We start from the raw sequence: 57671 nt of genomic DNA on the forward strand, positions 1-57671 counted from the left end.
CATCCAGATCCGCATGGCGTATTCCAGATTGGTCAGAACATCCGCTTTACCAACGCCCTGAACACGCGCCAGCGCATCCTTCAGGTTGATGGACGCATAGTTCGACAGGAATACACTGTCATAGGTACCGTTCGGCGATGTCAGTGTGACCAGCAACAGCATGTTGGTCGACGCCTTTTGCGTCACAACGCCTGAAGCAGTCACTTCGCTGGGCAGGGACGACATGGCTTGCGCCACACGGTTCTGCACGTTCACCGAGGCGATATCAGGGTCGGTGCCGACCTCGAACGTGATGTTCAGAGAGTAGGAACCGTTGTCTGACGAGGTGGACGTCATGTAAATCATGTCGTCCACACCGTTGACCTGCGCCTCAATCGGCGCGGCGACCGTGTTTTCAACGGTTTCAGCGTTCGCCCCGGTATAGGTGGTTGTTACGCTTACCACAGGCGGGGTGATGTCAGGGAACTGGGCAACGGGCAGTACCAGATAGCCGATGCCGCCCATGATTGTCAGAACAAGTGAGATAACAAGCGCCAGCTTAGGCCGGCTGATAAACAGGGCAGAGAACATCAATTATTCTCCCGGCTGCTCAGAAGCGACGACCGCGTCTACCGCTACGCCGGGACGTACGCGCTGTAGCCCTTCGACGATTACGCTTTCGCCCTCACGCAGGCCATCGGCAACAATTACGGCAGAGCCCACTGTGTCGCCAGTGGTGATGTAGCGCTGTTCAACCATCTGCTTATCATTGACGACCAGCACGAATTCACCCCGCTGATCACGCTGCAGAGCGGCTTGAGGAATAAGGACTTGCAGTGTCGGCTCCAGCGCTTCGATACCAACGCTCAGGAAAGCTCCGTCGATGATCAAGCGCTGCGCGTTGTCAAACTCAGCCCGCACAGTAATTGCGCCGGTCAGCGGGTCGATGCGGTTGTCGACAAACACGATACGGCCCGTTTCGTCCAGTTCGGTACCGTTGGGCAATGTTACATGAACGTTGGGACTTTTGTTGCTTTCCGCCAGCGACGCCGCGCTCTCTCCGTATTGCTCTAGAACCGAAGTGAACTGTTTTTCGTTCAGTGAGAAATTCACATAAATGGGAGCTTCACTGACCAAGTTAACCAGTGGTGGGTTGGTTGGGCCAACCACATCACCAACGCTGGTAGCGACCCGACCGATGCGTCCATCGAATGGCGCGTGAATTTCCGTATAGCTCAGATCCAGCTGTGCTTGCTGGATGGCAGCATTTGCTGCTTTGACTTCGGCCTCGGCAACAAGTTCGTTTGCCCGCGCGATGTCGCGCTCGGATTCCGGGGTCGCGTCGCGCTTGTAGAGTTCTTCTTTTCGGGCAAGATCGACTTTGGCCAGTTCCAGATTTGCTTCGGCGCGGTCCAGATCTGCTTTGCGCGCCTCAAGGTTGGCCTCGTACAGATCGGGTTCGATCGTAAAAAGCAGATCGCCTTCATTGACCAAAGCGCCGTCATCGACATTCTGGCTTTCCAAAAATCCGCTTACACGGGCAACGATGTCGACCTTGTCGATAGCCTCTGCACGTCCGATGAAGACGGCTTCGTCGGTAATCTCCTCAGAGTAAGCTGCGGCAATTGAAACTTTGGGTGGAGGAGCCTCACTTTGGTCTTGCGCCAAAACCGGTTGCGCCAGTCCGATGCAGGAAAGTACTGCGGCGCGTCTGAACAATGTCATGATCGCGCCGTTATGAGAGGAAGTTGAATGCTTCAATGCAAGGGACATGGCAATTGCCTCGTTCAAACTACAATCGTTGCGTCGAAGCGGAGTGATCGAAGAGCCGAGTCGACGGAATTCTTAGGCAGGATGGCTGTTTTGCAGTCATATCTCAAGCATTTGAATTTGTAGTTGTACAAGAGATTGCGCAGATTTCCCCGCAGGTTGGCAGACTTAAGCTCGTGCCGACACGAGGCATTGACGTCTGTGCCATACCCTTGAACGAAAAAATGGGGGTCTGAACGACCCCCATTCTTTGCATTTACTCTTGTCCGAACTTAGCTGCGCTGACCGGCAAATCGGCTTTGCCATTCCTCACGCTGCTCATCCGTGATTTTGGCGAACAGCACTTCCGGCACAGCAAACTCGTGGCCGGGGGGCAGGGCGGACAGTGCGGCGGCAACATTGTCCGGCCAACTGGTGTCCAGGGTATTCATCGCGCTTAGCATCCGGGCCGAGGTTTCGGGAATGAACGGTGCGCTCAGTACTGCGTAAAGGCGGATCAGGTTCAGGCCCAGGCGCACTTGCGCAGCGGCCTGTTCAGGATCTTCCTTGAAGGTCGACCAGGGCGCCGCGGCCTGAAGGTATTCATTGCCCGCGACCCAGATCGCCCGCAGTTCCTGCGCCGATTTACGAACTTCCATCGCTTCCATATGCCCCTCGTAGGCGCGGACGCGTTTGGTCAGTTCGTCGATCAGGGCTTGCTCACGCTCGCCATAAGCACCACCCTCGGGGACAGCTTCACCAAATTTCGACCGGCAGAACTTGGTGATCCGGCTAACGAAGTTGCCCAGAACGTCCGCAAGATCCTTGTTCACCGACTGCTGGAAGTTCTCCCAGTTGAACTCGCTGTCGCTGCTCTCGGGGGCATGGCTGAGCAGCCACCAGCGCCAATAATCGGCGGGCAGAATCTCCAGCGCCTGATCCATGAAAACGCCACGGCCCTGAGAGGTCGAGAACTGGCCGCCGTCATAGTTCAGGTAGTTGAACGATTTGAGGTGATCGACCAACTTCCACGGCTCGCCAGACCCCAGAATGGTGGCCGGGAAGCTCAGAGTGTGGAAGGGCACATTGTCTTTGCCCATAAACTGAACATAGCGCACGTCATCTGCACCTTTGTCGGTCCGCCACCAGCGTTCCCAATCGGCGTCAGTTTTGCCATTGGCGTCGGCCCATTCCTTGGCGCAAGCGATGTATTCGATGGGGGCGTCGAACCAGACGTAGAAGACTTTGCCTTCCATTCCGGGCCAATCCTGATCGCCTTTCTTAACTGGAACACCCCAGTCCAGATCGCGGGTAATCCCACGATCCTGCAGGCCGTCACCGTCATGCAGCCATTTCTTGGCAATCGAGGTGGTCAGGATCGGCCAGTCGGTTTTGCTGTCGATCCACGCGTCCAGCTGATCTTTCATCGCGGATTGACGCAGATACAAGTGCTTGGTCTCACGCACTTCCAGATCGGTCGAACCTGAAATGGCTGAACGCGGCTCAATCAGGTCGGTCGGGTCCAGCTGCTTAGTGCAGTTCTCGCACTGGTCACCGCGTGCGCGGTCATAACCGCAATTGGGGCAGGTGCCCTCGATATAACGGTCAGGCAGAAAGCGGCCGTCGGCGTTGGAATAGACCTGTTTCTCGGTGACTTCACGGATCAGTCCTGCGTCGTCCAGCTTGCCCGCGAAATGCTGTGTCAGCTTCTTGTTCTGATCGCTGGATGAACGACCGAAGTGATCGAAGCTCAGGCCAAAGCGATTGGCGATGTCCGCCTGGATGCCATACATCTCGGCACAGTATTCTGCGACAGGCTTGCCCGCTTTCGCAGCCGCAAGTTCAGCTGGGGTGCCGTGTTCGTCGGTGGCACAAAGGAACATGACCTCGTTCCCTCGGCCACGTTGGTAACGTGCGTACAGATCAGCAGGCAACTGCGAGCCGATCAGGTTGCCGAGGTGTTTGATCCCGTTGATATAGGGGATCGCCGAGGTGATGAGAATCCGAGCCATGTTCCGTATCCGCGTAACTGTCTGCGCGCCCGTCTACCTTATGTGACCGGCCAGCAAAAGCCCGGCTTTGGCACAGATTTTACTTTAAGCAGCGACACAGCGAAAAATTCACTGGATACGGGATTACAGATTGCAACCTGAATGACCGCCACAATACCCATAGGTTGAAGTTTAGAATCACAACCTCTTGAATTTTCGTCATGACTTCCCATCTAAAATGTATACCGATGTATACCAAAATAGGAACAATCTGCTGATGTTCGACTTTCTACTAGAGGGTGCTTTTGTGCCCTTTACAATGGCGCTTGCGCTTCTGTTCGGCCTTCTTGCGTTGGAACTGATCGCATTACTGCTGGGTGGAAGTCTGCTGGCAGGCGAGGCGGAAGCTGATCTGGACATGGTCGACGCCCTTGATTTGGATGTCGGTGATTTCGACCTGGATATCGATGCTGATGTCGATCTGGGCGATTTCGAATTGGCCGAGGTTGAGGTCGAAGCGCCAGACGCCGCTTCGGTTGGTCCGTTCGGTTGGTTGGGCATCGGAAAGATGCCCTTCATGATCTGGCTTGTCGTTCTATTGGCCGGATTCGGCCTGAGCGGTATGGGTCTGCAACTGGCGCTGCGCGATCTGGTGGGCTTTGACTTGCCATCCTGGATAGCGGCAATTCCTGCAGGTGCATTTGGCCTTTGGTTTGCGCGAGGGTTCGGCGGAGTATTCGCTCGCCTGCTGCCCAAGACTGAAACCGAGGCTATGTCCGAACGGATGCTGGCCCGCCGCCGAGGTGTCGTAACCCAAGGCACCGCCGCAAGGGGCCGTCCGGCAGAAGTTCGCGTGACTGACCGATTTGGCAATTCGCACTACCTGCGCGCAGAGCCGTTGCAGGACAAGGATGCGCTGGCTCAGGGCACCGAAGTGCTTGTGCTGCGCGATCGAAGGCGCGACCGGTTCGTTCTGGTCGGCTTGTCTGAATAACCAAAATTTTTAACCCCATCACGGAGGATATTGCATGGAACTTCCATTCCTTGCCGTCACAGTTGTGACCGTTTTAGCGGTACTCTTGTTTATTGGCCTTGTGCTTGGCCGTCTTTACAAACGCGCGACCCGAGAAATCAGTCTCGTGAAAACCGGTGCAGGCGGAAAGAAAGTCATCATGGATGGCGGCGTAATCATCGTACCGCTGCTGCATGAAGTCAGCCCAGTCAACATGAAGACGCTGCGTCTTGAGGTTCAGCGCAGTGGCGAAGCAGCTCTGATCACCAAAGACCGTATGCGTGTCGATGTAGGCGTTGAGTTCTATGTCTCAGTCATGGCTACAGAAGAGGGCATCGCACGAGCTGCACAGACTCTTGGTGACCGAACATTCGACGTCGAGCAGCTGCGGGAGATGATCGAAGGCAAGCTGATCGACGGTTTGCGCGCCGTGGCTGCTCAGATGACCATGGACGGTCTGCATGAAAACCGTGCTGACTTTGTTCAGGAAGTGCAGAATGCAGTGTCCGAAGACTTGCTGAAGAACGGTTTGTCGCTGGAATCCGTTTCACTGACCGCACTGGACCAGACACCGTTTGAAGCTCTGGACGAGAATAACGCCTTTAACGCCGTGGGTATGCGTAAGCTGGCCGAAGTGATCGCTGTGTCCAAGAAAGAGCGTGCGCAGATTGATGCCGAAGCCGAGGTCGAAGTGCGTCGCGCAGCGATGGAAGCAGAACGCCAGAAACTGCTGATTGAGCAGGATGAGGCACAGGCGCGGATCGAACAGACGCAGAAGGTCGAAACCCTGCGTGTGGCGCAAGAGGCTGAGATTGCTGCACGGACCGAAGACTCGGTGCGGGAGACTGAGCGTGCCCGGATCGCCCGTGAAGAAGCGATTCGCGCTGCCGAAATCGAGCGTGAGCGTAAAATCCGCGATGCGGAGATCGCCAAAGAACGCGAAATCGAAGTCGCCGAGCAGGAGCGTCAGATCATCATCGCGCAGAAATCCGAAGAGGAAAGCCGCGCTCGTGCGTCTGCTGATCTGGCCCGTGCTGAGGCGACAAAGGCGACCGAAGCTGTGGCAACAGCGCGTCAGGTGGCTGAGGCCGAGCGTCAGAAGCAGATCGTTCTGATCGAAGCGACTCGTGAGGCCGAGCGTCAGGCGACAGCGATCCGTCTGTCTGCGCAGGCCGAGAAAGAGGCTGCTGCTGACCGTGCTGAAGCCCGTCGTGAGGAAGCGCAAGCCGAAGCGGACGCGCTTAACATCCGCGCCGAGGCGAAGAAGAACGACATGCTGGCCGAAGCGGAGGGTAAGCGTGCGATCGTTGAGGCAGACAATGCGCTGTCAGTGGATCAGATCCGGATGAAGGTTGATATGGCACGTATCGAAACCATGCCTTCTATCATCGCGGAAATGGTCAAACCGGCCGAAAAGATCGACTCGATCAAGATCCATCAGGTTGGTGGCATCGGTGGGGCAAATGGCGGTGGTGCCGCGTCGAGCGGCGACAAGCCTGTGGTCAACCAGGCATTGGATTCGATCATGGGAATGGCGGTTCAGATGCCAGCGCTCAAGAAGTTGGGTGAAGAGCTGGGTCTGTCGATGGAGCAGGGCGTTGGCGGAATCGTCAACGGCGCGCTTGAACCATCGGTAGAACAAGTGGAAGAGGCCGAGGTGGTTGAAGAGAAACCACGGACCGAACACTAAGATGAAGGGGCCGGGATTATCCCGGCCCTTTTTCTATCTGCCCTCACGCGAGCGTTTCAACAATCGACCGATCGTGAAGGATGTGCGGGGCGCGTAGACATAGTTCGTGCGCTCTTCCGGAGTTGGACGTGACCGCATCCGCGCAAGTCCGAAGATGATCAGGAAAACATGTCCGAGCGCAACGAAAGCGAACAAGGCGCCTGGGCCGAATTGCTGGATCAGTGTCGATGAGATGTAGGGGGATGCGATAGCACCCAATGCGTACCAGAACATCAGGGCAGCCGACAACTCGACCCGTTGTTCTGTCGTGGCAAAGTCGTTCGCATGCGCCGAGGACACCGAGAAGATTGGGAATGTTGTAAAGCCGAACAGACCGGCTGCCAGCATTACACCCAGCGTACCGGTTCCGCTGGCGGCCATAGTAATCCCGCAACTCAGGACCGCGGCAATTGAAAGCCAGATCAAAACCCAGCGACGATCGTATTTATCAGCAAGCCAGCCCATCGGATATTGGGCCAGGGCTCCACCCAGAACAAAGGATGCCAGGAAGAAGGCGATTTGATCCACGCCCAGACCAACCTCCTGGCCGTAAACCGGACCAACCATCCGGAAAGAAGCCGAACTCAGCGCGGCGACGATCACGCCCGCAACGGCCAGTGGAGAGCTGCGCCATGCCAGTTTCGGACGCAGACGTGGCGCATCAGGTGTCTCGGGCTGGCTGGCGCGGGTCAGTGTCAAAGGCAGGAGTGACGCGCAGCACAATATGGCGAGCAGATTGTACGAAACGTAGGATGCAGGCGGCAGAACGGCGATGATCAGCTGCGCCCCCAGAGATGCGCCCATATCGACGATGCGATAGGTGCCCATCGCACGCCCGCGTGTTTCATTTGTGACTTTGGCGTTCAGCCACGCCTCAATCACCGTGTAGCTGCCAGCCACACATGTGCCTGAGGCGATACGCAGCGCTGCCCAGATATACGGGTTGTCTGTCAGAGTGTGTCCGATCAACCCCATTGCACCCAATGCCGTGCAAACCGCAAACGCTCGCGAGTGACCGACATTGCCCATCAGGCGCGGTGCCCACCAGCATCCGATGAAAAAGCCAAGAAAATGTGCTGACCCCAGTAGACCGATCTGTTCGGTCGAAAACTCAAGCGTCAGTCCCGAGATTGCATCCAGTGGTCCAACGCCGCCCGTCGAGAGCTGCAGCAGAATGACAGAAAGAAAAAGGGCGGCAAAGGAAATGATCGTGCGCATAACGGTCCCAGCTTGGCGGTATCGCACAGGGTTGCGCGCACCTAATCGACTTTATCGCGTCGTTTTTTGTCTATCACGGGTCAAGTCTGGCGCAAGATCTCGGCACGGATATTCAGACCCACGGTATCCTGAACCAGATCGGGATAGCCCGATGCGCCGAAATCATGCCGGTTTAGCGCCCCTTTGAGGTGAATGAAGAGTCGATCAAGGTCTTTCACGTCTGAACCTGATTGTCTGTACAGATTGGCCTGCAGGGTAATGGGGCGGGTGACACCGCGGACGGTGACATTGCCGGTGATGCTAGCCCCGTTCGAGATACGCCCTCCGGGTCCCAGCTGTATCTTGGTCGAGACAAAACGGATTGTTGGGAAACGTGCCGCGTCTAAAACGCTCGGGCTCAGCATGGGCATCTGTGCGAAGGGTAATTTGGTCCGTGCCTTTGCAACATTCATGACGACGTCTACCCGGCTGTTTTGCAGGCGGTTTGTGTCGATCCGGATGTTTGCCGATTGAATTGGCATGGTGCCGGTCTGCGCGACCCCGGAAAGATTGAATGAAAATGAAACAGTCGTGCCGGAAGGAACCAGAGCGTAAGGGCTGAGAGCAGCCTGCGCGATTTGCGCAACGGGCAACAAGGCTATGCCCGCGATCACGCTTCGGCGGGACAGTGCTATTGTGCTGCCTTCTTTTTCGGGTACGTGGCCTCGCTGGGCAGTTGAGCGAGACTTAGGATAGCGGTGAGTGGATATCGTTTGGCCCATGCCTGAACGCTAGGGCGCAGCGCAGGTCTTGGCCATTCACAAGTTCCTTCATCTTTGTGATCTTTATGCGGTCATACAGGCGTATCTTCAGTGGTGATCTGTTTGACCTGCAGGCTGGCACGAGGTTCCGTCTGGGTGGCCAGCCACGTGGCGGGGGGCAGGGCGCGCGCGCGGCGACGGGTCAGGGTCCAGCTGGTGGCCTCGTTTCGATAGGTGGGGGCCATGTGCCAGCGCGTCTCGATCCCTTGCGCACCACCATCGCCGGGGGTCAGCAACAGGCCCAGCGGCGCTTGCCCCATCGTTCCGCCCTGTTCCGCCGCCAGATGCATCCGCCGAACAGGTGTCAGGGCCGGGGCTTCTGGCAGATCGCAAATGATCAGAGGCACTGCACCGCTGCGCAGCGCCTCCTCCATACACCACAATAAATCCGTAGCGTTTTGAGCGCGTGCAAACAAGAAGCGTGCCGGATCAGCAAAGGGGGCCATACCTTCGGGATTCAGCTTCTCCACCTCCCATGCTGGCGAAATCCACAAAACTTCTCTCTGTGTCTGGCTGGCCAGCCACATGGCAAAGCTGCGCCGGGCGGGTCCGCAGGCCTCATGCACGCGACCCAGTTGCAATGTGATCTCATGATGCAGTTTAACCCCCGGCGCCTCACGCGCGGGTTTGCGGCCAAGAAGATGTGCAGACATGTGGTCACGATACACTGTTCACTTTTTGTTCTCAATTGGAAATCGAGCCTGAAAGCACAGGTAAGTTACTTATCGGGATAGAACCAACCGGCCGTCAGCAAATTGAATGTTGGAAAATCGGTGCAGGTAGTCCATGCCCAGCAGTGACTGATTCAGGTCACCTTCGTTAATCCAGGCAGAAACGTTGCTATCCGTGATTGGACCCAGCGTCAGACTGTCCAAGCGCACGGGAGCGGTGCGAACGACACCATTCGCAGTTGCTGCGCGACCGAAATAGTTCAACTGATCCAGATCGATACCAATGCGCTTGGCGTCTTGGGGGCTAAGCACGATCTGGCTGGCACCAGTATCGACCAGAAAAGTAATGGGCTCACCGTTCACCAGCATCGGAAGGTAATAATGTCCGTCAAAGGAGCGGGGAACCTCGATCGTGTTGCCTGTCACTGCCATTTGCGGCGCAGGGCTGACGGTGGAACGAATATCCTCCCACAGGCCAACCAGAGCAATGACGCCAACGAAGATGAAGACCCAGGCCATGACCTGCTGCATCGTCTTGCCCAACGACTGACGATTTTGCGTAATGAACCAGAACAGCAGGGCTGCACCCAGCAGAACCAGATAAGTCAAACGCCCGAAATCGTAGCCATCCATACCGTCACCCGGAAATTACGAACCTGGCCACTATATGGTGATTCATGACGCAAAACCAAAGGCTTTGAGACCATCAAGGATGAACTGAACGGACAGTGCTGCCAGCAGCATGCCGAGCAAACGTGTCAGAACATTCAGGCCGGTCTTGCCCAGAAAACGCGCGATGAGACCACCGGACAGGAAGAACAACAGAACAACAGCCATCACTGCAAGCATGACAGCGCTTGCGGCGGCGATGCCCTGAATGCCGGGATGTTCACCAGCAAGCAGGATGATAGTCGCGATAGAGCCGGGACCGGCGACCAGTGGTATGGCAAGGGGAAACACCGAAGGGTCAGGGTGCTCTTCCTCTTCGACCCGGTCTTCACGTCGTTTCGTGCGGCGTTCAAACAGCATGTCCAAAGCAGTCAGGAACAGCAATGCACCGCCTGCTACTTTGAAGGCCTCCATCGAAATTCCCACAAACCCCAATACGGCTTCGCCAAAGGCGGCAAAGGCGATCAGGATGCCGGATGCTGTCAGGCACGTGCGCAGCGCGACACGGCGCCGGGTCGCGGCATCCATATCCTGCGTCAATGCAACAAAGATCGGAGCCGTGCCGAAAGGGTCAATCACCACGAACAAGGTAGTGAACGCCGTGATGAAGAATGCCAAATCAATCATGCGACACCCTCCGCCTGTTCCAGTTTCTCGGCGGCCGCGACCCACAGGGCTTCGGCGCGTTGCATTGCCTCGACCACTTCTGAGAATTTGCGGTTCCAGGTCTCCAGATCGCTGATCCGGTCGTCCTCATACAGCGCAGGGTCCGCCAATTTGGCTGACAGTTTATCATGCATGTCAGTCAGCTTTTCGAGCCGGTCTTCGCATTTTCGCAGGTCCGCGCGCAGCGCCAGCACCGCCTCGCGCGATGGACGCTTTGGTTTTGCGGTTTGCGGTTTCTCTTTGACCGGTTTGTCGCGGGCCAGCAGCATGGTGCGATAGGTTTCAAGATCACCATCGAATGGTTTGACAGTACCGTCCGAGACCAGCCACAGACGATCAGCAACCAGTGACAGCAAGTGCATGTCATGGCTGACTAGAACAACTGCACCGGAATAAGCCGTCAGCGCTTCGACCAAAGCCTCGCGGCTTTCGATGTCCAGGTGGTTGGTTGGTTCGTCGAGGATCAGCATATGGGGCGCGTCGATGGTCGCGATCAGCAGCGATAGCCGTGCTTTTTGCCCGCCCGACAGGCGACCGACCAGAGTCTCCGCCTGATCCGAGTTCAACCCGAAACCAGCAAGGCGCGACCGCCACTTGCCCGGAGCCTCATCCGGCCGCAGACGTCGTAGGTGGTCCAGCGGTGTTTCGTCCACATGCAACTCATCGACCTGATGCTGCGCGAAATAGCCGATGCGCAGCCTGTTGCTGCGGGTCATTTTGCCTGCCATCAGGGGCAGGCGGTCGGATAACAGCTTGGACAAGGTCGACTTGCCCTGACCGTTCTTCCCCAGCAGGGCGATGCGGTCATCCTGATCGATACGCAGGTTCAGGCGGCGCAGCACTTCGGTCTCGCCATAGCCGGTCACACCACCTTCGATCTGGATGATCGGAGGGGACAGTTCCTCAGGTTCAGGGAATGAGAATGCGCGCAGCGCGGCTTCTTGCGGGGTCGAGACCAGTTGGATGCGTTCGATCATCTTCAGGCGAGACTGCGCCTGTACGGCCTTCGAGGCCTTATACCGGAAGCGGTCAACAAAGCTCTGCAGATGGGCGATGCGGGCCTTGGCCTTGGCATTCTCGGATTCAGCCTGTGCCAGACGTTCGGCGCGGCGTTCGGCGAATTTGTAGTAGGGCACCGCGTAATAGGTCAGCTTGCGGTCTTCCAGATGCAGGATCGAGCCGACCGCACGGTTCAGCAGCCCACGGTCGTGGCTGATGATGATGACCGTATGCGGATACTTGGCCAGATAGCTTTCCAGCCACAACGCACCTTCGAGGTCCAGATAGTTGGTCGGTTCGTCCAGCAGCAGCAGATCGGGCTGCGAAAACAGCACCGCGGCCAAAGCCACGCGCATCCGCCAGCCGCCCGAGAAATCGGAGCAGGGGCGCAGTTGGTCCTCGTCATCGAAGCCCAGACCTTTTAGGATCGAGGCCGCGCGCGCCTCAGCCGACCAAGCGTCGATATCGGCCAGACGAGTCTGGATGTCGGCAATGCGGGCAGGGTCCGTGGCGCTGTCGGACTCAGCCATCAATGCGCTGCGTTCGGTATCAGCCGCCAACACCGTGTTGATCAGCGAGACATCGGAGGAAGGCACCTCTTGCGCCACTCCACCAATCCTCGCGCGTTTCGGCAGCACGATATTGCCTGATTCCAAGGCCAATTCACCCCGGATCAGCCGGAAGAGGGTGGTTTTCCCCGTACCGTTCCGCCCCACAAGGCCGACCTTGTGGCCATCGGGTATTGTCGCACTGGCCCCATCGAACAGGGGGCGGCCTTCTACCGCGTAGGTTATGTCTTCGATCCGTAGCATGACGCGCTCTTAGCAGAGCGGTGATGCCGCCGCCAGCAGCTTGACATGTTCAAAGCACAGACGATGTGTTAGCGCTGGTCCGATTGGTTTTCTGACGGTTTCATCATGCGCGCGGCTCAGACGCCCCCATCTCTGATCACATTGATATTCGCCACGGCGTTATCGGTGTTGTCGTTGAACATGTTTCTGCCGTCACTTGCGCGGATGGGAGAAGACTTTCAGGTCGATTATGCCCTGATCAACCTGTCGGTTGCTGGCTATCTGGCTGTGTCCGCCGTACTGCAGTTGATCATGGGTCCTTTGTCGGACCGCTTCGGTCGCAGGCCAATCCTTTTGATTTCCATGAATATTTTCGCGCTCGCCTCTCTGGGTTGCGTATTGGCCGAGTCAATCTGGGTTTTCCTGGGTTTCCGTCTGCTGCAAGCGGCAGTCGTGGCCGGGCCAGTTTTGTCCAGCGCCTCGATCCGCGACCTGTACACCCCCAACGAGGCGGCCAGCAAACTCGGCTATGTCGCTATGGCGATGGCTCTCGCTCCGATGCTGGGGCCGATGCTGGGCGGTGCGTTGGATATGCTGTTTGGCTGGAGGGCAGGGTTCGTATTGTACTCCGCTCTTGGTGCCGGAATGCTGCTGTTGTTGTGGGCGGATATGGGCGAAACCAACACGAACCGATCCGCAACGTTCTCTGCCCAATTGAGAGAATACCCGCATCTGTTTCGCGCACGCCGGTTCTGGGGCTATGCGCTATGCGCAGCGTTCTCGATTGGGGGCTTTTACAGCTTTATTACAGGTGCCCCTTTGGTGGCGGCCGTTTGGTTCGATCTAAGCCCGGCGATGCTGGGTCTTGGGATTGGTATCATCACCGGCGGCTTCATGGTCGGTAACTTCATCACCGGGCGGATCGCGGCAAGAACGCAGTTGACGACCATGATCCTGATCGGCCGAGTATTTGCCTCGATTGGTCCGCTTTGTGGCCTGCTTCTTTTCCTGGCGGATCAAGGGTCAGTCTGGGTGTTCTTTGGCTCAGCCATTTTTGTGGGCTTTGGCAATGGCCTGACAAACGCCAATGCCTCGGCAGGGGTGATGTCAGTGCGCCCAAAGCTGGCTGGCAGCGCGGCGGGTCTATCCGGGGCAATGATCGTGGCATTGGGGGCAGTGCTGACTTCAATGACAGGCGCTTTCGTTACGCCTGAAAACGGGCCGTACCTGGTTCTTGGGATGATGTTTGCCAGCAGCTTTGTCGGCCTGCTCGCCGTGCTTTACGTTCGCCGCGTCGACGTGTTGGAGCCTTTGCCGGACACAATCTGATCGCCAATCGCCTTAGACGCAATCATTCCACTTTTCATGAGGCACATACCGTGTTACGCGGCGCGCGATGGATTTCGGCGCGGACCTCGCGCCATATAGTAAGGAGAGGCCGATATGGCACTGGAACGCACATTCTCGATCATCAAACCCGATGCAACCCGCCGCAACCTGACTGGCAAGATCAACGCAAAGTTCGAAGAGGCCGGCCTGCGCATAGTTGCGCAAAAGCGCATCCACATGACCAAAGAACAAGCTGGCAAGTTCTACGAAGTGCACGCCGAGCGTCCGTTCTATGACGAACTGTGCGAATTCATGTCGTCGGCTCCGGTTGTTGTTCAGGTTCTGGAAGGCGAAGGCGCCATTGCAAAGAACCGTGAAGTCATGGGGGCAACCAACCCTGCAGACGCAGCAGCTGGCACCATCCGCGCCGAGTTCGCTGAATCAGTTGGCGAAAACTCGGTCCACGGTTCGGACGCACCTGAAACTGCAGCGGTTGAAATCGCATACTTCTTCTCAGGTATTGAACTGGTCGGCTAATTCGCCATCAGTTGAATTCCAGAGGCCGTGCCTGAACGAGGCGCGGCCTTTTTTTGTGCTCTATACAGGTTTTAAATCCTTGGGTGCCACGCGTACGCCAATCGCATCCAGTTCAGAGACCAGTTTTGATTGCGGTGCCTTGGTTATTCCGGTTTTGATCTGGTCGAACCGTTGACGCAGGGCTTTTTTCTCTTCGCCTTTGCAGTCATTCCAGGGGCGACCCTGTAATCCCATGACCAGCACGTAATATCCAATGAAATGGGCTTTTGTCCCTGCTTCCAACAGTCGGGAATAGGCTTCGTCCGCACCCAGTTCCCGCAATTGCTGGGCAGAGTGAATGCCCGCACGAGTACAAGCCTGTTCAAAGGCTGGGCCAAGGTTGCGGATTGAGGAAACCGGATCAGACATGAACCCGTCTTAGCTTGGCCGCTGCGACATGTCACCATGGTCTCATTCTAATAGTTGTTTGCGCAATTTCATTACGCTACGCCTTGGGGTCAGGGAGACAGCCATGGATGATTTCAGCGCCACACTATCCGTTCGACATTTGGATTTGATGAATCCTCCTGACGGATTTGTGGACGAACCATTCCCATTTTATGATGCTCTGCTGTCCGATGCCCCGGTGTTACAGCAACCAGATGGATCGGTCCTGCTGTCACGCCATTCGGATCTGGACCGGATATATCGCGATACCACCCTGTATTCTTCGGACAAGAAGGCGGCGTTTGGTCCGAAATACGGTATCGGTTCGCCTCTGTTCGAGCATCACACCACTTCTCTGGTTTTCTCCGATCCGCCTTTACACACCCGGGTCCGAAAGATCATGACATCTGCGCTTACGCCGCGCGCGATCGCCAAGATGGAGCCCGGCCTGATCGACACCGTCGATATATTGTTGGATCGGATGGCGGGCAAAGGACATGTGGATCTGATCGAGGATTTTGCCTCAACCATTCCCATTCAGATCATTGGCAATCTGCTTGACGTTCCAATGGATGAGCGTGACCCGTTGCGCGACTGGTCACTTGCAATTCTGGGCGCTCTCGAACCTTCGTTGACCGAACAGCAAATGGCCACCGGCCATGCGGCTGTTACTGAGTTCAAGGAATATCTCAGTGATCTGGTTGCCCGCAGGCGAATGAAACCTGGTGACCCGGAGACAGATGTTCTGACCCGTCTGATCCGAGGGGAAGGGGAAGATGGGCAACTGAGTGAAATCGAGTTGCTACAGAACTGTATCTTCATCCTGAACGCCGGACACGAAACGACTACAAACCTGATTGGTAACGGTTTGGCATTGCTTAACGATTACCCGGAGCAGCGTCGGCGATTGTTGGATGATCCCGATCTGATCAACCCAGCGGTTGAAGAGATTCTTCGCTTTCGCTCGCCAAATCAGTTCGGCAATCGGGAAGCCACTGCCGATATCGAGTTGGATGGTTTGAATATACCGAAAGGAACCAACCTGCATCTCTGTATCGGCGCAGCAAACCGGGATCCCGCAGTCTTCGATGATCCGAAGAAATTTGACATATCACGTAAGCCCAATCGCCATCTGGCTTTTGCTGGGGGACCACATGTCTGTGTCGGCCTCACACTGGCGCGGCTTGAAGGGCGCGTTGCGTTGGGGCGGTTCCTACAGAGATATCCGGATTACAGGTTGCTGGATGAGCGCGTGGGAGGAGGACGGATCCGGTTTCGAGGCTATTCATCGCTGCCAGCAATCGTGTGAGTTGGTCGTGCGGGCTTGCGGGAACCATGGTGATGACGCTGGGTAAATCGGGGTTTTCCTTGATGGGTGTTGGGAAAAGCGGTTCCATGATTTTGTGAGGGTCGGATGACCATGACAAGGAAGCTGGAGCCAACTCGGACAAGAATGGAATCTCGTTTGTGCTGGATGGAAAACTCTGAAGACAATCCAGAGACGCGCCATCGAAGACGGGCCCGGTTTTCAAAGGAGCAGAGATCCGTTGATGGATGAGCATCTGAGTACTTTGGCGAAGGGCAGGTCATGACGAACATGTCGGGCAGAGTTTTTGTTATTCCCGGGACGTCTGATGCTGGTCAGTTGGGCAAGCTGGAAAAACTATCCGTCAAACTTGAGGCAAAAATCTCAGAGAGACCATTCAAACTTCTGGATTGCCATGATCAGTCGCTGCGTACCTCTGGACGGCTTCTGATCGAAACCAGTGGCTTGCTGCATCTGGTTCAGCGAGATGTCGGCGTTATTTCGCAAAAGGCCAAAGGGAATGGTAAGTTTACTCAGGAATTACCCGAAGGTCCTGTGCGCAGTGCATTGGCTAAATTCCCCAAATTACGAGCGTTAACAGTTCTGGGCGATGGTCGGGTAGAAACCCGCTCGCTCTCGGTATTGGATGAACTCCAAAAAACGCAAGTGCGTGGAACCGTTATGGCGCTCACCAGTACACAAGGTGCCGCTACGATCGTTTGGTTGCACCATCTGCGCGGATACGACCGGGCATACAGCAAAACCTGTGCGGCGATGTCAGAGCTTGGCCACGCTGATCGCGGTCTTGAACCACTGTTTCAGACACTTTTCCCTGATCTTGAGCGATATCAGGCCAAACCGCATATCCCGCTGGGCCACGAAGAACACGCAATTGAAGCGGCTGGCGATATCATTCGGACCTTCCTGCACGTTGCCCGGCAGAACGAAGAAGGGGTTATCGCGGATATCGACACTGAATTTCTGCATGATTACCGCGTCTCACTACGACGAATTCGGTCAGTACTCAGCTTGTTCAAAGGTGTATTCTCAGAAGAGCAGACCGCAGAGTTGAAACGCACGTTTTCTGATCTGATGGCACCTACCGGTCGCTTGCGCGATCTGGATGTATATCTTCTGGATAAAGAGATTTATTTCAGCATGTTGCCGACCTCTCTTCACGTCGGTGTGCAGAAGATGATGGATCAGTTTGAGCGAGAGCGAACCCAGGAACTATCACGCTTGTCCCGCAGGTTTCGAAGCAAATCTTATGTCGAAACGATGGATGCGCTAGCTGAGCAGTTTCAGGGTCTTTCTGATCTGCAGGCTGGTCCGAATGCAGACCGTGGTGCCTACGAATATGCATGTGCTCTGATCTGGAAACGGTATCGCAAGGTCTGCAAACTTGCCCGCAGCATTACCGCCGATACCCCGGACGAAGCAGTTCATGAACTGCGCATCGATTGTAAAAAGCTACGTTATCTGATGGAGTTTTTTGCGCCTTTGTTTGATGCGAGAGCTTTCAAAACGATCATCAAGCCATTGAAAAAGCTTCAGGATAATCTCGGGCTCTTCAATGACTATTCTGTGCAGCAAGAAGCTTTGTTGGAATTCGCCGATCAAAGAAGCAACGCAACCGCACGGATAGATGCCGAATTGGGGATGGCCGTTGGCGGGCTGATTGCAGGGTTGGACCAAAGGCAAAAAGCTGAACGTGACCGCGTGATTTCGAATTTCGAACACTTTGACGGACCGCAAATTCGAGACCTGTTCCGCAGTTTGTTTCATGCGTCGGGGGATTAAGGAATGAAGATCATTGCCTGCTACAGCAACAAGGGCGGTGTCGGCAAAACCGCCACTTCGGTCAATTTGGCCTACGAGTTTGCGCAAGCCGGGCAACGCGTGTTGTTGTGCGATTTGGATCCGCAGGGGGCCTCGGGGTTCTACTTACGGATCAAGCCATCGAAAAAGCTGACTGAGGCACGGTTCTTCGAGGATGTGAAACGCTTTACCAAAGCGATCCGGGCAAGTGATTTTGAAGGTTTGGACGTACTTCCAGCCAATCTAACGTTTCGTGATTTCGACGTGTTTCTGTCCCGAATGCGGAACAAACGATCACGGTTGAAGAAGGCTCTGCAATCAGTTGGTGGCGATTATGATGTGATCGTTCTGGATTGTCCTCCGAACTTCTCGACACTGTCTGAGAACATTTTCAAGGCTGCGGATATGATCGTTGTGCCGGTTATCCCCAGTACTCTTTCAGAGCGTACATTCGAACAGTTGGTTGGATTCTTTGATGAAAACCGGTTGCCTAAAAAGAAGCTACGCGCGTTTTTCTCAATGGTCCAACGACGCAAAACCATGCATCTGGACACGATGAAGGCTATGCGAAAACTCTATCGAAAGAGATTCCTAAAAACCTGCGTGCCGTTTGCTGCAGATATTGAGCGGATGGGGCAGTACCGGGCTCCGGTGTGCACATTTGCCGGGCGCAGTCCTGCAGCGAAGGCCTACAGATCGCTGTTCAACGAACTCGAGAATGGATTGGTGTCTGCCAAATGAGCAAGGAAATCGAACGCAAATTCCTCGTATCTGAATTGCCAGATTTGAACGAGGCCAAGAAAGCAGTTGTGAGGCAAGGTTACCTGACTGCGCCCGAGGATTCGACAGAGCTGCGCCTGCGCCAAAAGAACGACAGCTTTTTTCTAACCCTCAAAGGCAGTGGTGGCTTGGTTCGTGTCGAGCGTGAAGCCGAAATCTCGGAACAGCAATTTGGGACGTTTTGGCCCGAGACTGAGGGGCGTCGGGTCGAGAAGGAGCGTTTCACGGGCAGACTGCCCGGTGGTCTGAGCTTTGAACTAGATGTGTTTCAGGGAGATCTGTCACCGCTGCGCTTGGTTGAAGTCGAGTTTGCCTCGGAAACTGAGGCGCATGAATTTGTTCCGCCCGAGTGGTTCGGCGAGGATGTCACCGAAGACAAACGCTATAAGAACAAAAACATGGCGATCAATGGTATCCCTTCCTAGGATCGCCGTGCCAGCTTCAAAGTTGTTTCCAAGCCCGGATCCCGGTTGCGTGCAAGGAATGTTCCTCCATGCATGTGGGAAATCGCAGCGACCAGCGCCAGACCAAGGCCTGAATTGCGCTCGGTTCGTGCCGGGTCAAGCGTGACAAAGGGCAACTGCAGTCGGGCCAGATCAGCCTCTGGCACGCCGGGGCCACGATCACGCACGCTAAGCAGTGCAAAGGGTCCTTCCTGACCAATTTCAATTGTAATCGCAGTACCTTGCGGGGCATAACGCATAGCGTTTTCTAGCAGGTTTGAAAGCGCCTGTGACAGCAAAGGCCGATGCCCCTGGATAGGTTTCGCTGTGCCTGTGACTTCAAGCTCGATACCCTGATCAGCAGCGACCGGCTCGTAGAGTTCAACAACATCACCAACGAGCTGCTGCAGATCAACCTGTTCGAACTGCTCACGCCCGAGGCCTGCTTCGGCACGTGAAATATCAGTCAACTGGCTGAGTACTTTCAATACATGGTCGATTTCTCCGGTTGCCCGGGCAACGTCGATTTCTCGGTCCAGATCGGACTTTTCGGGATCGCACAGTGTTTCCACTCGTTGCCGCAATCTGGACAGGGGTGAGCGCAAGTCATGTGCAATCGAATTTGAGGTCGTCCGAAGGTTGCTGACCAACTCCTCTATCCGATCCAGCATGTTGTTCAGAGTGCCCGCGACCTGATCGAACTCGTCACCGGAGCCTCGTTGTTGCATCCGCTGAGTGAGGTCGCCCGAAACGATATGATCCGCAGTATCTGCAATGTCCTTGAGGCGCGAGAAAACCAGTCGGGTCAGCAGCCAGCCGGTCAACATGCTTAAGGCTAATGCAATGGCCAGCGCCAGGGCGACCGAGTGGAATAGAACCCGGTCGAATTGTTGACGGGCGAGGGCATCGCGACCAACCAACAGCCGCTCACCACCTGGCAATCTGATCGATGCGGCAGATATCGGGACATATTGTTCGTCTTCGGCCTTTCGAAGCTCAAGATCGACCCAACCGCTACCTGCTGCGATCCCTTCCGGCCACTGCCGCAGATTGCCCGCCAGTTTGGTTCCGAAACGATCCGTCAGCAGATAAAGCGCGTCACGTTCGGACGCAGATGGAATGCGCCGCTCAATGGCATTCATAAGCCCAAGCAATCCGCGTCTTTCGTATTCATCTGCAAGGCCGGTGAGTTCAGCGGACACAACTGAGCGCGTTTCACCTTCGATGGTCCGGTTGGCCGTGACATAAACCAATGCCAGCACAGCGGCAGTCAGCATGGTGCTGAGCACCATGCTTGCCAGAACCAACCGCGTTCGAGAATTGTTGAACGACAGTCGTAGGTTAGCCATCAGATACCATGTATCCGGCACCGCGTACGGTTTCGATCAAGGGTTCTGCACCCCCTTCATCAAGCTGCCTGCGTAGCTTGGAAATATGTACATCGACAACATTGGTATTGGGATCGAAATGGTAGTCCCAGACGCCTTCAAGCAACATGGTGCGTGAGATTACTCGGTTTTTGCGACGCAGGAAAAACTCAAGGATCTGAAACTCGCGCGGTGTCAGCGTAATGTCGCGACCGCCACGTGTTACTTTGCGGGTCAGCAGATCCATTTCGAGGTCCTTGCAGGTCAGGGTAGGGGTCTCCTCTGATTCCTGTGGTCGCCTTAACAGCGCCTCGATCCGCGCGTGTAATTCCTGAAACGAAAAGGGCTTGACCAGATAGTCATCTGCACCACCGCGCAGGCCTTTGACCCGCTCATCGACCGCACTCATCGCGGTCAGCATCAGCACAGGAGTGTTCAGACCCGCGGCCCGCATGGACTTGATCATCGACAGGCCGTCCAGTCCGGGCAGCATCCGGTCCAGTACGACTGCATCGAAACCGCCATCCGTCGCATGGTACAGACCTTCGCGGCCATCGGCTGCGGTTTCGACAACGTAACCTTCTTCGCCAAACCCTTTGGCAATGAAGTCGCGTGTGTCGGTATCATCTTCGACGATCAGGAGGCGTCTGCTCATTGTAGGGTTTCCTTTCAATCACGATATAAGCACGGATATAGATTTAAAAAAACATGCCGGGTGCGGTTTACGCACCCGGCCGTCCCGACAGCACGTGGACAAATCGTGTCAGCCAGGAATAGCGCGTGCCAGATATCCCCATCATGTGGCTCGCGCAGGGTTTCAGATCAGGCAATCTCGACCGCAACGAAAATCTGATTTCCACCACGATTAATCAGCACCAGAGCCGGATCCGTTTTCTCGCTTTCCAGCGCAGCTTTCAGATCATCCGGTGTCACGGTCTCCAGTTCCCCCAGTTTGACGATCACATCGCCACGCTGCAGGCCTGCTTTGGCGGCAGGGCTATCCGGTTTCAATCCAGTCACGACGACGCCATCAACGTTCTCACCAACGCCCATTTCGGCGCGCGCGGTCTCAGTCAACGGTGCGACCGTCACGCCTAGCGACGTACCGGCGACCTTGTCATCTACAGTGACATCTGCCTCGGCTGAGGCCGCCTGATGCTGACCGATGGTCAGTTCAAGCTGCTCTTCCTGGCCGTTGCGCAGGACGGTGATCACGCTATCAGTGCCCACTTTGGTCGTGCCGACCAAGATTGGCAGATCGCTACTGGAATCAACGGCTTCGTCGTTGAATGTCAGGATCACGTCACCTTGCTGCAGAACACCGTCCGCTGGGCTACCGCTGACAATGTCTGACACGAGCGCGCCGGTTGCAGTATCGATACCCATAGCCGCAGCCAGTTCGGGGCTGACGTTCTGGATCGATACACCCAGCCAGCCTCGGCTGACCTGACCATCATCGCGCAAGTCGGCGGTGATGTGATCGACGATATTCGAGGTTACGGCAAAGCCGAGGCCCACGGATCCGCCGCTTGGCGAGTAGATCGCTGAGTTTACGCCAACAACCTCACCTTCCATGTTGAAAAGCGGGCCACCCGAGTTGCCTTTGTTGATGGCGGCATCGGTTTGGATAAACTCGGCATAAGGGCCTTCGGAAATGTTGCGACCCTTGGCCGATACAATACCAGTTGTGACTGTAGCGTTCAGGCCAAAAGGGTTACCGATTGCGACAACATCTTCGCCCACGCGAATAACGTCGCTGTCACCCAGTTTCACCGGCTGCAGTGCTTCGCCGGCGTCAATCTTGAGCACGGCGATATCAGTCAGCGGGTCGGTGCCGACGATTTCGGCCTCGAACGAACGATCGTCGCTGAGACGAACCGTGATGGTGCTGGCGTTATCTACGACGTGGTGGTTGGTGACGATATAACCGTCTTCATCGAGAACAAAGCCCGAGCCCAGACCTTGGCTTGGGCCACGGTCAGGCATCTTGAAGCCTTCTGGCCCACCAAAGCGTTTGAAGAACTCACCGAAAGGGTGGCCTTCGAAATCGAATTCCTGTCCCTGAGCCGGGACGGGGGCAGCGTCCTGTACTGCGACGATGGTCACGACCGAAGGCGATACGGTTTCGACCAGATCGGCCAGAGCTTCGTCTGCCAATGAAGGTATTGCTGTCCCGGCAAGCAAAGCTGCGCCCAGTGCACTGGCACCGATCCAGTTTGTTGTACGAGGATAAAGGCGAGAGGATTTGCGAATGCTCATTCTGATTATGTCTCCTGTATACGGCACGCTTGCGTACGCGCGTTGAAACAAGAGATGGCGCATCAGCCTGAGCGTTTTCTGACTGATCAATTAATAAATCTTAATTTTGCCTTATTCCCGATGTTGTATGCCGCCGAACCGTCCGTTGAAACGAAGGAATCGGCTGGCGAAAGACGTCCACGAATCGGTGGATTGTTGCCGGAATCGCGGTCAAAGGGTGAAAAGGGTTGAATTGAATCATTTTTGTTAACAAAAAATCCGGCGCCTTTTCGCTTGATAATTCGATCTTCCTTGGGTTGCGGGCAGAGTGACAAATTGGCCGTCAAATGGCCCTTAGGTCTCTGTTGAATTGTCATATTTGAGAATATGTCTGCTGTAACCTCTGTTTCTGTGCAAGTTGCCGTTACGTGAAGATCAACCAGGGGTTGAAATTCGCGTTCTGCGTTGTTGCGCAAAAACCATTCCAAATGTCACAAAATTAACCGTTTCTTCCAATTTTACATTGTTTGGAACGACCTGATCGGTGACGATGAACTTGCCCAAGTGAGGGGGAACCCAAAGGCACAAGGGGGTGCTGAAGGGTTTATCTCAGTCACCGGAAGCGCTGAGCGGCATGTTAACGAGGGGGTCTTGTTTCGGTTCGGCAGCGGAATAGTCGGCGTCTTATGACGACCAGACTGCGCTTTCGGTGTTGGTGAAAGTGGTAGTCCTACAATTTGGGCAACCGGCCCGGTCGATAACGACCGGGCCGCGTTACGTTTGGGACCTTCTTTGCGTAAGCCAGCTTGCCCAGTCTTCGGGCGTATCAAGATCCAGCAACGCATTATCGGCGGGAAGCCGATGCAAATGCACCTTGTCTGCGTGCTGGCGAACCACAGATTGTGCGCCGGTGTCTCCAGTCAGGTTCGATAGCTGGTCGAACAGGGAACGGTCGAAAATGACTGGATGACCAGGCTTTCCGGTTTCAGTGGCCCCACGCCAGACCAGATTGTCCGGGTTGGCCTCAACCGAGGCCGAGACGGATTGCAGGTCGCTGATTGTTAGTTCAGGCAAATCGGCAAGCAAAACCATCACCGCGCGTGCATCTGCGGGAATGTGTTTCAACGCCCCTCGGAGGCTGGCATTCATCCCTTCAGTCGCGTCAGGGATTTCAACCTTTTGCACATCTAACCCATCAAGAGCCCTGTAGCGCGGGTGTGGGGCCGGGGGCAGGGCTGCATACACTGGGGCAGCTGCCAGCGCTGTCATTGCTGAGCGGCGCAATAGCGGGATGCTTTCAACAAGCTGCATCAGCTTATCCGCACCGCCCATACGGTTGGATTGACCGGCAGCCAACAAAATGATGGGTATCTTCTTCATCCCGCCACCTTGCCGCCACCGGCAAGCAGTGTCACCCCCGCATACGTTCCCCGTCCGGGTCAAACAAAGGGGTGGAGATCACATGTGCCTTTCGCATTTGGCCCAGTATCTCGATTTCCACTTCCAACCCGTCCGTAATCCGGTCAGATGGCAAGAATCCCATTGCGATAGATTTCTCTGCAAAGTGTGAATATCCGCCCGAGGTACAGAAACCGACGACGGCGCCGTCCAACCAGATCGGCTCATAAGCATTCACATCGGCATCATCCGCGTCGACCTCAAATGCCACCAGCTTGCGCTGGGTGCCGTCGGTGCGTTCTGCTTCGGCTGCTGAGCGGCCTATGAAGTCAGTGTTTTTGGAGAACGAAATGAACCTGTCCAGCCCGGTTTCCGCGGCCGTGTAGTCAGAAGAAAACTCCCTCATCCACGAACCAAAGAACCTGTCGAGCCGCAGGCTCATCATCGCGCGCATGCCGAAGGGAACCATGCCATGCGGTTCACCGGCTTGCCAAAGCGTATGCCAGAGTTGCCGCTGCGCCATCGGATCGCAGTAGATTTCATACCCCAGATCACCGGTGTAGCTGACCTTTTGGACAATGCACTCGTTCATACCGACAGTCATGCGGCGTACATCCAGAAACTTGAGGCTCGAGACATCATCCCGTGTACATGCCGCCAGAACCTTAGCGGCAAGCGGGCCTGCAATCTGGAAACCGTTCCTTCTGTCGCTGATGTTTTCGACTGACACGCCGGCTTCCTGATGTTGCAGGAACCAGCGCATGTGGAAGGCTTGGCTGCCATACGATGCGGTCAGTTGGAACTCGGTCTCGCTCAGGCATGAGACGGTGAAGTCTCCGATGAGTTTTCCTTTGGGTGACAGCATGGGTGTCAGGGTCAGGCGACCGGGTTTGGGGATGCGACCTGCCATGACCCGATCCAGCCAAGCGCGCGCGCCTGCGCCAGTTACGAGGTATTTTCCAAAGTTGTGGACTTCGTTGATACCAACACCCTCGCGCACGGCGCGCACCTCACGCCCTGTGGCGTCAAATGCGTCCGAGCGACGGAATGAGGGTGTTTCATATGTGGGCTCATCGCCTTTTGCGAAGTAATTTGGAACCTCAAGCCCATATTGCTGTCCCCAGACAGCACCAAGGTCTGTGAAAATATCATACATCGGCGTTGTGCGGTTGGGCCGCGCGGCGGGCAGTTCCTCGTTCGGATAAGCCACACTGAAACGTTTCTGATAGTTCTCAATCACTTTGGGGCGTGTATAGCCGGGGCTGATCCAGTCGCCAAAGCGCGCCACGTCCATGGCAAAGACGTCTCGTTCGGGTTCACCCTCGATCATCCACTGTGCCAGCGTCAGACCAACGCCACCGCCTTGACTGAACCCTGCCATCACACCGCATGCAGACCAGTAGTTCCGAACGCCGGGTACGGGGCCAACCAGCGGGTTTCCATCAGGTGCAAAGGTAAAGGGTCCGTGGATAACCGATTTGACGCCAGCCTCGGCCAGAACGGGGAACCGTTTATACGCAAATTCGATGCTATCGGTGATCTTGTCATAGTCATCCGGCAACAGTTCGTGCCCGAAATCCCACGGTGTGCCGTCGACTGCCCAAGGTTTACAGGGTTGTTCATAGAACCCGATACACAGACCGCGACCCTCCTGACGCAGATAGCTTTCGCCAGCCGGGTCCATAACGTGCGGGTGTTCACCACCGGCATCGATGATTGCCTCGATTTGAGGGATCGAATCCGTGACGAGATATTGGTGCTCCATTGGGTGCAGTGGGAAATAGATACCGGCCATTGCGCCGACCTCACGCGCCCACAGGCCCCCTGCGTTCACGATATGCTCGGCATGGATCGTACCTTTGTCGGTAACCACATCCCAGGTTCCATCTGGACGCTGATTGGTTTCGCGCACCATGCAGTGGGTCTCGATCGTCGCGCCGCCCATACGCGCTGCTTTGGCATAAGCATGCGTCGTACCCGAGGGGTCGAGATGCCCGTCCAGCGGGTCGTACAGTGCCCCAATGATGCCGTCGGTGTTGGTGATCGGGGCGATCTTCTTGATTTCTTCCGGACCAACAATCTCGGTCTCAAGCCCCATGAAGCGATGCTTGGCGCGCTCCGCCAATAACATGTCGAACCGATCCTGATTGTCGGCCAGCGTGACGCCACCCACGTGATGCAGCCCGCACGACATACCGGTGATTTCTTCCAGCTCTTTGTAGAGACGGATCGTGTAGCCCTGCAGCGCAGCCATGTTGGTGTCGCCGTTCAGCGTGTGAAAGCCACCGGCAGCATGCCAGGTTGAACCACTGGTCAGCTCCGAACGCTCGAGCAGCATCACATCCGACCAGCCCAGCTTGGTCAGATGGTATAGTACAGAACAGCCGACTACACCGCCGCCAATGACAACAACCTGACACGAGCTTTTCATTCACACCTCCTTGTTTGAAGCGAAGGTGCGTGGCAGTGCGATATCTATCTGTCGAAAAAACGACCGACTGTGTCGTTTTCAACATTCGGCGTTGAGTCAGAGGGGTCTGACCTTCAAACCCGTGATACGGTTTCCTTCGCGGGCAGTGACCTCAAAACGAAAGCCGTGGAACGAAAACACTTGTCCAACAATCGGGATCATCTGCGCTTCGTGAATAACGAGACCCGCAAGCGTATTTGCCTCTTCATCCGGCAGTGACCAGTCCAGCGCGCGGTTCGCGTCCCGGATAGTCATGGCACCTTCAACAAGAAACTGACCATCCTCGGTGCGGGTCACCGGGACCTCTTCGTCGATGTCGAATTCGTCAGCAATCTCACCCACGATCTCTTCTAGAATGTCCTCTAGCGTGATCAAGCCGCGCAGCGAGCCGTACTCATCCACCACAAGGGCGAAGTGGCTGTGCATGCGCAGGAACTCTCTCATCTGATCGTCGAGGGTCGTGGTTTCGGGCACAAAATAAGGATCATTCGCAACTTTCGAGATGTCGAACGAGCGCAGCTTCTCTGTATCGCCATCGGCACCACCGACCTGAGCGTACATTGCGCGAAACAAATCCTTGGCATGGACCACTCCGACAATGTTCTCGGGCTCATCTCGAAAGACGGGCAGGCGCGTATGCGGGCTTTCCAGACATTGTTTCAGGATCGCTTCGGGTTCGGCATCGGCGTCGATCATTTCGATGTTTGAGCGGTGAAGCATGATTTCCTCGACCGCGCGGTCACCAAGGTCCAGTGCACCAAGGATACGGTCACGGTCCTCTTTTTCAACGACACCTTCAGAGTGGCCCAGTTGCAGGGCACCAGCGATTTCTTCACGCACCGCAAGGATGTTGCTGTCCGGGTCGATTTTCACCCCGAACAGGCGCAGTACGCCACGCACCAACAGTCGTACAGCCGCAACGACCGGGGAAAACACTGTTACGACAACGCTTATGACCGGGGCAACAGCCGCAGCAGCCTTTTCCGCGTTCGTAATGGCATATGTCTTGGGCAGGACTTCAGCGAAGATCAGAACCAGCAGGGTCATCACCAAAGTCGCAAGCGCCACACCGCTTTCGCCGAACAAGCGCGTAAACAAAGCTGTCGCCAGCGACGCCGCCAGGATGTTGACGAGGTTGTTGCCCAGAAGGACAGACCCAATGAGGCGCTCGTTGTCGTCGGTGATGTCGAGCGCTTTTTGTGCCCCCCGCGATCCCTTGTCTGCCTGTGCCCGAAGCTTGCCGCGAGAAGACGCGGTAAGCGCAGTTTCTGAGCCTGAGAAGAAGCCCGACAGCACGAGCAATAGTAAGATAGAGCCGGTCGTAATCCAGAAGGCACCATCAATCAGAGAAGGGTTGGGTTCCATCGTTCCTTGAATATTAGTGTTGTTGCATCCGTTATGGGGCCGCGGCCCCGCCCAATCAAGGGGTTAGCCCTTGTTCTTCTCATCGTCCTTAGCCAACGGATGATGCTGAATGACCAGTTCGGACAGACGTTCATCCAGAACATGCGTATATATTTCGGTTGTTGCCACGTCGGCATGGCCAAGCAGCGTCTGGATCGAGCGCAGATCAGCGCCATTTGCCAACAGATGCGTCGCAAAAGCGTGGCGCAGCGTATGCGGGGTGACCTTTTCGGGTGAAACACCGCCGTGAACCGCCAGCTCTTTCACAAGAAGAAAGAACCTGTGCCGCGTGAGATGGCCTGATTTCCCGCGCGAAGGAAATAGAAAACGGGATCGCTGTCCACCTTTGGAGACAGTTGCTTCCTCAGCCTCATCCCGAACTTTTAGCCACGCCGCCAACGCATCGCGAGCGGGTGGGGACAGCGGCACCATCCGCTCTTTTCCACCTTTGCCCAAAACCAGCAACATCCGTGGGTCACCACGCGCAGATGAAACCGGCAGCGATACCAGTTCAGTGACGCGCATCCCGGTCGCGTAGAGGACTTCCATCAAGCACGTGTTTCGTATCTTGTCTGCCGTGCTTCGGCCTGTCTGTCGTGCTGCATCCAGCAAACGATCCACTTCAACAACATCCAGAGTTTTGGGTAGCCGCTTTTGGCGGCCTGGACCTTTTATCTGGATTGCGGGATTGGTGTCGCGCCAACCTTCTTCAAAGGCAAAGCGATAGAGTTGTTTGATGGCCGAAAGACGCCGCGCACGCGTAGACCGTGACAGCCCCTGCGCATCACAATCAATCAGATAACCTTCGATCTGATCGCGGTCAGCCTCAGCAAAGCCAGATTTATGACGTTCCAGCCAAGATGAGAAATCCTTGAGGTCGCGACCATAGGCCAGCAGGGTATTGGTCGCAGCGCCAAGCTCTGCCGCCTGCGCCTCCAGAAACGTTGAAATCCAAAGGTCTTGCGTCGCTGGCGCAGTCATACTCATGTACCCTGCAGGATCATAAGCTGAAGCGCTGCCCGTCTTGCTGTATCCTCGAGCCCAACGCGACGGAATGCTGCGATGGCAGCTGTCAGGTCTACCAAATTGCCACGCGCGCCATGCGCAAACAGGTGCATCGCCTCCAGAATGGCTTCGCCAAGCTGACCATTGTCCAGCATTGCATTGATATCTGATGGAACGGGTGCGGCCCAGACAAACCCTTCAGAAATGGCATCTGCGAGTGGGGATGGGGAGGGCGCACGTCCCGGATCACCTTGTGCTAGTGCGGCCAAATACTGATTTTCTTGTGAATTGTCCGGAACCTTTAGCGCTGCATTCTCATAAAGCTCGGATAGCAGCAGAATTCTCCAACGAAGATTTTCAGCTGAGGCTGTCGGTAGTTTAATGTTGACCAGACGCGCTGCAAACAGTTCGGCGAAAGGCACCTCAAGGCCGACGCTTCGCATTTGTTCCCAGACGACCGGAAGTGTTTTGGCGATGGCTTCGGAATTACGTGTTTCCAGCGCGGTTTCAAATCGCTGAACTGCAGCGACCCGATCCCAAACTGCCCCCGACGCTGCCGGAGACCTTTCGGTGTAGAGGCCCAGCAATTGATTAGGGGTCAGTGCCCCAATGCGCGTCAAACGCTCTGCAGCTTCGATCTGGGCTTTCCAGCCCGCGACATCGCGCAGATCGGCGTTTGCGAAGGCCCGAGGCAACGGGGCGCTCGGCAACCGTTCACCAATCGCTTCGAAAAGGCGAAAGGTCAGGGGATCCGGGTTGTCGGGTTGGGGAAGATACGCTGCCCCTTCAAACATCTCAGGGCTGAGAAAACGATCCATAAGATCGAGTTGTTCCGGGGACATCACCTGCAATGCGTGCGCAGCTTCGAGCGTCAGTGCAGCCGAGGACCAGTCACCTCTACGAGCCTTGCAGAAAATCTGTGCCGAGTAGTCGCGCGACAGATGAGGTTGGGCGATCAATGCCGTACAGCTGCGATCCTCGTCACCTGTAAGCAGCGTCGCATCGAACCAGCGTTTGAAGCGTTCTGGCGTGTCGGTTGGTCCGGCCAATTGAACAAGCGATTGAACCGGATCCGAAGCCCCAAGTTGCATGAGCCGATCGAGCCTCGCCATCAGAAGCACGTCTTGCTTGCCCGTGCCGGTGGGCGCGCGCGCCTCAGAAAGCAGCAGCGTGAACAACAGCTTTTGCATAGCTGGATTGGCTTTGACCGGGACACGCTTGATCAACTCGGCGAGGCGTTCCGGATCACTGCCCTGCCATAGATCAACAGGAAGACCGGTTACCGATGAAGACACAAGGCCAAGCGGTGGTGAAAGAGCCTCGAGAGGTGTGACCTGAACATCCGGCTGCAACCCGGTCTGGGTCACCGGTGGTTCCAACAAGACGGTGCCCGGAAGGTTCTCGGGTGGGTTGTCCAGCCAGTCGATGACGGAAAGTGGTTCCTGCGTCTGGGCCTGAGCTGTTCCTGCCAGAACAAGCGCAAGCAGCGCGGCTCTAGTCAACATTCAGGATAACCGGTTCTCGGATTTCACTTTGAGGCGCAGAGAAATCTGCGCCAAAGAATGGCCCGACATAAGCATACGCCACCAGCCCGATGAAGCCGAGGCAAATAAGGTATATCAGGAACTTGATCAGACGGCCCATGGTTTAACGCTGCCTCAATTTTCGCTTTTGCCCAAGTTATAACTGGCATTTTTCCCAAGATCACGTCATTCACGGTGAAATGAGCGAAATTAAGCATAACACGTCAAATCCGGGCAACGCGCAGAGCTTTGATCTGCACAAAACCGTTGTTTTGGTTGGTATGATGGGCGCTGGTAAGACAGCGGTGGGGCGTGCTTTGGCTGCGCGGCTGTCGGTTCCGTTTCTGGACAGCGACGCCGAGATCGAATCGGCGGCCAACATGACGATCCCGGAGATATTTGAACGCGACGGCGAACCGTTTTTTCGCTCGAAAGAGAGTCAGGTCATCGGCAGGTTATTGGACGAAGAAAAAGGTATCCTGTCCACCGGTGGCGGCGCCTTTTTATCCGGCGAAAACCGCCAGATGATTTCAGACCGAGGTGTTTCCGTCTGGTTGCGTGCGGATCTGGAAGTGTTGTGGGGCCGGGTAAGGCATAAGGATACGCGGCCGCTGCTGCGTACCTCAGACCCCCATGCGACCTTGCGCGCGTTGTACGAGGCGCGTGTTCCGATTTATGCCCAGGCTGATCTTGTGGCGGACTCGGACGCTGAGACAGCGATTGAGGATATGGTGGATCGTGTATTGGCCGAACTGGCAACGCGTCCCGATGTTTTGGAACAGAAGTAAATGCATCAGACTGTTTTCGTAGACCTGGGTGATCGATCCTACAATGTTGAGATTGGTCCTGATCTGCTGGCTCAGGCGGGCGCACGGATCGCACCGCTGCTTCCGCGCCCAAGGGTTGCGGTTCTGACAGATGAAACGGTTGCGTCCATTCATCTTGAGGGGTTGCGGTCTGGTTTGGCTGCATCTGGCATCGAAATGACAGCGCTTGCTCTGCCCGCGGGGGAGGCAACCAAAAGCTGGCCGCATTTTGAACGCGCCGTCGAGTGGTTGTTGGCGGAAAAGATCGAACGTCGTGATGTAGTGGTGGCCTTTGGCGGCGGCGTCATCGGTGATCTGGCGGGTTTCGCTGCAGCCGTTCTGCGGCGCGGAGTGAGGTTTGTCCAGATCCCGACCTCGTTGCTGGCGCAGGTGGACAGTTCAGTTGGCGGAAAGACAGGAATAAACGCACCTCAAGGCAAGAACCTGATTGGCGCTTTTCATCAACCTACACTGGTTCTGGCAGACACCTCTGTATTGGGTACGCTGACGGCGCGGGACTTTTTGGCAGGCTACGGCGAGGTCGTGAAATATGGTCTGCTGGGTGACGCATCCTTCTTTGAATGGTTGGAAGAGAATGGAGCGGCATTGTCATCCGGAGATATGGCGGCGCGCGTCCAGGCCGTAACGCGTTCAGTACAGATGAAAGCGGATATCGTATCCCGTGATGAGACCGAGCAGGGTGATCGGGCTCTGCTGAATCTGGGACATACATTCTGTCATGCGCTCGAGGCTGCGACGGGTTATTCGGATCGACTGCTGCATGGAGAAGGGGTCGCGATTGGCTGCGCGCTGGCTTTTGAGCTCTCAGCCCGTTTGGGCCTGTGCTCGCAAGAAGATCCCAGCCGAGTGCGCGCGCATCTACGCGCGATGGGTATGAAAACCGATCTGGCGGACATCCCGGGTGACCTACCTGGGGCGGAGGCTTTGGTTGAATTGATGGGTCAGGACAAAAAGGTCGTGGACGGTCAGTTGCGCTTTATTCTGGCGCGTGGAATTGGCAACGCTTTTGTAACCTCTGATGTCCCGCGCGAAGCCGTCTTGTCTGTGCTTGAGGATGCGTTGGCAACCTGCTGATAAATAGAGGAATCAGCGCCCTCTGATAACCATCAACTCGCCGATATTCTCGCGGGTAATATAACCGATCATTCGACCGCCTTCGGTACATACAGCTATGGCAGGTGCCCCGTGGTGTAGTTTGTCCAGAACTGTTTCCAATCCACTAGTCAGCAAAACGCGGGGGATGTCTGTGTCCATGACAGAAGTTGCGGGATCAGATCGGGGGTGATCGCTTGCCAGCGCAGCAAACAGGCGCTCACGCGTTACAAACCCCAGCAAGCTGCCATCAGTCTCCAGAACTGGAAACTCATGCTGCGTCGTGTGGATTACGGCTTGAGCCGTGGTGTTGAGTGTATCGTTTGGCGACAGTGACTGAAATTCAGTAATCATCGCATCGCGGGCCAATACACGCCGCGCGATCGAACGCATGGCGACATCCTGACTTTCTGCATTGGCTGCGATGAAGACAAATACAGCAATCAGAACAAGGATCGGATTGCCCGAGGTCAGCCCCAGAAAGCCCAGCCCAACCGCAACCATCTGGCCGCCCAGAGCCGCTACGCGAGTGGCTTTGACCCGATCCATTTTCAGGCACAGCAAAGCGCGAAAAACGCGACCACCATCCATCGGAAACGCGGGGATCATGTTAAACACGGCAAGGAACAAATTGACGTAGGCCAATCGGCTGAGAAGATCGGATTGTGCCGAGTCGATTTGTGTCAGTGTTTCGATCTGCATTCTGGCGCCGAGGATCAAAAGCACCACCCAGATCACGATGTTTACAGCGGGTCCGGCAAGCGCTACCAGAACTTCTTGCATCGGTTTTTCCGGCATACGTTCCAGCCGGGCAAGACCGCCAATTGGCAACAGCGTGATATCCGGTGTTCGAATGCCATACCGCCGCGCCATGAGCGCATGACCGAATTCATGCGCAACGACGCAGGCAAAAAGCGCCAGAACAAACAGTAGGTTGTCGATGGCTGCGGGCCATCCCCCATTGGAATAGGCCGCGAATCCGACCCAAGCCAACAGTAGGAAGAACGTGACATGGACCCTCAGCTCTGAGCCGAGCAAGCGGCCAACCGGGAAGGACCATGTCATCTTTGTTCTCCGTTTTGCTTAGAACGGAATCTCGTCGTCGTCGATCCCGCCTGATGCTGGTGCCGGTGAACCGGAAGGTGCACCGTACGGATCTCCATATCCGCCGCCGGCCTGACCACCGCCGTAGCCGCCTGCCTGGCCGCCACCGTAGCCTCCGCCGCCGCCTTCACCGCGGGCATCCAGCATTACGAGGGTAGAGCCAAACCCTTGCAAAACAACCTCAGTCGAATAGCGATCCTGCCCCGATTGATCCTGCCACTTTCGGGTCTGCAGCTGCCCTTCAAGATAAACCTTGGAACCTTTGCGCAGATACTGTTCAGCTACGCGTACGAGACCCTCATTGAAAATGGCGACCGAGTGCCATTCGGTACGTTCACGGCGTTCACCCGTGTTGCGGTCTTTCCATGTTTCCGAGGTGGCAATACGCAGGTTGCAGACCTTGCCGCCGTTCTGAAATGTCCTCACCTCGGGATCACGGCCGAGATTGCCGACCAGAATGACCTTGTTGACTGAACCTGCCATATGTTTCCCCGTGCATTGGTAATTTGGTTGCGCCCGAATCTGGGCGGTGTTCATCCGTGACCCTATACGGCCTGCGTCTTGGTTAAAACAGAGTTCATCATGCAGCGGTTTGACAGGAATTCTTGTGGTTCTTTTAACCAAGCTTTCATTTCTGACTGGAATACCTATAATCCGTCTGATTGCTGAACGAGCGGGATTGGCTTTAATGCGTTTTCTGGTTGGTGGTTTCTCGATTTTTTGCCTCGCTTTGGCATCTGCACCTGTGCAGGCTGATGTGCTGTCCACAAAGAACCGGAAAGACATCTTCCTCAAGCAAGCCAAGATTCTGGATACACGCGCGGCCACTCAGTACCGCGATTCCGACAGGCTTAAGCCGAAAACCGCGCAGGGCAAATTCAGCAAGCGTTATACCGGAAAGTACCGTGGCGAATATCTGGCCATGGCCCGGCAAGCTGCCCGTTTGCACAGCGTGCCTGAGGAACTGTTCCTCAGACTGGTTCAACAGGAAAGTGGCTGGAATCCACACGCAAAGTCTCATAAAGGTGCGCTGGGTCTCGCTCAGCTTATGCCTCAGACCGCGCAGCTGTTGGGTGTGAACCCACATGACCCAAAGCAGAACCTGGAAGGGGGCGCGCGGTATTTGTCCTGGCAGTATCGCAAGTTCAAATCCTGGCGTCTTGCGCTGGCTGCCTATAACGCAGGGCCAAAGGCCGTAGAAAAGCATGGCGGCGTTCCGCCATATGCGGAAACCCAGAACTATGTGAAAGTGATCTGGGGCGGCTAAGTTCGGCGCGCTGCACTGCAGAGAGCCTGTTTCTTGATTGGCCACCATTCGGCGCATTAACCTGATTTGGTAATCCCAAATGACGGTGACTTTGCCGATGACACGCGACCGCCCGGAGATTCCACCGGATACTATGGCCAATTGGCAAAAGCTGGTTGATCTGGTCTCGCAGCTTGCTGATGTGCCAGCCAGCCTGATCATGAAAACGGACGCGCCTGATCATGCGGTTCTGATTACTTCCGATCATCCGGAAAACCCCTACCCGGTGGGTATGAACTTTCGTTTGAACCCCAAGCTTTATTGTCAGGGTGTGCTGGAGCGCAATGGCGAGTTGGTGGTTGAAGATGCACAATGCGATCCGGTGTGGAGTGATAATGAGGATCTGGAGCATGGCATGTCGTTCTACATCGGGTTTCCCCTGAAATGGCCCGATGGCACGGTATTCGGAACCATCTGTGTTCTGGATCGACACCGCAACCGACGCGCTCTTTTGTTCCGAGAGGGGCTTGCCCAGTTCGCACGCATGGTCGAGTCAGATTTGGCTTTGATACAAGAGGTTTACTTGCGCAGAGCGCTCGAAGAGAAACTCAACGAGACGCTTATGCATCTGGAAAATCGTGTTCAGGCCAGGACGCGGGAGTTGCAGGAAACCAATACGGCTCTTCGCGTGTTGCTAACCAGTCTCGATGATGATCGGAAGGACCGGGATCAGGATATCGTAGAGCGTGTGCGCTCGATGGTGCTGCCTTATCTCGACAAACTGCGCGGGCAGTTGGTCGAAGGGGAGGCATCTCATGCTTATCTGGATCTGGCCGAGAGCAATCTAAGGGACATCACCTCGATGATGTCAGACAAACTGTCCGATGCGTTCGCGATGATGACACCAACCGAGATCGAAATTGCGCAGCTGGTTATGTCTGGCAAAACAACGAAAGACATCGCGCGGGCGATGTCACGGGAAACTTCGACCATCGATTTTCACCGCAACAACATTCGGCGAAAATTGGGGCTGGAAGGGCGCGATCAGAATCTTCGCAGCCATCTGCTCTCGATTTCGTGAACACGGAATATGGGGTTTTCCCCCATATTTCCCCCTGATTTTTCTGGCCTGAGCCAAGCGACCAACGATTGCTACCTTGAAATTGGTGGTACGGAACAAACCCGTGCCTGTCCAATACGGAGGTACAATAATGGATCGAAACGATCTGAAGCCCACAATTCTTAACGGCAATCGCGACTCTCTGGCCCCGGGTCTTTCGCGACGCTCATTCTTTATGGCAGCTGGTGCAGCAGGTGTCGGGGCAGGGGCGTCTTTGCTTGGCAGCAAGCCCGCAGAAGCGCAATCACAAGCGTGGCTGCAACCCGGTAACAACAACCATGTGATCGATCTGCAGGGCTCAACCGGACAGGCAAGCAGTGGAACGGTCGGGATCGACTATTACGGCCACTGCGCTATCAAGATCACGTCACCCAATGGTGCCACGGTTCTGTTTGATCCCTGGAGGGATGATCCGTCGGGGGCTTGGGGGCTGTGGTTCAGAAATGAGTTCCCTCAGATCCCTGTCGATATCACGATGTCCACTCACGCTCACTTTGATCACGATGCTATCGAGCGTCCCAGCTCGACGATGGTGCTGGATAGAATGGCAGGGAATTTTGAGTTCGCGGATCTGAAGATCACTGGATTTGCAGACAAACACGCCTGTGTCGCACCGGGCTGGTATGACTGGACCAATGCGCTGGCCGAATTTGGAGTTGAGGCCTGCCCGCCGAACAACGTCGGTCATATGGATATGGTCGTTTACCTGGTGGAGACAGGTGGCATCCGAACCCTGATCTGGGGTGACAATCGACATAACCCGCCACAAGAATTCTGGGATGCGATTGGCCAAGTGGATGTTCTGACCCTGCCTGTAGATGGCTCGCAACACATTTTGAGCTATGAGCAAGGCAATGATATCGTTGCGAAACTGAAGCCGAAGATAATCATCCCCACACATTATCTGAATGACGTGACTTCTTACACGCTGACGACTTTGCAATCCGCTGATGAATGGGTGAAGGGGCAGTCGAGTTACAAGATGCTTGATAGCGCCAGTCTGAGCCTGAATGCCGACGAGATTTCAGGAATGTCTGAAGAATACATGTATTTCGGTAACAACGTCCTGACCGCTTAAGCAGTCCCACCAAGACGCCACTCACGATCAGTTTGTGCGGATGAGTTTAGCCTCCCCCCAATTGGAAGAACTCAGCACAAAAAAAGGGGCCGGTTCAGACCGGCCCCTTCTGATCTGACGAGGTAAATTACTCCGCGGCGATCTTGATCACCGGTTCCATGCGGGCAAGGATGTCTTCTGCCAGATGGCATTTGACCTGATGGCCACCCGCAAGAGTTTGTACCGGGGGTACTTCCTTTTCACACAAACCACCGGGCACTTCCGATTTCCAGCGGCAACGTGTTTGGAATGGGCATCCAGGAGGTGGGTTCATCGCCGACGGAATGTCGCCTTCCAAAACGATATGCTCTTTTTCAACCGACGTATCCGCGATCGGCACAGCACTCAGCAGGGCTTCGGTATAGGGGTGATAGGGCGGTGCAAAGACCTGATCGGTTGTTCCCAACTCAACCACATGGCCCAGATACATGACCATGACCCGGTCGCTGAGATAACGAACAATAGAAAGGTCGTGGCTGATGAACAGCAGCGTGGTTTTCTGTTCGCGCTGAATCTCCATCAACAGATCGGTTACTGCTGCCTGAACCGACACGTCAAGCGCCGACACAGGTTCATCCGCAACCACAATGCGGGCGTCCCCGGCAAACGCACGGGCGATACCAACGCGTTGTTTCTGGCCACCTGAAAGTTGGCGCGGCATGCGTTCGGCAAAAGCCCTCGGCAATTTCACGAGGTCAAGAAGTTCAAGCATACGCTGCTTGCGCTCTGCCTCGGAATTACCGACGCCAAAGATCTCGAGTGCGCGAATGATCTGGCGACCAACTGTCATGGACGGGTTCAGCGTATCGAACGGGTTCTGGAACACCATTTGAACTTCGCCAACTGTCTTGGCGTCGCGCTCTTCAATCGGCACGTCTTCGATGTTGCGGTTGTCCAACAGGATTTGGCCGTCGGTCGCTGTTTCAAGCCCCATCAGAACCTTGGCAAAGGTAGACTTACCGCAACCGGATTCGCCCACAATAGCCAGCGTTTCGGACTCGTGTGCTTCGAAACTCAGGGTTTCATTCGCTTTGACGACCTTCTTCTCACCGCCGCCAAACAGCGCGTTTGCCGCAACCTCATAGTACTTCTTGAGATTGTCCATCTTCAGGACGGTGCGACCAATTTCGCCTTTTTCCTTTTGCTCTCCAACGGTGATCGGCGCATTCCAGTCGATCTCCTGGAACTTCAGGCAGCGCGTGTGATGCCGGTCATTCCCGGGAACAGCCTCCATGACGATATCCTGAGCGTCACAGCGGCCTTCCTCGAAATAGTCACAGCGTGGGCCAAAGTTACAACCCGGCGGCCGTTCGTGGGGCAGGGGAAAGTTACCCGGGATCGCCACCAGTGGGCGCGAGTTCTTGTCTGCTCCGGGCAGTGGAATCGAACGGAACAGCGCCTGTGTGTAAGGGTGCTGCATTTCATCGAATACATCATGGATCGAACCGCGCTCGACCGCTTCACCCGAATACATCACGCAAAGCCGGTCACAGGTTTCCAGAACCAGACCAAGGTTGTGACTGATGAACAGCATCGAGGTGCCGTATTTCTTACCCAGATCCTTGACCAGTTCCACCACAGCGGCTTCAACGGTCACGTCCAGCGCTGTTGTTGGTTCGTCCAATATCAGCAGCGCCGGTTTCGACATCAACGCCATCGCGATCACGATCCGCTGCTGTTGGCCGCCCGACAATTGGTGAGGGAACGAGTTCAGCATCCGCTCGGGGTCAGGCAGGCGCACGTCGGTGACCACCTCCAGTGCTCGGGCGTAAGCCTCTTCCTTGCCGACGCCCTCATGGATCATCGGCACTTCCATCAGCTGCTTGCCGATTTTCATCGCCGGGTTCAGCGATGCCATAGGTTCCTGATAGATCATAGCGATCTCGTTGCCACGAATATCGCGCAGCTCTTCGGTCGTCATCTCACTCAGATCGCGGCCCTTGAACTTGATGCTTCCGCCGACAATACGACCGTTTTTGCCCAAATCCTGCATAACGCCCAGTGCCACGGTGGATTTACCGCAACCGGATTCACCCACCAGCCCAACGGCCTCGCCGGGTTGTACGCTAACCGAGAAATCCATCACGGCCGGAATTTCCCGAAGGCGGGTGAAGAATGAGATGGACAGCTTGTCGATCTCAAGGATCGGGCCGTCATAGTCCGCCAGTTTGTTCATCTTTGCATCTCCTCGCGAGAGTCAGGGAAATCCCATCATCTGGCTAAAATGTCATTGGAGGCCGGGAGCAAAGCCCCCGGCCTTGATCACATCAGTCCTTCAAGCTTTCCTCACGCAGGCCATCCGCCAGCAGGTTCAGACCCAGAACCAGCGATAGCAATGCGAGGGCAGGAGGAAGGGCAGGGTGCAGGTAGATCGAGAGCAGTTTACGCCCTTCGTTGATCGTTGAACCCCAGTCCGGGCTTTCCGGCGGAAGACCCAGCCCGAAGAAACCCAAGGTTCCCAGCAGGATGGTGGTGTAGCCGATGCGCAGGCAGAAATCGACGATCAGCGGACCACGTGCGTTTGGCAGGATTTCCCACAGCATGATGTACCATGGGCCTTCACCACGGGTTTGTGCCGCTGCCACGTAGTCGCGTGTTTTGATGTCCAGTGCGAGACCACGAACGATACGGAACACCGTAGGCGAGTTCACAAAGACCACCGAAACGAACACGACAAGGATACCACCGGGAATGTCGAACAGGTCGAGATAGATGGGCAGTCCCCAGATGCGATAGGTTTCCGTGTTGACGATATATCCACCGGTCGAGATCAGCGACAGATAGAGCCAGATAGCGATACCGAGAACTCCGATCAGAAGCGGTGTTCGGAATTTGGGACGCGTGTAGTAGCGCGAGTTCAGCAAAACCCCGATGAACAGGATCGGGAAGATGAACAGCACTGCAGCCATATAGTTCGGCACGCCTGTTGCAACGATCTCTGGTGTCACCAGCAGGTAGAACAACAGGATGACCGGGAAGGCGAGGATCAGGTTGGCGAGGAACGACAGGAAGGTATCCAGACGCCCGCCATAGTAACCTGCGGGCAGGCCCAGGGTGATACCCACCATAAATGCAAACAGGGTTGCAAGCGGGGCAATCTGCACAACAATCCAAGCGCCCTTGACCATCCGGCTGAATACGTCACGAGCAAGGTTGTCGCCGCCCAAAAGGTACCAGGCGAACTCACCCTCTTCCGCATTTGGCAGGGGTGTGCCGGGCACTTTGTTTTTCATACCGGAGACCTGATCCAAGGGATCGTGGGTCACTATGAGGTCGAGCGCACCGAAAATTCCGGTGAAAACCCAGAACATCACCAACCCGAAGCCGATCATGCCAATCGGGCTGTCAAACAGCTTGCCATACAGGCCGAGACGCCGTTTGAAGGCGACGGACATGGCAAACAGGATGATCAGCGACACCCAAACGGGCAAAAACTGTTGGGAAATGGCGCCCACGATACCTGCGCTTGTTCCCAGCAATACTCCCAGTACCAGATAAGCGACAGCGGCTGCGACAGTAGCCATGAAAGAATAGCGTAGCGCCATTTGTGCAAGCCCGCGGAAGCCACCTCCGGAACTCAGGGTTCCATCGGCATTGACTGATACGGGTGCTTCAGCCTGAAAGATACTTGCCAAAATCCATAGCACGATCGACAGCGCCAGAAGCACGAGCGCGATCATGAGGATTGGGTTGAGAAAGGCGATAGAGCCGGTCCAGCTAAGAGGTTCCATGATCTATCCTCCCTTACGAAATGCGAATGCGCGGGTTGAGGTAGACGTAGCCGATATCTGAAATCAGCTGCGTGACCAGAACCACGAATACGGAGACAACCGAAATGGCTAGCAAGAGCTGGATATCGTTGTTCCCTGCAGCCTGAACCAGCGCCCAGCCAAAGCCCTTGTAGTTAAACAGGGTCTCGACGATCACCACGCCGTTCAGCAGCCATGGGAACTGCAGCATGATGACTGTGAAGGGCGCGATCAGCGCATTGCGTAGCGCGTGCTTCATGACGATGTTCGAGAACGATACGCCCTTGAGGCGGGCGGTTCGGATGTACTGCGCGGTCATAACTTCGGTCATCGAAGCACGTGTCATCCGCGCGATATATCCCATCCCGTAAAGGGCAATGGTCAGAACCGGCAGGAAGAAGTTCTCGAAAGTCGGGTTCTCCATTGCCTGTGTCGCGGTTCCTTTGAACCACTTCAGGCCAACGGTGGACGAGGTGAAGATGGCGATGAAGATCACGCCCGATACATATTCCGGCGTCGCCGTCGTGATGATCGAGAATGTAGATAACGAGCGATCAAGAGCCGATCCTTCGCGCATGCCGGCCAGTACGCCAACCAACAACGCCGACGGTACCATCAGTACCAAAACCCAGAACATCAGGTATCCTGTGTTCCCCAATCGCTTGGACACGATGGTTCCGACATCATCTTTAAAGACGGTCGAATATCCCCATTCACCTTGAAGAACGCCACAATAACGCGGGGTGTCTTCGGGTGTTGAGCCGGGGCGGACACAGGTGCCAACGAATTGACCGTCGTCAAGGGTATTGGTGAAACCCGGTACGACGCCAAGCCATTGACCGTATTTGAGCAGCATGGGCTCTCGGTACCCTCGGTTCGCAAGCCAGGTTTCCACCTGCTCATCGGACATACGTTGGTTGCCTTGCGTTTTGGCAAGCTTCTCGAGGTTCGGATAGAGATTGGTCAGAAAGAAGACCACAAAGGTCAGGCACAATGCTGTCAACAGCATCACCCCGAACCGTCTGAGGATAAAGAGTCCCATGATGGCCCCTGTTGTTCAGGTGTTTCCGCAGATCATTGGACCATTCGCTGGCCTCGGACTTCCGGAGGGTCGCCGGGCGTCTGCGGCTTGAAAGGGTGCCCGTTCAGGGCACCCCAGCTTGTATTGCCGATCGGGCTTAGGCGGCCCAACCCCACTTATACTGGTGGTGTTCGAACGAAATGTGCATGTCCGTTCCGACCAGACCGTCCTTCATGTGACGGTACAGAGCGCGCCAATACGGCTGAACGGTTACACCCTCTTCCTGGATCAACGCGGCACCACGGGCTGCTACCTCACGACGCTTGTCCGCGTCCGCGATGGCCAGAGCTTCGTCGAGAATTGCGTCGAACTCAGGGTTCGCCCAGCCAAACTCGTTCCAGGCTTCGCCCGATTTGTAAGCCAGTGCCCAAATTTGGACGCCCAGAGGACGGTGGTTCCAGTTGGTCGAGCTGTAGGGATATTTCGCCCAGTCGTTCCAGAAGGTGTTGCCCGGCAGAACCGTCCGCTTAACATTGATACCCGCGTCGCGCAGCTGCGCAGCGACGGCATCGGTTGTATTGCGGCGCCAGTCGTCGTCGATCGAGAGCAGTTCATGCTCATAATCGGCCATGCCTGCTTCTTCCATCAGCTTTTTCGCGCCAGCGGCATCTACAGGCTGCTTGGGCAGTTCGGGATATTCCGGGTGAACCGGTCCCATGTGGTGGTTTTCAGCGGACGAGCCGCGATTACCATAGCCCAGTTCCAGACAGACTTCGTTGTCGACTGCCATCTGAAGCGCTTTGCGAACGCGTTTGTCAGCATAAGGCTGTTTGCCATCCACTTCGGCCAGCTGGTTCGGACGGATCACGAGGGTTGCCATGGTGATCACTTCGGATTTTTCGTATCCGAGACCATCCAACACGTCGATGAATTCACCAACAGATTCATGCAGCATATCGACTTCGTCGGATTCCAACGCCGCCAGCCATGCAGACGGGTCGGTGCCGTAGTCTGTGTACTCGATCCGATCCAGAGCCGGACGACCGAATACCTCTTCACCCCACCAGGTGTGGTTTTCATTACGGGCCAGTGAGCATTTAACACCAACTTCCAGCTCTTCGATCACATAAGGACCAGTGCCTACGTTGTTAGTCAGGTCGTTCTCATTAAACGAACTGTGCACGATAGCCGCCGGATAGTCCGACATACCCGCAATCAGAGAGATGTCCGATTTTGGCAGATTGAGCTGAACGGTCTGCGGGTCGACAACCTGGATTGCGCCGTCGATGGCCTGACCGGTGCCTTCATCCACGAGCGTTGCAAAGCGGCCCGCCATGGAGTTTGTTTCCGAGGATTTATCGCACCAACGGGCAATATTGCGCGCCACGTCATCGGCAGTGAAATCATCGCCATTGTTCCACTTCACACCCGGGCGAAGCTTTAGCGTGTACTGGGTTGCATCTTCGTTGATTTCCCAACCTTCCAGCAGCATGCCGCGGAATGTACCGTCCGAGTTGTACTCGACCAGGTATTCCAAGGTACCGCGGCTCTGGTTGCCCATTTCGGACCAGTCATAGGTGCGCGGATCCTTCAGGGCGCGAACGCTCATCTGAACGCGCAGAGTGCCGCCTTCTTTCTTGACGTCTTCGCCTGCTGCCATTGCAGGGGCGGGTAAACCGATCATTCCGTAAGCAGCTACCGCCGACACACCAAGGCCGGTCGCGCGCGTCAGGAACTCACGGCGATTAAGTTTGCCGTCCCGATACTCTTGGGCATGCATCTCGGCTGCCCAATGAATCGGTGTTCCGGTCATTGTAGTGTTTTCCATGAATGTCTCCCTGTGACACAGTTTTATCTTGAAGATCGTTCGAACTACTCTGATCGGATGCAGCCGATCGGTAATTCCTTGGGTTTTCTTTTTTGGATTCTAAACATCCCCATGCACGACATTCGGCACCAGAATTTACACAAGGTCAATGTTCGAAATCGTCATCCACGATACAAAAACGACATTGATGGCGAAAGTTGACTGGTAATCAATAAAACCGCAGACGGTGTTTCTGTCCGGATTCGCGACATGTTTCTGATCGCAAGATACTGCATACCACGGCATTCAATTTGTCGTGTGTTTGCGGTAACTTCCCGGTCGCAGGTAATGTCGGTGGATTAAAGTATCAAGCTGAGGCGACGATCCAATTCCAGGATTTCATGCGAGCCCGGAACCATGTCCTTTGGCGCTTGGCGAACTGCCGCGTCGCGATTGTCGCCTTTTCTCTGGCGTGATCGAGTGAAACTTGCCCATCCAGATAGGCTATCAACTCTGGCACTCCGATTGCCTTAAACGAAGGAAGCGCGGGATCATACAGCCCGCGCATGGCCTCGACTTCTTCCAGCGCACCGGTTTGCAGCATCAGGTCAAACCGGCGGTTGATCCGATCCAGCAGCCAGTCTTTGTCTGTGTCAAAAACAATCGGAACAGCGTCGCTCAGCTGTAGTATCGGCGGTGGGGTGTCCATCTGCCAGTCGCGCAGAGATTTTCCAGTCGCTTTCTGAACCTCCCATGCGCGCTGTACCCGCGCCCGATTTTGCACATCGATCCCATCAAGCGTCTTTCGGTCCACGCCTTGCAACAGGACGTCCAATGACAAACTGTCAGCCTCTGATCGAACTTCTGCAGGCGTTGCGGGTATATCTGCCATGCCTTCGGTAAGGGCAGTAAAGTATAGCCCCGTACCACCTACAATAATGGGGCGCTGACCTGATTGAAGGAGCGGGGTAACCTCTCGCAACCAGTGGCCGGTGGAGTAGGTTTGGTCATAGGTGATGTGACCGTATAGCTTATGCGGAGCCTGTGCTTCTTCCTCAAGCGAGGGTCGGGCAGAGATTACTCGCCAGCAATCATAGACCTGGCTTGCATCCGCATTAACGATCACGCCGCCATGCCGCTCGGCAATCTGCAAGGCCAGCGCCGATTTTCCCGATGCGGTAGGGCCGGCAATGAGCACCGGTTTGCCATCAGGAATAGATGGCAACATGTCACAAATACGGGTCGCAGAATCTTCGTGCATCTGTGGTTGCCTTGTTCCGTACCATTCGCATTGAACCTGCGTGGCTTTTGCTTCATTTTGCGCCGGAAAATAAACCCGTGCCAGCCCGGAGCGCAACATGAGCCTGTCATCCACCACTGAAACCACCGACGCCCCAAAAACAAAGTACAATCGCGTTATGCTGAAAATTTCGGGCGAGGCGCTGATGGGGGATCAGGGATTCGGGCTTCATCCTCCAACGGTTCAACGCATCGCGCAGGAAGTGAAGTCGGTTCATGATCTGGGTGTTGAAATCTGCATGGTGATCGGCGGTGGCAATATCTTCCGCGGTCTTTCAGGTTCGGCCCAGGGGATGGAACGGACAACGGCCGACTACATGGGAATGCTTGCCACTGTTATGAACGCACTGGCCATGCAGTCCGCGCTTGAGGGCGTCGGCGTTTTCACCCGGGTGATCTCAGCGATCCGTATGGACGAAGTTTGCGAGCCCTACATCCGTCGTCGCGCCGTCCGTCACCTTGAGAAGAAGCGGGTTTGTATTTTTGCCGCCGGGACCGGCAATCCCTACTTTACCACAGATACTGCAGCCACCCTGCGCGCCAATGAAATGGCTTGCGAGGCGATCTTTATGGGCAAAAACGGTGTGGATGGCATCTATGACAAAGATCCAAAGGCCCATGCGGACGCTGTGAGATATGACACCGTGACCTATGATGATGTGTTGGCCAAGCGTTTGCGGGTAATGGATGCATCAGCTATCGCATTGGCACGGGACAACAATTTGCCCTTGATCGTCTTTGGTCTGGATGAGCCCGGCGGCTTCCGTGGCATTCTGGCGGGTGAGGGCACCTATACCAAAGTCCAGGGCTAAGACCGGTATTCCGGCTGCTTCGCCATTGGTGATTCTTTGCATCCGAAACCGGACACCCACCACCCACACTGCGTAAAAACTGTTAGCGAAAACGGCATTTCACGTCGATAAAGTGCGTGTCGTTTTTGCACGAAAAGCGAACTGGATGTCGTTTTTGACGCCTACTCAGTCTCTGCAGATGTGACGCATATTTCTTCCTTGCCTGATGAGAAAGGCACTAAATCAGAGAGGAAGAGATAATGTCCGATAACTCGGAAACCGACTATGAGGTCGGTCAGGACAATGTCCAGATCATGGGTCTGGACGTCCACAATCCGGTCTTCGCTGTTTCGGGTCTAACCATCATTGCTTTCGTGTTCTTCTCGCTCGTATTTCGCGAGCAGGCGGCCGAATTCTTTGGTTGGCTTCGTCCGGCACTGACCAGCAATTTCGACTGGGTGTTCATGATTGCGGCAAACATCTTTGTTGTGTTTTCGCTGATTCTTATCGTGACACCATACGGTTCGATCCGCCTTGGCGGCGACGATGCAAAACCGGATTACAGCTATGCTGGCTGGTTTTCGATGCTGTTTGCCGCAGGCATGGGTATCGGTCTGGTCTTTTGGGGTGTCGCGGAACCAATCTCGCACTATAGCTCATCGTTGGGTGGTGTCGCTGTAGGCGAAGACGGTGTCCGCACGGACTGGGCGCCGCTGGGCGCGGGCCTCGAAGATCCCGAAGCCTCCAAAAGGCTGGCAATGGCCGCGACGATCTTCCACTGGGGCATGCACCCATGGGCTGTCTATGCAGTGGTTGCGCTTGCGTTGGCCTTCTTCAGCTTCAACCGCGGCTTGCCGTTGACCATGCGCTCGGTCTTTTATCCTCTGTTTGGTGAGGCGACCTGGGGTCCACTGGGACATATCATCGATGTTCTGGCAGTGTTTGCGACCATCTTTGGTCTGGCAACTTCGCTGGGTCTGGGTGCTACACAGGCTTTGGCTGGTCTGAACTATCTGTTTGATGTTCCGATCACAGATGGGATGAAAGTGCTGTTGATCGGCCTGATCACCGCCTTTGCACTGGTTTCGGTCATTGCGGGTCTGGACAAGGGTGTGAAGCGTCTGTCCGAGGCAAACATGATCCTTGCTGCGGCACTGCTGTTGCTGGTTCTGATCGTTGGTCCGACTGTCGCGATCCTGACGGGTTTCTTCGACAGCATGATCGAATACGTCATTGCATTGCCCGCACTGTCCAACTGGGTTGGTCGTGAAGACACCAACTTCATGCAAGGCTGGACCACTTTCTACTGGGCCTGGTGGATTTCCTGGTCACCTTTTGTCGGTATGTTCATCGCCCGTATTTCGCGTGGCCGTACAGTTCGTGAATTTGTAATCTGCGTCATCCTGATCCCGACTGTTGTTGGTGCATTGTGGATGAGCGTCTTTGGTGGTGCGGCACTGGATCAGGTTCTGTCCGGTTCGGGTCAGGGTCTGTCGGATGCTGCGCTTGAACTGAAAATGTTCAAGATGTTCGAAGCATTCCCAATGACTGGTCTGCTCTCCTTCATCGGTATCATTCTGGTGGTGGTGTTCTTCGTAACCAGCTCGGACTCGGGCTCGTTGGTGATCGACACCATCACTGCTGGAGGTAAAACCGATGCCCCCACAGCCCAACGTGTCTTCTGGTGTATTCTGGAAGGTGCAATCGCGGTTGTGCTGCTGCTGGGTGGCGGACTGGGTGCGCTGCAGGCTGCGGCAATCGCAACGGGCTTCCCGTTCGCGATCGTTCTGGTCCTGATGTGCGTTTCGATCTTCATCGGACTGGCCAACGAAAAGCGCCGCAAGTGATGCACTAAGTAAAAAAGGGGCCCCGGCGGGTTGCCGGGGCCTTTTCATCAGGTCTGGTTCTCAAAGAAACCGACCGAATTTCCGTCCGGATCTTTGGCGTAGAAAAAACGCCCTGCTGGGATTTGGATGGGTTCAGACACAACCTGCCCTCCGGCGCTTTCCACCCGTTTCATGACATCTTCCAAAACACCTTGGGCAGCCAGGTGAAGGGTAGGGCCATTGCCGTTGGTTGCGGGTTTGCCGGGGTAGATGTGCAGGGCAACTCCAGTCTCGGGGTTTGCGGGTTTAAAAACCGCCATTGGACTGGGGCAGTTCGGGTCAAGCTGCAGATCACCACCTGTGACCGATGAATAGAACGCCATTGCCTTGTCCATGTCGCTGACGGGCAGTTCGCCCCAGACAAGAAAATCCTTGGGAGAGTAGTCCATGAGAAACCTCGTTATTTGTGGATGAGGCAACGATCTCATGCACTGATGACAAGATACGTCATCAGGTTGTTGTTCGGCAGCGGACTGTGCTGGATATTACATAAGCGTCAGTATCGATGTTTCCGCTTGAAGGAATTTCCGTGATGCTTCAATCCTTTGTCGAGGATGCCGCGCGGTTGGCTACAAAGCCGAGGTGAAAGCCTTGTTTGGGCCTTGGCGTGGTATGGGACTTGATTGAGGAGCTATGTCCGATGAGCGCGCTGGACATTGATTTTGTACGGGCACAATTCCCCGCGTTTTCCGAACCCAGCCTGCAGGGACAGGCATTTTTTGAGAACGCTGGCGGATCGTATACCTGCAAACCCGTCATCGACAGGCTGACCAGGTTTTACACACAGCGGAAGGTGCAGCCTTATGCGCCGTATGACGCCAGCCGTCTGGCTGGTGAGGAAATGGATGAAGCGCGCGTACGTATGGCCGCATTGCTGGGCGTCGATACGGATGAGCTGAGCTTTGGTCCGTCCACAACGCAAAATACCTACGTCCTTGCTCAGGCTTTCCGTAAATGGATGAAGCCGGGTGAGGCAATTGTTGTGACCAATCAGGATCACGAGGCAAACTCCGGCCCGTGGCGCCGGCTGGCAGAAGATGGGATAGAAGTTCGGGAATGGAAGATAGACCCGGATACAGGTTCACTGAACCCAGAAGATCTGGAAAACCTGCTGGATGAGAAAACGCGGCTGGTCTGTTTTCCGCATTGCTCGAACGTTGTTGGTGAAATCAACCCTGTAACTGAGATCACGGCGATTGCGCATGCGGCAGGCGCGTTCGTCTGTGTGGATGGCGTGTCCTATGCGCCGCATGGTTTCCCGAATGTGGGTGATCTGGGGCCCGACATTTATCTGTTCTCGGCTTACAAAACCTATGGTCCGCATCAAGGGTGCATGGTCATTCGTCGCGCATTGGGTGAGCTGCTGCCCAATCAGGCACATTACTTTAATGCAGATGTTCTGTACAAAAGGTTCACACCAGCCGGGCCCGACCATGCGCAAATCGCTGCGAGTGCTGGTATGGCCGACTATGTCGATCAACTGTGCGAACATCACGGTGGCCCTGATGGGGGTGCGTCTCAGCGCGGTGCATTCGTGCATGATCTGATGCGGGCGCACGAGGTTGCTTTGCTGCAGCCAGTGCTTGATGCGGTGAAAGATCGGAATGCCTTGCGTCTGATCGGACCTTCAGATGCAACACGTCGTGCACCCACTGTCGCGCTTGCGCTTAATCGAGAGGCAGGTCCGGTCGCATCGGAATTGGCCGAAATGGGAGTGATGGCGGGCGGCGGAGATTTCTATGCTGTGCGCGCTTTGCAGGCGATGGGAGTAAAGCCGGATCAGGGTGTGCTGCGTCTTAGCTTTACGCATTACACGTCCCAACAGGAAATTGATCAATTACTGGATGCACTTGACCGCGTTTTGTAATCCAGTTTTCGCTCTGTACCGTATACGGAAGAAAACACAGGGCGATTATGACAGACGAGCGGTCTCCGATCATTTTGTGGTTCCGACGGGATTTGCGCCTGTCGGACCATCCGGCTTTGAGTTCTGCCATTCAAAGCGGCAGGCCTATCATCCCGGTTTTCATTCTGGACGAACTTGCTGAAGGGCTTGGTGCGGCTCCTAAATGGAGGCTGTCACTGGGGCTTGATGCGTTTTCAGAGGCGTTGTCACAAACTGGCAGCTCGTTAATTCTCCGTAGGGGCCAAGCACTGGAAACACTGCGGAACCTTGTTGCCGAAACCGGGGCCGGGTCGGTTTTCTGGTCTCGGGCTTATGATCCCGAGGCGATCAAACGCGACAAGCACATCAAAGCGCAGCTTACAGCTGCCGGTGTTGAGGCAAAGTCATTTTCCGGACACCTCTTGTTCGAGCCCTGGACCGTAGAAACAAAATCGGGACAGCCGTTCCGCGTTTTCACACCCATGTGGCGTGCAGTTCAAAACAGAGCCGTGCCGACGCCTGAGCCTGCGCCAAAACAGCTGATTCCACCAGCGGTTTGGCCCGCATCGGAAGACCTGACTTCATGGAAGCTGGGGCGCGAAATGAACCGCGGAGCGGAAGTTGTGCGTCCCTTTGTGCAGCCGGGTGAGAAGGCGGCGCATGACCATCTCTTTAGTTTTCTGGGCCGAGTTGCAAACTACCCGGGTCGAAGGGATCAGATGGCAGAAAACGCCACTTCGAACCTGTCGGAATACCTGTCATTGGGCGAGATTGGTCCGCGAACCATTTGGCACGTAGTACAGAATGCCGGCCAAACCGGCGCATCGGGGACCGAAGCATTCCTGCGACAGTTGGTGTGGCGCGAATTTGCTTATCATCTGATGTTCCATTTTCCCCATCTTCTGACACGCAACTGGCGGGAAGAATGGGATGGCTTTCCATGGAACACTGACCCCGAACTGCCTGAGGTTGTCGCTTGGAAGCAGGCAAGAACCGGAATTCCGGTCGTCGATGCCGGACTACGTGAGATGTACGTGACGGGTCGCATGCACAACAGGGCGCGTATGGTGGTTGCCAGCTATTTGACCAAGCACCTTATGACACATTGGAAGATCGGTATGGATTGGTTTGCCGATTGCCTGATTGATTGGGATCCTGCTGCCAACGCGATGGGCTGGCAATGGGTGGCTGGCTCAGGTCCGGACGCGGCTCCGTTTTTCCGGATATTCAATCCCCAAACGCAGCAAGAAAAGTTTGACCCCAATTCAAGCTACCTCCGGCAGTGGATCGCCGAAGGTCAGTCTGACCCATCAGCGACCTCTCTGGCGTATTTCAACGCAGTGCCACGTTCGTGGGGATTAGACGCCAGCGACATTTACCCTCAACCCATCGTCGGATTGCAGGCTGGGCGAAACCGCGCTCTGACAGCGTACGAAACCCGAAAATCGCCAGTAAGGAATTGAAAACTTGCCAGAAACAGAATCGCGTCCTAGCTTTGACTCAGGACCGCAGAGGGGAGAGCGGATGATCCTGACGACCACTGAAGGGCAGGAAAACCTGCCGAGATATTTTTCGCAAGTCTTCAAGATGCTGACCCGAATGGAGTCGGGCAGATTGGATATTGCGCTGCCGGACGGTCGCGTGTTTCGCGCCGAAGGGGCAAAGTCCGGTCCTGTTGCACAAGTTGACATTCACGATCCGGACGTATTTGCCCGCCTGATCCGGGAGGGAGAGTTAGGCTTTTCTGACGCCTATTTGGAAGGCGAGTGGAGCACACCAGATCTGCGGTCCTTCATGGATCTCGTGCACAGAGGGACCGAAGCGGTCTATGACGATTTCACCGGTAAGTTCCTGGTGCGTGCATATGAGCGACTGCGGTTCTGGTTGCACCGAAACAATCGCGCGCAGGCCAAAAAGAATATCTCATACCACTATGATCTCGGGAATGAGTTCTACGGTCTCTGGCTTGATGACACGATGACCTACTCCAGTGCCATCTTTGAAACGGGCCAGGAAAGCCTGGAGAAGGCCCAAACCGCAAAATACGCCAGTATGGTAGACGAAATGGGAGCCAAGCCCGGCGACCACATTCTGGAGATTGGCTGTGGCTGGGGTGGCTTTGCCGAATATGCAGCGAAAGAACGTGGATTGAAAGTGACAGGCCTCACCATCAGTGAGGAACAGTTGAAGTTTGCCAGGCAAAGAATTGAAAAGGCAGGGCTTTCCGATCAGGTCGAGTTCAAGCTGCAAGACTACCGCGATGAGCAGGGACAATATGACGGTATCGCCTCAATCGAGATGTTCGAAGCCGTCGGACAAAAATATTGGCCTGTATACTTTGATACGGTCCGTGAACGTTTGAAGCCGGGTGGTCAGGCAACACTGCAAATCATCACAGTGGCTGATCACAGGTGGGACGTGTACAAGAACGGCGTTGATTTCATTCAGAAATACATCTTTCCGGGTGGTATGCTCCCCGCGCCGAAAGTGCTCAAAGAACAGATAGCTCGCGCTGGCCTGAATATCGTGCATTCGCGAGAGTTCGGGCAGAGCTACGATCTGACGCTGCGCCGCTGGTATGAGACGTTCAACTCCAAGTGGGATCAGATTGCCGATATGGGGTTTGATGAGCGTTTTCGCCGCATGTGGAATTATTATTTAACCGCATGTGGCGCAGCCTTTGACACGGGTAATTGCGATGTGACACAGATCACTATAGCAAAACCCAGTTAAGGAACGGATCCTACGAATGCCTACTGCTCCAAAGCTTGTTGCCGCTATTTGTCTGATGGTGGTGGCCTTTCTGGTATCCGGCATGATCATCGACAACGGAGAAGAAGGCAAAAGCTATGGCTACTTCACGTTTGTGAACCTGGCCCTAGGATTTGCCTGCGGTTGGGGCATCATGGGCAAACGGGCTGGCCGGGGCTGGACTTCCGCCCTCAACAACGGATTGACCGGGATGGTCTCTTTGGTGTTCTGGGGTTTGTTCGTGCAGGGAGCCTACGAAATGTTCCGCCTTGCAATGCGGCACCGCTATGATGGTCCGTTCGAGGCGGTTCTTGCCATCTTTGAGCTTGGAGTCGAGTTTGGGAAACAGCTTATGGTGCCCGAGATTCTGATCACTTTGGCTATCGGCGCGCTGGTGGCAGGGGTTTTTACTGAACAGGCTGCCCGGCGCTGGCGCTAAGCTCATTCGATAAAAAAGCGAGACGTAATCTTTGTCAGATTTGTTTTTCTACGGCACGTTGCGGTACGTGCCACTGCTTGAGTTGGTTCTGGGACGCAGCAGCGCGGATATATCGTTCACAAAGGCGGTGTTGCCTGATCACGCAGTTTATGCGGTCCAGGGGCAGGCTTTTCCCATGATCGTCAACGAAGAAGGAAGTACCGCCGAAGGCATCATTGTGCGCGGTTTGAGCGAGCAAGATCTTGACCGCCTGACGTTTTACGAAGGCGGGTTCGACTATGACCTGCATGTCCAAATGCTGACGTTACAAGACGGTACCACTGCGCAAGCGCAGGTGTTTTTTCCGGCACCGGATGCATGGGTTCCCGATACGCTTTGGTCGCTGCAGAAGTGGGAAGATGCTTGGGGGGCGATGACCTTGCAGGCGGCGTCAGAAGTGATGGCCTATTACGGTCGGGTTGATGCGAGCCGCATTCAGCGGAGCTTTCCTGCGATCCGCACACGGGCCTGGGCTAAACTGGCCGCGCAGCAGCGCCATACCGGCGATCAGCACGACGTGAGCCGAGACGTGATCGTCAAAAGCCATCGGCGGGCTTACATCAACTACTTCGGCATGGAAGAGATCGAGCTGCAGTACCGGCAGTATGATGGCTCAATGGGGCCGGTGTTGAATCGCAGTGCGCTTCTGCAAGGAAGCGCTGTGATTGTATTGCCCTATGATCCCGTCCGCGATTGTGTCCTGCTGGTCGAGCAGTTCAGAACCCCGGTGTACCTGATAGATGACCCGGAGCCGTGGATGTGGGAGCCTGTAGCCGGCATGATTGATCCGGGTGAGACACCCGAGCAGGCAGCCCGGCGCGAAGCAGTGGAAGAGGCGAAGATCGAACTGACGGCACTGGAGTACGCGGGTGGTGCATATTCATCGAGCGGTTCTTCGACCGAATATGTTTATCTATACGTTGGGCTTGGCGATCTGACTGAAACAACGGAAAGCGGTGGGCTTGCATCCGAAGGCGAAGATATCCGCAGCAGAATCCTGCCTTACGAGACATTCATGGAGATGGTGGATAACCACACCTTCAAGGATTTGCCGCTTTTGTCGCTGGCGCATTGGCTTGCAAGGCATCGCGAACGCCTGCGAGGATAGCTATCCCGGCTTGTGGTCAGGGCTGAGCGCCTGTACATCTGCGATAATACCAATGAGATGAGGGTGCTATGCGCATTGCACGAGATCTGGCCGACGCAGTAGGTAAAACACCGTTGATCCGGTTGCGCCGCATCAGTGAAGAAACAGGGTGCGAAATTCTTGGCAAGGCCGAGTTCATGAACCCGGGCCAATCGGTCAAGGATCGTGCGGCGCTGTACATAATTCGTGATGCGATTGCGCGCGGCGATCTAAAGCCTGGTGGCACAATTGTTGAGGGCACAGCGGGCAACACAGGCATTGGTCTGGCGTTGGTTGGTGCCTCGATGGGTTTCAAGACAGTCATCGTCATTCCGGAAACCCAGTCCGAAGAAAAGAAGGACATGCTGCGCCTTGCGGGTGCACAACTGGTTCAGGTACCCGCTGCGCCTTATCGTAATCCCAACAACTTCGTTCATTACTCTCGTCGCTTGGCCGAGGAGCTTGCACAGAGCGAACCCAACGGCGCGATTTGGGCCAACCAGTTCGATAACGTGGCAAACCGTCAGGCACATGTTGAGACAACTGGCCCGGAAATCTGGGAACAGACCAATGGCAAGGTCGACGGTTTCATTTGTGCTGTCGGTTCTGGCGGGACGCTTGCTGGTGTTGCCGAGGCACTGCAGCCCAAAGGTGTGAAGATTGGCCTGGCTGATCCAATGGGGGCCGGGCTGTTTTCCTACTACACCACCGGTGAAATCGCGATCGAGGGCGGCTCGATCGCAGAGGGCATCGGCCAGGTCCGGATTACTAAGAACCTCGAAGGATTCACGCCCGATCATTCGTATCAGATTACCGATAACGAGGCGCTTCCATACATCTTCGACCTTTTGCGCGAAGAGGGGCTGGTTATGGGTGGATCTACGGCGATCAATATGGCTGGTGCTGTGCGACTGGCTAAGGAAATGGGGCCAGGCCACACGATTGTGACCGTTCTGTGTGACTTCGGAACCCGCTATCAGTCTAAACTGTTCAACCCCGATTTCCTGCGTGAGAAAGAGCTGCCGGTCCCTGATTGGATGACCGAAGCGCCGCGCAGCATTCCTGGCGTATTCGAGGACGTATGATGCTGCAGCAGGTTCGCCTGTTCCTTACCCTGATCGCGGTTCTCGTGATCGGTTTTGCTGGCGTTGCATCAGCTCAGCTGACAGATCGCCAAAGCGAATACTACAAGGGTTGGGTAAGTACGGCGAACCGCGCCGAAGCTGTTATCGAAGCCAACCGTGCTTCGAACGCTTCTCTGGAAAATTTACGCGAAGAAATAAATGGTTACAGAGAGGACTTCAATAAAGCCAGGGGCGCTAATACTGAGCGGATCCAAACCCTTGAAGCCCAGATCAAAGCGCTAGGTCCCAAGCCCGAAGAAGGATCGAGCGAGCCTGAAGATATCGCCAATCTTCGCGCTCATCTGGAGACCCAACTGAACAGTTTACGGGTCCCTCGTATCATTTCCCAAGAGGCGTATAGCCGGGCAAATGGTCTGATTAGTGAAATCGATCAGCTTATCCGGGATCGTCAGAAGAAAGAGTTTCTAGAGCGCGGACCTTCCCCCATAAACCCGGTCTATTGGGCGCCAGCATGGGTCGATTTGACCGAGGCCGCGCGTAGTCTTGCCAACGAAACCTTGCAGAATTTGCGATCGGATGTTGTTCGGGAAGAGTTGCGCGATCGCGGCTTGGCAATCTTCGTATTGGTCGCCATCGCGCTGGTCTTGCTGATTTACGGGAGACAATGGTCCGAGAAGGGCGGAGACTATCTGCGCAGCCTCGGAGGAAGTGGCAGCGGTGTATGGACCTTCATAATCTCACTGTTTCGGATCATTCTGCCTTGGCTTGGCGTCACACTTTTGGTTCAGGCGGTCGTACTGACGGGCGTTCTGGGGCTACGTGGCGCTCTGCTGTTTCAGGAGATTCCATACTGGGCCGCGATTATCTTCTATTATGATTGGATTGGCCGTCAGATTTTCCTGATGGGAGCGGCTCAGAACTTCACAAGTATCTCATCGAACAAGATCAAAGAACTGCGTGTCTACATTGACCTGCTGGCCGTTATGCTGATCCTGCATGAACTGGCGAATTTGTTCGAGCAGATAGAGAACATCTCAGACGCAACGCAAGCTGTGGTGAGCTTCCCGGTCATTTTGGCAACATCGCTCCTTCTTTTGCGGGTTCGCCAGATCCGGCGCATAGAACCCGATGGGGAAAAGGCAGAAGCCAGCACAACGCGTGCTGCAGGCTTTAGCCAACTCATAGATGTTTTGCGTAAAGCTCTGTTTTTTCTCGGCATCGCGAGCCCGATCCTTGCGATCTTTGGGTATACAAACGCAGCCGAAGCAATCGTCTTTCCAGCAGTAAAGACACTTGTTCTGATCGCAGCGTTGGTGATCGTTCAGCGTTTTATCAGCCTGATTTATGGATGGATTACAGGGCAGGGTGATGCCGCCCGTGATTCTCTTTTTTCGGTTCTTGTAGGGTTCGTTCTCGCGATCCTGTCCTTGCCGGTGTTGGCAATTTACTGGGGTGCTCGTGAATCTGATCTGAGCGAAGCTTGGTCGAGGCTTTTGCTTGGCTTCGATATTGGTGGAGTTACAATCTCTCCCAGCAACTTCCTGACATTCGTCGCAATATTCGCAATCGGCTATATGCTGACGCGTCTGTTGCAGAGTGGCCTTCGGAATTCGCTGCTTCCTAAGACCAGCATTGATCCGGGAGGGCAGAACGCAATTGCCGCTGGTACGGGCTATGTTGGGATTTTCCTGGCCGCGCTGGTTGCCATCACGGTGGCCGGATTCGATCTGTCCTCACTGGCGATTGTTGCGGGCGCTCTGTCGGTCGGCATCGGTTTTGGTCTGCAGACTATTGTGTCCAACTTTGTCTCGGGCATCATCCTGCTGGTCGAACGCCCGATTTCCAAAGGTGACTGGATCGATGTGAACGGGATGATGGGGTATGTCCGTGACATCTCGGTGCGTTCAACACGGATTGAGACGTTTGACCGAACGGATGTGATTGTTCCGAACTCAGATCTGATCAGCGGCGTGGTAACGAACTATACACGTGGCAACACAGTTGGGCGGGTGATTGTCCCCGTCGGCGTGGCCTATGGTACGGACACGCGCAAGGTCGAGACTATTCTGGGTGAGATTGCAAACGGACATCCAATGGTTTTGGCAAACCCAGCGCCCAGCGTGGTGTTCCAGGGTTTTGGCGCTGATTCACTGGATTTTGAAATCCGAGCCATCCTGCGGGATGTGAACTGGGTGTTGTCAGTCAAATCTGACATGAACCATGAAATCAATCGCCGTTTCGTCGAAGAAGGTATCGAGATCCCGTTCGCTCAGCGTGACGTGTGGTTGAGAAACCCCGAAACGTTGCAGGCACCGGGTAGTGATAAGCCTAAATCAACCAAGCCTGATGCCGACAATCCGTCGCCAAAAGCAACTTTGGAAAGCTCAGATCCGATCGAAATGACCGAAACTGACCTGTCTCCCGATAACGGAGATGAGGTCTGATAGGCATGTTGGTGAAGACCTTTCAGTCAGCGCAAATCTAGTGTCGGCGAGCTTTCATACTCGTCAGATAGATTTGCGCAGCAACAGAGCAATTTCGCTGATTTCGGGCCTTGCAAATCTGGTTTCGATGGTTCACATATCGCCGGCACGGAGAGGTGGCCGAGTGGTCGAAGGCGCACGCCTGGAAAGTGTGTAGGCGGGAAACCGTCTCCAGGGTTCGAATCCCTGTCTCTCCGCCATATCACCAAAATTTGGCATAGCATTCTAAGGCTTTTCAAAGTCGCGATGTATCTAAACAAGTGCACCGCTCCTGAGATCATGCTCGGGCATCTCATTTTGCTGGAAATCGCAAAGTTAGTGCACAAATCTGAGTACATGCAGATTTAGCTAAGTGTTTGATCGCAAGTGTTTGCCTTAGTGAGGAACGGGCCGACTGTAATCGACCATTTACTTCGACCTCGACATCTTAATCATCATAAACATTAACAAAACTATCTATTTGATATAACCTTGTAGTGTTATTGC

The 57671-nt window shown here is 55.3% G+C and carries 50 protein-coding genes and 1 tRNA gene (1 of these 51 running past the window's edge); 23 read left to right on the top strand and 28 right to left on the bottom strand.

The annotated features are described in order from the left end of the window. The 3 genes from GOX61_RS08775 to metG all read right to left on the bottom strand — a co-directional run. Nucleotides 1–570, bottom strand: the 5' portion of a protein-coding gene (locus tag GOX61_RS08775; RefSeq protein WP_170332934.1) for an efflux RND transporter permease subunit. 2568 nt of this gene lie to the left of the window's left edge; only the first 570 of its 3138 coding nucleotides appear in the window; it begins with the start codon at nt 568–570; its stop codon lies beyond the left edge, outside the window. A 3-nt stretch (nt 571–573) separates the two neighbouring features. Then, nucleotides 574–1704, bottom strand: coding sequence for an efflux RND transporter periplasmic adaptor subunit (locus GOX61_RS08780; RefSeq protein WP_254436804.1), 1131 nt, complete (start codon nt 1702–1704; stop codon nt 574–576). 317 nt (nt 1705–2021) lie between these two features. Next, nucleotides 2022–3740, bottom strand: a complete 1719-nt coding sequence (metG, locus tag GOX61_RS08785) for a methionine--tRNA ligase (protein ID WP_170332938.1) — start codon at nt 3738–3740, stop codon at nt 2022–2024. Between the two features lie 256 nt (nt 3741–3996). Between metG and GOX61_RS08790 the strand changes: the two genes are divergently transcribed. Then, entirely contained in the window at nt 3997–4713 is a 717-nt protein-coding gene (locus GOX61_RS08790) for an OB-fold-containig protein (protein ID WP_170332940.1), read from the top strand. A gap of 34 nt (nt 4714–4747) precedes the next feature. Beyond that, nucleotides 4748–6421 carry a flotillin family protein gene (locus tag GOX61_RS08795; protein ID WP_170332941.1) on the top strand — a complete coding sequence of 558 codons (1674 nt, stop codon included), beginning with the start codon at nt 4748–4750 and terminating at the stop codon, nt 6419–6421. Between the two features lie 33 nt (nt 6422–6454). Here GOX61_RS08795 and GOX61_RS08800 read toward each other — a convergent pair whose 3' ends face one another. The 6 genes from GOX61_RS08800 to GOX61_RS08825 all read right to left on the bottom strand — a co-directional run bounded on the left by GOX61_RS08800 (nt 6455) and on the right by GOX61_RS08825 (nt 12295). Next, nucleotides 6455–7678, bottom strand: a complete 1224-nt coding sequence (locus GOX61_RS08800) for an MFS transporter (protein ID WP_170332943.1) — start codon at nt 7676–7678, stop codon at nt 6455–6457. A gap of 80 nt (nt 7679–7758) precedes the next feature. Continuing rightward, nucleotides 7759–8439, bottom strand: a complete 681-nt coding sequence (locus GOX61_RS08805; RefSeq protein ID WP_170332945.1) for a YceI family protein — start codon at nt 8437–8439, stop codon at nt 7759–7761. A gap of 71 nt (nt 8440–8510) precedes the next feature. Further along, entirely contained in the window at nt 8511–9131 is a 621-nt protein-coding gene (locus GOX61_RS08810) for an ImuA family protein (RefSeq protein ID WP_170332947.1), read from the bottom strand. A 69-nt stretch (nt 9132–9200) separates the two neighbouring features. Then, nucleotides 9201–9782: a retropepsin-like aspartic protease family protein gene (locus GOX61_RS08815; protein ID WP_170332949.1), complete on the bottom strand. Its 582-nt coding sequence runs from the start codon at nt 9780–9782 to the stop codon at nt 9201–9203. A gap of 42 nt (nt 9783–9824) precedes the next feature. Further along, nucleotides 9825–10445 carry a MarC family protein gene (locus GOX61_RS08820; RefSeq protein ID WP_170332951.1) on the bottom strand — a complete coding sequence of 207 codons (621 nt, stop codon included), beginning with the start codon at nt 10443–10445 and terminating at the stop codon, nt 9825–9827. Next, the gene (locus GOX61_RS08825) at nt 10442–12295 is read right to left on the bottom strand and encodes an ABC-F family ATP-binding cassette domain-containing protein (RefSeq protein WP_170332953.1); all 1854 of its coding nucleotides are present in this window, start codon (nt 12293–12295) and stop codon (nt 10442–10444) included. Before GOX61_RS08825 ends, GOX61_RS08820 begins: the two co-directional genes overlap by 4 nt. A gap of 105 nt (nt 12296–12400) precedes the next feature. Here GOX61_RS08825 and GOX61_RS08830 point away from each other — a divergent pair, with 105 nt between their 5' ends. Continuing rightward, entirely contained in the window at nt 12401–13603 is a 1203-nt protein-coding gene (locus GOX61_RS08830) for a multidrug effflux MFS transporter (RefSeq protein ID WP_170332955.1), read from the top strand. A 114-nt stretch (nt 13604–13717) separates the two neighbouring features. Beyond that, entirely contained in the window at nt 13718–14140 is a 423-nt protein-coding gene (gene ndk / locus GOX61_RS08835) for a nucleoside-diphosphate kinase (protein ID WP_155143779.1), read from the top strand. Nucleotides 14141–14200: 60 nt separating this feature from the next. Here the strand turns inward: ndk and GOX61_RS08840 are convergent, their stop codons facing one another. Continuing rightward, nucleotides 14201–14548 (bottom strand): TfoX/Sxy family protein, encoded by a 348-nt coding sequence (locus GOX61_RS08840; protein ID WP_170332957.1) that lies wholly within the window; start codon nt 14546–14548, stop codon nt 14201–14203. Nucleotides 14549–14651: 103 nt separating this feature from the next. On the opposite strand from GOX61_RS08840, the gene GOX61_RS08845 reads away from it, so the two are divergent. The 4 genes from GOX61_RS08845 (at nt 14652) to GOX61_RS08860 (ending at nt 18895) form a co-directional block, all read left to right on the top strand. Further along, nucleotides 14652–15875, top strand: coding sequence for a cytochrome P450 (locus GOX61_RS08845; protein ID WP_170332959.1), 1224 nt, complete (start codon nt 14652–14654; stop codon nt 15873–15875). A 288-nt stretch (nt 15876–16163) separates the two neighbouring features. Further along, nucleotides 16164–17672: a CHAD domain-containing protein gene (locus tag GOX61_RS08850; protein ID WP_217353806.1), complete on the top strand. Its 1509-nt coding sequence runs from the start codon at nt 16164–16166 to the stop codon at nt 17670–17672. Nucleotides 17673–17675: 3 nt separating this feature from the next. Next, the gene (locus GOX61_RS08855; RefSeq protein WP_170332963.1) at nt 17676–18431 is read left to right on the top strand and encodes a ParA family protein; all 756 of its coding nucleotides are present in this window, start codon (nt 17676–17678) and stop codon (nt 18429–18431) included. Then, nucleotides 18428–18895: a CYTH domain-containing protein gene (locus GOX61_RS08860; protein ID WP_170332964.1), complete on the top strand. Its 468-nt coding sequence runs from the start codon at nt 18428–18430 to the stop codon at nt 18893–18895. The genes GOX61_RS08855 and GOX61_RS08860 overlap by 4 nt, the downstream gene beginning before the upstream one ends. On the opposite strand, the gene GOX61_RS08865 is transcribed toward GOX61_RS08860, so the two are convergent. From GOX61_RS08865 to GOX61_RS08910, 10 genes are all read right to left on the bottom strand, one after another. Next, a complete protein-coding gene (locus tag GOX61_RS08865; RefSeq protein ID WP_170332967.1) occupies nt 18892–20262 on the bottom strand; it encodes a sensor histidine kinase in 1371 nt (456 codons plus the stop codon). The genes GOX61_RS08860 and GOX61_RS08865 overlap by 4 nt on opposite strands. Beyond that, nucleotides 20255–20935, bottom strand: a complete 681-nt coding sequence (locus GOX61_RS08870; protein ID WP_155143768.1) for a response regulator transcription factor — start codon at nt 20933–20935, stop codon at nt 20255–20257. The genes GOX61_RS08865 and GOX61_RS08870 overlap by 8 nt, the downstream gene beginning before the upstream one ends. A gap of 167 nt (nt 20936–21102) precedes the next feature. Further along, complete coding sequence (locus GOX61_RS08875) at nt 21103–22539, bottom strand: Do family serine endopeptidase (protein ID WP_170332969.1); 1437 nt, start codon at nt 22537–22539, stop codon at nt 21103–21105. An 86-nt stretch (nt 22540–22625) separates the two neighbouring features. Further along, a complete protein-coding gene (locus tag GOX61_RS08880) occupies nt 22626–23006 on the bottom strand; it encodes a hypothetical protein (protein WP_170332971.1) in 381 nt (126 codons plus the stop codon). 286 nt (nt 23007–23292) lie between these two features. Further along, a complete protein-coding gene (locus GOX61_RS08885) occupies nt 23293–23898 on the bottom strand; it encodes a nucleotidyltransferase family protein (protein WP_170332973.1) in 606 nt (201 codons plus the stop codon). A gap of 31 nt (nt 23899–23929) precedes the next feature. Further along, nucleotides 23930–26347 carry a GcvT family protein gene (locus tag GOX61_RS08890; protein WP_170332975.1) on the bottom strand — a complete coding sequence of 806 codons (2418 nt, stop codon included), beginning with the start codon at nt 26345–26347 and terminating at the stop codon, nt 23930–23932. 96 nt (nt 26348–26443) lie between these two features. Further along, complete coding sequence (locus GOX61_RS08895; RefSeq protein ID WP_155143763.1) at nt 26444–27751, bottom strand: HlyC/CorC family transporter; 1308 nt, start codon at nt 27749–27751, stop codon at nt 26444–26446. A 63-nt stretch (nt 27752–27814) separates the two neighbouring features. Next, nucleotides 27815–28771 (bottom strand): site-specific tyrosine recombinase XerD, encoded by a 957-nt coding sequence (locus tag GOX61_RS08900; RefSeq protein ID WP_170332977.1) that lies wholly within the window; start codon nt 28769–28771, stop codon nt 27815–27817. A 2-nt stretch (nt 28772–28773) separates the two neighbouring features. Beyond that, on the bottom strand, nt 28774–30300 hold the full coding sequence (locus GOX61_RS08905) for a hypothetical protein (protein ID WP_170332979.1): 1527 nt from the start codon (nt 30298–30300) through the stop codon (nt 28774–28776). Then, nucleotides 30290–30439: a hypothetical protein gene (locus tag GOX61_RS08910; protein ID WP_170332981.1), complete on the bottom strand. Its 150-nt coding sequence runs from the start codon at nt 30437–30439 to the stop codon at nt 30290–30292. The genes GOX61_RS08905 and GOX61_RS08910 overlap by 11 nt, the downstream gene beginning before the upstream one ends. A gap of 79 nt (nt 30440–30518) precedes the next feature. Between GOX61_RS08910 and GOX61_RS08915 the strand changes: the two genes are divergently transcribed. Further along, the gene (locus tag GOX61_RS08915; protein WP_155143760.1) at nt 30519–31106 is read left to right on the top strand and encodes a shikimate kinase; all 588 of its coding nucleotides are present in this window, start codon (nt 30519–30521) and stop codon (nt 31104–31106) included. Beyond that, nucleotides 31107–32219 (top strand): 3-dehydroquinate synthase, encoded by a 1113-nt coding sequence (gene aroB, locus GOX61_RS08920; protein WP_170332983.1) that lies wholly within the window; start codon nt 31107–31109, stop codon nt 32217–32219. It begins immediately after the preceding gene. Nucleotides 32220–32231: 12 nt separating this feature from the next. Here aroB and GOX61_RS08925 read toward each other — a convergent pair whose 3' ends face one another. After that, complete coding sequence (locus tag GOX61_RS08925; protein WP_155143758.1) at nt 32232–33302, bottom strand: site-2 protease family protein; 1071 nt, start codon at nt 33300–33302, stop codon at nt 32232–32234. Between the two features lie 18 nt (nt 33303–33320). Next, the gene (ssb, locus tag GOX61_RS08930; RefSeq protein WP_155143756.1) at nt 33321–33824 is read right to left on the bottom strand and encodes a single-stranded DNA-binding protein; all 504 of its coding nucleotides are present in this window, start codon (nt 33822–33824) and stop codon (nt 33321–33323) included. A gap of 205 nt (nt 33825–34029) precedes the next feature. On the opposite strand from ssb, the gene GOX61_RS08935 reads away from it, so the two are divergent. The 3 genes from GOX61_RS08935 (at nt 34030) to GOX61_RS08945 (ending at nt 36785) form a co-directional block, all read left to right on the top strand. Continuing rightward, complete coding sequence (locus GOX61_RS08935; RefSeq protein ID WP_155143754.1) at nt 34030–34608, top strand: lytic transglycosylase domain-containing protein; 579 nt, start codon at nt 34030–34032, stop codon at nt 34606–34608. 97 nt (nt 34609–34705) lie between these two features. After that, a complete protein-coding gene (locus GOX61_RS08940; RefSeq protein WP_170332985.1) occupies nt 34706–35668 on the top strand; it encodes a LuxR C-terminal-related transcriptional regulator in 963 nt (320 codons plus the stop codon). Between the two features lie 130 nt (nt 35669–35798). After that, a complete protein-coding gene (locus GOX61_RS08945; RefSeq protein WP_170332987.1) occupies nt 35799–36785 on the top strand; it encodes an MBL fold metallo-hydrolase in 987 nt (328 codons plus the stop codon). Nucleotides 36786–36912: 127 nt separating this feature from the next. On the opposite strand, the gene GOX61_RS08950 is transcribed toward GOX61_RS08945, so the two are convergent. From GOX61_RS08950 to miaA, 5 genes are all read right to left on the bottom strand, one after another. After that, nucleotides 36913–39000 (bottom strand): dipeptide ABC transporter ATP-binding protein, encoded by a 2088-nt coding sequence (locus GOX61_RS08950; RefSeq protein ID WP_155143749.1) that lies wholly within the window; start codon nt 38998–39000, stop codon nt 36913–36915. Nucleotides 39001–39091: 91 nt separating this feature from the next. Further along, nucleotides 39092–40555 carry an ABC transporter permease gene (locus GOX61_RS08955; RefSeq protein ID WP_170332989.1) on the bottom strand — a complete coding sequence of 488 codons (1464 nt, stop codon included), beginning with the start codon at nt 40553–40555 and terminating at the stop codon, nt 39092–39094. Between the two features lie 13 nt (nt 40556–40568). Next, entirely contained in the window at nt 40569–41615 is a 1047-nt protein-coding gene (locus GOX61_RS08960; protein ID WP_155143745.1) for an ABC transporter permease, read from the bottom strand. A 136-nt stretch (nt 41616–41751) separates the two neighbouring features. Next, entirely contained in the window at nt 41752–43422 is a 1671-nt protein-coding gene (locus GOX61_RS08965; RefSeq protein ID WP_155143744.1) for an ABC transporter substrate-binding protein, read from the bottom strand. 346 nt (nt 43423–43768) lie between these two features. Beyond that, entirely contained in the window at nt 43769–44662 is an 894-nt protein-coding gene (gene miaA, locus GOX61_RS08970; RefSeq protein WP_254436805.1) for a tRNA (adenosine(37)-N6)-dimethylallyltransferase MiaA, read from the bottom strand. A 97-nt stretch (nt 44663–44759) separates the two neighbouring features. On the opposite strand from miaA, the gene pyrH reads away from it, so the two are divergent. Beyond that, nucleotides 44760–45512, top strand: a complete 753-nt coding sequence (gene pyrH / locus GOX61_RS08975; protein WP_155143741.1) for a UMP kinase — start codon at nt 44760–44762, stop codon at nt 45510–45512. A gap of 239 nt (nt 45513–45751) precedes the next feature. After that, nucleotides 45752–47338, top strand: coding sequence for a BCCT family transporter (locus tag GOX61_RS08980; RefSeq protein ID WP_170332992.1), 1587 nt, complete (start codon nt 45752–45754; stop codon nt 47336–47338). Between the two features lie 47 nt (nt 47339–47385). On the opposite strand, the gene GOX61_RS08985 is transcribed toward GOX61_RS08980, so the two are convergent. Beyond that, nucleotides 47386–47766, bottom strand: a complete 381-nt coding sequence (locus GOX61_RS08985; RefSeq protein WP_170332994.1) for a VOC family protein — start codon at nt 47764–47766, stop codon at nt 47386–47388. Between the two features lie 251 nt (nt 47767–48017). Here GOX61_RS08985 and GOX61_RS08990 point away from each other — a divergent pair, with 251 nt between their 5' ends. From GOX61_RS08990 to GOX61_RS09025, 8 genes are all read left to right on the top strand, one after another. Next, nucleotides 48018–49244, top strand: coding sequence for an aminotransferase class V-fold PLP-dependent enzyme (locus GOX61_RS08990; protein WP_170332996.1), 1227 nt, complete (start codon nt 48018–48020; stop codon nt 49242–49244). Between the two features lie 47 nt (nt 49245–49291). After that, entirely contained in the window at nt 49292–50725 is a 1434-nt protein-coding gene (locus GOX61_RS08995; protein WP_170332998.1) for a cryptochrome/photolyase family protein, read from the top strand. A gap of 61 nt (nt 50726–50786) precedes the next feature. Next, nucleotides 50787–51995: an SAM-dependent methyltransferase gene (locus GOX61_RS09000; RefSeq protein ID WP_170333000.1), complete on the top strand. Its 1209-nt coding sequence runs from the start codon at nt 50787–50789 to the stop codon at nt 51993–51995. Nucleotides 51996–52011: 16 nt separating this feature from the next. After that, nucleotides 52012–52452, top strand: a complete 441-nt coding sequence (locus GOX61_RS09005) for a TrgA family protein (RefSeq protein WP_155143730.1) — start codon at nt 52012–52014, stop codon at nt 52450–52452. Between the two features lie 31 nt (nt 52453–52483). Then, a complete protein-coding gene (locus GOX61_RS09010) occupies nt 52484–53599 on the top strand; it encodes an NUDIX domain-containing protein (RefSeq protein WP_170333002.1) in 1116 nt (371 codons plus the stop codon). A 68-nt stretch (nt 53600–53667) separates the two neighbouring features. Next, nucleotides 53668–54702: a cysteine synthase A gene (locus tag GOX61_RS09015; protein WP_170333004.1), complete on the top strand. Its 1035-nt coding sequence runs from the start codon at nt 53668–53670 to the stop codon at nt 54700–54702. Beyond that, entirely contained in the window at nt 54702–57146 is a 2445-nt protein-coding gene (locus GOX61_RS09020; RefSeq protein ID WP_170333006.1) for a DUF3772 domain-containing protein, read from the top strand. The genes GOX61_RS09015 and GOX61_RS09020 overlap by 1 nt, the downstream gene beginning before the upstream one ends. A gap of 149 nt (nt 57147–57295) precedes the next feature. Further along, nucleotides 57296–57385: transfer RNA gene (locus tag GOX61_RS09025), tRNA-Ser, on the top strand. The last annotated feature ends 286 nt before the right edge of the window (nt 57386–57671 follow it).

It is taken from the genome of Ruegeria arenilitoris, assembly GCF_013030265.1.
GTDB classification, from domain to species: domain Bacteria; phylum Pseudomonadota; class Alphaproteobacteria; order Rhodobacterales; family Rhodobacteraceae; genus Ruegeria; species Ruegeria arenilitoris_E.

What these genes read in the sequence shown, in the direction of transcription:
- GOX61_RS08780 (WP_254436804.1), bottom strand. Translation starts at nt 1,704, where the DNA reads ATGACATTGTTCAGACGCGCCGCAGTACTTTCCTGCATCGGACTGGCG.
- metG (WP_170332938.1), bottom strand. Translation starts at nt 3,740, where the DNA reads ATGGCTCGGATTCTCATCACCTCGGCGATCCCCTATATCAACGGGATC.
- GOX61_RS08790 (WP_170332940.1), top strand. Translation starts at nt 3,997, where the DNA reads ATGTTCGACTTTCTACTAGAGGGTGCTTTTGTGCCCTTTACAATGGCG.
- GOX61_RS08795 (WP_170332941.1), top strand. Translation starts at nt 4,748, where the DNA reads ATGGAACTTCCATTCCTTGCCGTCACAGTTGTGACCGTTTTAGCGGTA.
- GOX61_RS08800 (WP_170332943.1), bottom strand. Translation starts at nt 7,678, where the DNA reads ATGCGCACGATCATTTCCTTTGCCGCCCTTTTTCTTTCTGTCATTCTG.
- GOX61_RS08805 (WP_170332945.1), bottom strand. Translation starts at nt 8,439, where the DNA reads ATGGGCCAAACGATATCCACTCACCGCTATCCTAAGTCTCGCTCAACT.
- GOX61_RS08810 (WP_170332947.1), bottom strand. Translation starts at nt 9,131, where the DNA reads ATGTCTGCACATCTTCTTGGCCGCAAACCCGCGCGTGAGGCGCCGGGG.
- GOX61_RS08815 (WP_170332949.1), bottom strand. Translation starts at nt 9,782, where the DNA reads ATGGATGGCTACGATTTCGGGCGTTTGACTTATCTGGTTCTGCTGGGT.
- GOX61_RS08820 (WP_170332951.1), bottom strand. Translation starts at nt 10,445, where the DNA reads ATGATTGATTTGGCATTCTTCATCACGGCGTTCACTACCTTGTTCGTG.
- GOX61_RS08825 (WP_170332953.1), bottom strand. Translation starts at nt 12,295, where the DNA reads ATGCTACGGATCGAAGACATAACCTACGCGGTAGAAGGCCGCCCCCTG.
- GOX61_RS08830 (WP_170332955.1), top strand. Translation starts at nt 12,401, where the DNA reads ATGCGCGCGGCTCAGACGCCCCCATCTCTGATCACATTGATATTCGCC.
- ndk (WP_155143779.1), top strand. Translation starts at nt 13,718, where the DNA reads ATGGCACTGGAACGCACATTCTCGATCATCAAACCCGATGCAACCCGC.
- GOX61_RS08840 (WP_170332957.1), bottom strand. Translation starts at nt 14,548, where the DNA reads ATGTCTGATCCGGTTTCCTCAATCCGCAACCTTGGCCCAGCCTTTGAA.
- GOX61_RS08845 (WP_170332959.1), top strand. Translation starts at nt 14,652, where the DNA reads ATGGATGATTTCAGCGCCACACTATCCGTTCGACATTTGGATTTGATG.
- GOX61_RS08850 (WP_217353806.1), top strand. Translation starts at nt 16,164, where the DNA reads ATGTCGGGCAGAGTTTTTGTTATTCCCGGGACGTCTGATGCTGGTCAG.
- GOX61_RS08855 (WP_170332963.1), top strand. Translation starts at nt 17,676, where the DNA reads ATGAAGATCATTGCCTGCTACAGCAACAAGGGCGGTGTCGGCAAAACC.
- GOX61_RS08860 (WP_170332964.1), top strand. Translation starts at nt 18,428, where the DNA reads ATGAGCAAGGAAATCGAACGCAAATTCCTCGTATCTGAATTGCCAGAT.
- GOX61_RS08865 (WP_170332967.1), bottom strand. Translation starts at nt 20,262, where the DNA reads ATGGCTAACCTACGACTGTCGTTCAACAATTCTCGAACGCGGTTGGTT.
- GOX61_RS08870 (WP_155143768.1), bottom strand. Translation starts at nt 20,935, where the DNA reads ATGAGCAGACGCCTCCTGATCGTCGAAGATGATACCGACACACGCGAC.
- GOX61_RS08875 (WP_170332969.1), bottom strand. Translation starts at nt 22,539, where the DNA reads ATGAGCATTCGCAAATCCTCTCGCCTTTATCCTCGTACAACAAACTGG.
- GOX61_RS08885 (WP_170332973.1), bottom strand. Translation starts at nt 23,898, where the DNA reads ATGAAGAAGATACCCATCATTTTGTTGGCTGCCGGTCAATCCAACCGT.
- GOX61_RS08890 (WP_170332975.1), bottom strand. Translation starts at nt 26,347, where the DNA reads ATGAAAAGCTCGTGTCAGGTTGTTGTCATTGGCGGCGGTGTAGTCGGC.
- GOX61_RS08895 (WP_155143763.1), bottom strand. Translation starts at nt 27,751, where the DNA reads ATGGAACCCAACCCTTCTCTGATTGATGGTGCCTTCTGGATTACGACC.
- GOX61_RS08900 (WP_170332977.1), bottom strand. Translation starts at nt 28,771, where the DNA reads ATGACTGCGCCAGCGACGCAAGACCTTTGGATTTCAACGTTTCTGGAG.
- GOX61_RS08905 (WP_170332979.1), bottom strand. Translation starts at nt 30,300, where the DNA reads ATGTTGACTAGAGCCGCGCTGCTTGCGCTTGTTCTGGCAGGAACAGCT.
- GOX61_RS08910 (WP_170332981.1), bottom strand. Translation starts at nt 30,439, where the DNA reads ATGGGCCGTCTGATCAAGTTCCTGATATACCTTATTTGCCTCGGCTTC.
- GOX61_RS08915 (WP_155143760.1), top strand. Translation starts at nt 30,519, where the DNA reads ATGAGCGAAATTAAGCATAACACGTCAAATCCGGGCAACGCGCAGAGC.
- aroB (WP_170332983.1), top strand. Translation starts at nt 31,107, where the DNA reads ATGCATCAGACTGTTTTCGTAGACCTGGGTGATCGATCCTACAATGTT.
- GOX61_RS08925 (WP_155143758.1), bottom strand. Translation starts at nt 33,302, where the DNA reads ATGACATGGTCCTTCCCGGTTGGCCGCTTGCTCGGCTCAGAGCTGAGG.
- ssb (WP_155143756.1), bottom strand. Translation starts at nt 33,824, where the DNA reads ATGGCAGGTTCAGTCAACAAGGTCATTCTGGTCGGCAATCTCGGCCGT.
- GOX61_RS08935 (WP_155143754.1), top strand. Translation starts at nt 34,030, where the DNA reads ATGCGTTTTCTGGTTGGTGGTTTCTCGATTTTTTGCCTCGCTTTGGCA.
- GOX61_RS08940 (WP_170332985.1), top strand. Translation starts at nt 34,706, where the DNA reads ATGACACGCGACCGCCCGGAGATTCCACCGGATACTATGGCCAATTGG.
- GOX61_RS08945 (WP_170332987.1), top strand. Translation starts at nt 35,799, where the DNA reads ATGGATCGAAACGATCTGAAGCCCACAATTCTTAACGGCAATCGCGAC.
- GOX61_RS08950 (WP_155143749.1), bottom strand. Translation starts at nt 39,000, where the DNA reads ATGAACAAACTGGCGGACTATGACGGCCCGATCCTTGAGATCGACAAG.
- GOX61_RS08955 (WP_170332989.1), bottom strand. Translation starts at nt 40,555, where the DNA reads ATGGAACCTCTTAGCTGGACCGGCTCTATCGCCTTTCTCAACCCAATC.
- GOX61_RS08960 (WP_155143745.1), bottom strand. Translation starts at nt 41,615, where the DNA reads ATGGGACTCTTTATCCTCAGACGGTTCGGGGTGATGCTGTTGACAGCA.
- GOX61_RS08965 (WP_155143744.1), bottom strand. Translation starts at nt 43,422, where the DNA reads ATGGAAAACACTACAATGACCGGAACACCGATTCATTGGGCAGCCGAG.
- miaA (WP_254436805.1), bottom strand. Translation starts at nt 44,662, where the DNA reads ATGCACGAAGATTCTGCGACCCGTATTTGTGACATGTTGCCATCTATT.
- pyrH (WP_155143741.1), top strand. Translation starts at nt 44,760, where the DNA reads ATGAGCCTGTCATCCACCACTGAAACCACCGACGCCCCAAAAACAAAG.
- GOX61_RS08980 (WP_170332992.1), top strand. Translation starts at nt 45,752, where the DNA reads ATGTCCGATAACTCGGAAACCGACTATGAGGTCGGTCAGGACAATGTC.
- GOX61_RS08985 (WP_170332994.1), bottom strand. Translation starts at nt 47,766, where the DNA reads ATGGACTACTCTCCCAAGGATTTTCTTGTCTGGGGCGAACTGCCCGTC.
- GOX61_RS08990 (WP_170332996.1), top strand. Translation starts at nt 48,018, where the DNA reads ATGAGCGCGCTGGACATTGATTTTGTACGGGCACAATTCCCCGCGTTT.
- GOX61_RS08995 (WP_170332998.1), top strand. Translation starts at nt 49,292, where the DNA reads ATGACAGACGAGCGGTCTCCGATCATTTTGTGGTTCCGACGGGATTTG.
- GOX61_RS09000 (WP_170333000.1), top strand. Translation starts at nt 50,787, where the DNA reads ATGATCCTGACGACCACTGAAGGGCAGGAAAACCTGCCGAGATATTTT.
- GOX61_RS09005 (WP_155143730.1), top strand. Translation starts at nt 52,012, where the DNA reads ATGCCTACTGCTCCAAAGCTTGTTGCCGCTATTTGTCTGATGGTGGTG.
- GOX61_RS09015 (WP_170333004.1), top strand. Translation starts at nt 53,668, where the DNA reads ATGCGCATTGCACGAGATCTGGCCGACGCAGTAGGTAAAACACCGTTG.
- GOX61_RS09020 (WP_170333006.1), top strand. Translation starts at nt 54,702, where the DNA reads ATGCTGCAGCAGGTTCGCCTGTTCCTTACCCTGATCGCGGTTCTCGTG.